Genomic DNA, 57,671 nt, shown 5'->3' with positions numbered 1-57,671 from the left:
GCGCTTGACCGGCGCCAGCACGATCCGCGCGAGCAACATAGCGACCAGCGCGGCCAGGATGACGGCCACGCCGGCGATCTCCCAGGTCGCGCGCGCCTGCTGCGCCTGGAAGGCGATATCGGCGGCATCGGAGAGTGTATTGGGCGCGTTGGCGGCGACCCAGCCGACCACCTTGCCGTTGTAGATCACCGGCTTGAGCATCGTGTCGGGCGGTGGTTCGGAGTCCGTCGTAGCGACCAGATCATGGTTGGCGTCGAAGAGCGTGGCGGGCTGACGGTCGCCGCGTCCGCCCCGGGCCATCGGTGGCGTGTGCGGCGGCGGGCGGTCATAGGGCGGTTCGTCGAAGGCAACGCTCCTGTCCACCCGGTCGCGGCTCGCCACCACGCCGGAGTCGGCGAACGCCGGGGCGGGCAGGCGCATTCCCCAGTGCGGACCGTCCTCCTTGCCCGACAGGGGGCCAAGCAGTTGCTGCACGCTGGCGCTGCCCGGAAAGGTACGCCAACTGGGCAGCTTGTTCGTCTGCGCCTCGACCATTTCCTGGCGCAGCGCCTGGTCATGCGCGGCGTCGAGCAGCGCAACCCACTCTTCGGGATGCTGACGCAGGAAGTTCCAGCTGCCGTGAGCGGCGTATTCGGCCGTCACCTTCGCCATGACGGCGTTCAGGCGCCCGGCGTCGCGCGCACGGACGTAATGCAGGAAACCGTTTTCGAAACTCAGGCGCAGCGCATATCCCATCGTCAGGGAAATGGCGAGGCAGGCAATCAGCACCGCGAGAAACATTTTCCACGTAATGCCGAAACGAAACTTCCCGGCTCCCGCCCTCGAGCGGTTTCCGATCACTTCCAGACAGTTGCGCGAGCCGGGACCCTGTAGGTCGCCGGTTGGTTCGGCCAACGCTTTTGGGGTCGCTTCACCGGCCACTCCGCCTAGGGGTGCGCCGAGTATTTCGCTATGGGTTTCGCTGTGCATTCGCGGATTCTAGTGGAAACAGGGGGGCGTTTTACATTCCCGCGCAACCTCCACGATTTCTCCTTCTTTTGTTCATCGTCAGTGCGGGATGCCTGACTACTATTCGATCCTGCCAATGGCGTCATTCCACTTACGCCACTCATCTGCCAACTTATCCGCCGATTTTGGAGAGAACACGCATGCAAACCGCTTCGAGCGTTCAGCACACCCCTTCGAAGGTCTTCGGGCGCGGCGCGATATCGCCCCGGAACAACGATACGCGGCCAGCGGCTGATGCGCCCGAGGCCGCGTCCGCGACCAGTGCGAACCGGGTCATCAAGCTGCGTGGCGCACGTGTCTCGGACACGTTGCCGCGGGCTTGGGGCGAGTGCTGCCGGATCGTCGAATGGGTTAATCGCGAGGGGCAGTATTCGTGTCTCGCGGTGCCGGGCGACGCGTCGGAAGAAGAGATTCGTCATCGCATGCGCTCGCACAGGAATGGCCCGCAGCACCTCGTGACGGACGATCGGGAGTTGCCGGCCCGGGTCGTATTGCCGCGCATGTAACGGCAAAACGATGCTCGGTCGCGCTCGTTGAAATTCAGAGAATCCTTCAGTAAGTTGTCCAGGAAACACAGATGAAAACACGCATCTTTTTTGTCGAGGCCAATCCGGCGATCCACGGGAAACTGCGCGATGTCCTCGAAAGCCGATACAAGGATGTCCAGACGCTCAGCAGCGGTTACGCGTTGATCAGGCGCATGGAGCAGGACGTCCCTGCGCTGATCGTATTGCGCGACGGCTTGCCCGACATGAGAGCCTCGGCGGTGCTGCAGGCGCTGCACCAGGCTGGCCACGACACGCCGGTTATCGTGATCGGCGACACGATGAGCACGCTGGGCTCGGTGGAGTTGATCGTGTGCCTCGAACTGGGTGCCGACGACTACGTGAGAATGCCTTGCGACCCGCGTGAGCTGCTGTCGCGTGTGGAGAACGTGCTGCGTCGCGTGCCGCACAAGGCGCCTGCGCTTGCCGGTGGCCTGAGACAGTGCGACATCGGTCAATTCGTCCTCGACTTCCAAACTCGGCGGCTTACGCGCAATGGCGTGCCTGTTGCCATGCATTCGAGCGTGTTCGCGTTGCTGCGCCTGTTCGCGGAACATCCGCTGGAGGTGCTGTCGCGGCGGGTTATTGCCGATAGATTACGCGGTGCCGGGGAAGGGCATTGCGATCGTTCGCTGGACGTCCTTGTCTGCCGGCTGCGGCGGATTGTTGAGCCGGATCCGTCGAGGCCACGGTTGATCCAGACGATCCGGGGACGGGGTTATGTCTTCACCCCTGGCGGGTTGGGCGCCGCTCCGATCGAATTCGACGATGAACCACTTGGGGTGGCGCCGGAACCGGCTTGGCGGCGGGATACTGCCGTTGGTAGTTACGCGTAGCGGTTGGGGGGCTGGGTTGGTGCTTTCGGCGTTAGTGGTCTGCGTGAGTTAGATGTATTTTTTATCACTATTAGCCACTGTGCGTGGCGGCACGTCATTTCTTTTTCCAACCGCCGGTAAGTTAGCGTCCCTAGCGTGCAGGCTCGGAGCTTTTGGCACCCGATAGTACGGTGCCTGCCAGACATCACCGATGTTTGAACCCCAACATCTCCGAACACCGATACCCACACGCTTCGCCACCAGTGACTGAACCTGCCACAGGTTCACCCCGCGCTATCCGCGAACAGTCACCCACGAAAATAGGTACGCGGACCGCGTAGCCAACCCACCAAGAAATGAGGCGATCTGCACACGTGAGGCCGTCATGGTCTGTGGGTCATGGTGCTTGCCCGAGAGCGTTGGGGGCGAAGCGTGTTCGTGTCAGGATTCGCGAGAAGGAGGGGTTCAAACACCCTCAAGTCTGGCGAGCACCATGCTATCAGGTGCCAAAAACTGGGGTCTGCACGCTAGGGACACTAACTTGCCGGTGGTTTGAAAGCGCCTTCTTTGCGTCATTTCTTTGTCGCTTTGGAAAAAGAAACGACGTGCCGCCACGCACAGTGGCTAATAGTGATAAAAAATACATCTAACTCACGCAGACCACTAACGCCGAAAGCACCACCCCAGCCCCCCCGTCCACCGGCGCGAGCAATCAATCTACCCTGCCTGCCGGGTCATCCGCCCAAACGCCGCCAAAACCCGATTGCACGTCAGCGTGTGCCGCCAGAACCGCTCTTTCAGGTACGCGGTAGGCACCCACTGCCACGGCAACACCACATCGACGAGACCCCACGCCGGCCGCCACCGCTCCGCCACCCGGCGACGCCGGAACAGGCTGATGCTCGGAATGCCGAGATTCGATGCCAGATGCCCGATGCCCGAGTCGTTGCCGATAAACCACCCCGATTCGTACACCCAGCAGGCCAGCTCGTGCAGGTTCGCGAAATGGGGTGCGGGGATATCCAACTTCTCCAGGTCGCGCCAGCGTTCGCGCTCGTGCGGCGCAATCACGAACTGCACGTCATAACCGCGCTTGCGCAAACGCTGGGCAAGCCGGACGAACCGATGCGAGAACCAGCGTTTGTCCTCGGTGCTAGCCTCGGGATGAATCATGACGCGCTTCGCGTTTCCTCTGTGCTCAAGGCCCGCAGGCGCGGTAATCCCGTTATCCAGCACCGGTGCGGGGAGCGCGAGGTCATCGCGGCAGAAATCGGCGAAACGCTCCGCCATGCAGCCCGGGCGGTCGCCGAATTCCACGTCGTGCAGCGTCAGTACGTGCGAATGGACATTAACCAGATCGACCAGCGGCTGATTCCATTGCATCTGGAAAACCGTGTCATAAGCGGCAAACGCTGCCCCGACATCTTCCTTCGGAAGCGGAAAGATCGGCACGCCGGGAAACCATTGCCGCAGCGCATGCGCCGGCGTGCCGAAGACGGTGACATCGAAACCGTTGTCGATCAGGTTCCTGACGATCACCATGGAAACAAGTGTGTCGCCTATCGCGTTGGAGGCGACGAAAGCCACCCGGCCGACGGGCGCGCGAGGAGCGGGCGAAGTGTGGGTATTCATGCGTTGGCAGTGAGTGCGCGCAGCCGGTCGAACGCATCCGCCACCTTGTTGACCGACAGCATATATTTCCAGTAACGCTCCTTGAGCCGTCCAGTCGGCAGATAGGCGCTCCCAATCAGCACCTGGCCCACCCCCCAGCCCGGGCGCCATGTGCGGGCTGTGCCGCGGCGCATGAAGAGCGAGAGCGTGGGGATCTGAAGGCTCGATGCAAGATGGCCGATACCCGAATCGTTGCCGATGAACCAGCCGCATTCGTACAGCCACGCAGCGACCTGGTCGAGCGGGCCCAGATCCGCGAGCGTGAGTCCCAGGCGCTCGATATGCGTCCAGTGCTCACGCTCTTCCGGCGCAACAACGAATTGCGGGTCAAAACCGCTGTCGCGCAGCTTGATTGCCAGGCTGATAAAACGGGACGGCAGCCAGCACTTGTCGGTTGTGCTCGCCATGGGATGGATCGCGACGCGCAGCGGGCGGTGCCGGTGCTGCAGGCCGGGCAGGGGCGTGATGCCGTTGCCTTTGTCGACCTGGGCGAGGCGCAGTTCGTCGCGGCAGAAGCGGGTCAGGCGTTCCGCCATGGAATCCGTCGAATTGGCGCTGCAAAGATGGGCGAGGATAAGGACTTTCGGATGCAGTCTTTCAAGATTGACGAACGGCTTGTTGGCGTGCAGTTGAATGACTGTGTCGAAGCGGGCGAGTTTTGCCGCGCAGTCGTCCAATCGCAATTCGGGTTCGATGTCGATGCCGGGAAACCAGCTACGCATGTTATTGATCTGTTGGCCGAACACCGTGACCGCAATGCCGTTCAATCGAAGGTTACGTGCCACGGTCATCATCAACAGCGAGTCGCCGAGCGCTGAAGACAGGATCAATGCCACGCTGGAAAGTGGCTGGGTTGCGTGCGGCATATATGCCTCCGGCGACGCGCTCCGCTGTCGGGGGAGTGCATTCCGCTCAAGTTGTATCCCTGAGCCGGAGGGAGTCTAAGATCACGCTCCATTACTTGGGTTACGGCACAACTTACCAATACTTAAGAGCCCCGTATTCTGGGGCAAAAAAATACCGATGTCGCGAGAATTTTTTATGATGGAGGGCCATCGGGTCTGGCGCTGATTAAGTGGGTGCGGTTTCAGGCGCGGCCGGCGTCGCCGGCCCGGAGGCGTATCTTAAGACGGTGCCCCGACCACGGGGCGCTCGTAAGTGACTCCAGCGACTGCAAATGCCGGTCGCTGGTTACATATAGGGCGGGGCCGCTCGCCTCGGCAGCGAAAGCGAGGCGTGACGACGGGCAGGGTGAAAGCTGCCACGCCCCACGATGGCTGTTTTGAGGGATACGGGATCTGCGAGGAACCGGTAGCTCAGGAAATAGCCGCAGCCGGCTGAGTCCACGCGACCAATTGCTGCAATGCTTCGTCCACGTTCAGATCGGATGTATCGAGTGTCGTGTTCGTTGGCTGATAGAGACTCTCGCGCGCATCGAGCATCCGGTGAATGTGTTCCAGCGCCTCGCGCTGCAAGGCCGACGTGGCGATCCGCGCGTCGTTTTGCGCGATCACACACGCGAAATGGACCTCCGGCCGCGCCTTCAGCCAGACGGTAAAAAAAGTGCGCAGAGTCGGACAGCGCGGGCGGATGGGGCACGTTTCAGTTCGGCAGCACGTCGGCTGCGATCTCCTCGGGGCTCGGTATCTTCTCCGATCAATGGATGACATACGCCATCACCGGGAACGCGAACACGAGCCTGCTGACAAGGTCGTGCAAACGATGGGGCAATCCGCCACGGGCGGTTTCATGCGTTTTATGACTCCCCCGGCATGACACATTCGGGTACTGGACCGGGAGCACCGCTTGCCGACCGTTTGACAGCGCTCGATAACTGGGTGGAGAACGGCGTGGTGCCGCCGGATCAACTGACCGCTAGCCAAAGTTGCGGCGGACGGCAGCGTCGTCCTGACACGCCCGATGTGCCCTTAACCCGCCTGGCCGAAGTACAACGGCAGCGGCGACGTCGATTCAGCATCGAGCTTTACCTGCGTGACGTCGTAGGGACGTGATCACTACCCCGTAGGGACGGCGCGATTGGCCGGGGGAAAAACGTGCCCATGTCGCGTCCTGTTCTACCTATGTCATCACATGCGATGCTCGAATAGATCGTTGAACAAACATTTTCGCCGCATGTTCAAACGGCCGGGAGCGCGTTGCCGGCGCGTTTCGGCGCACGTCCGGGAAAACCTCCGCAGAAACGGGTTGATTGGCTAGCGTTACGAACTATATTTGAGAGAATAAAAAACACGGTCATGCAGGCGAAACGTTTGACTGCGGCTTATTCACTGTTTAACCGCGTGTTTAACCGCGGTTTAAATATCGGCCTAAAGCAGACCGGAAAGACGAGCGAATAGACAGACCAAAGCGGCATCCTTCGATCGCCGTGCTTGATCTATTCGCGCAAGGCGGGTCCCCGCCACGGCCGGCAACAGACACGTTGCAATCCGCGGGGGTGTCACAAAATCGCCTGCAGGCGAGGAGGTTCCACCATGGATCCGGCAAGCGCCATTCCCTATGGCCGCAAGACTCAGCACGCCCCTGCACTGAAGGAAGTACACATCCTGTGGATTACCGCGGGCCTCGGTTGCGACGGCGATTCAGTATCTATTACCGCCGCGACGCAACCCAGCATTGAAGACGTGCTGCTCGGCGCAATCCCTGGACTGCCGAAGGTGCATCTGCACAACCCGGTGCTGGCGTATGAAAACGGCGCGGAGTTCATGGCCCCGTTTCATGCTGCGGCGCGAGGTGAGATGGACAACTTCGTACTCGTCATGGAAGGCTCGATCCCGAACGAAAAAATCAATCGTGAAGGGTACTGGGCCGCGATGGGAACGGATCCTGACACGCACGAACCCATCACGATTCCGCAGTGGCTCGATCGCCTCGCGCCTAAGGCGCTGGCCGTCGTCGGCGCGGGCACGTGTGCGACTTACGGCGGCATTCATGCGATGGAAGGCAACCCCACGGGTTGCATGGGCCTGGCGGATTATCTCGGCTGGGACTGGAAATCGAAAGCGGGCTTGCCTATCGTCAACGTTCCGGGTTGTCCGGTGCAGCCGGACAATTTCATGGAGACGCTGCTGTACCTGCTTTATCAACTGGCAGGTCTTGCACCCATGATTCCGCTCGATGCCGCGCTACGTCCGAAGTGGCTGTTCACGCGTACCGTGCACGATGGCTGCGACCGCGCGGGTTCCTATGAACAGGCGCTGTTCGCGACGGAATACGGGAGTCCGAACTGTATCGTCAAGCTGGGTTGCTGGGGGCCGGTAGTCAACTGCAACGTGCCGAAACGCGGCTGGATCAACGGCGTTGGAGGCTGTCCGAACGTGGGCGGTATCTGCATCGGCTGCACGATGCCGGGGTTCCCGGACAAGTTCATGCCATTCATGGACCAGCCACCCGGTGCGGTCCTGTCGTCGAATCTCATCAAGTCCTATGGCGGGCTCATTCGCAGTTTGCGCAAGCTCACCAATTCGACCATCAACGATGAACCGAAATGGCGGCATAACCGTCCTGAGCTGACGACTGGCTATCGTCGCTGAGCGGCTGCGCGGAACACATGGAAAGCGCCGCTCGATGAGGGGTAGTGAACATAGCGGCGGTCTCAGCGAGAGACAGAAGTATCCAGGAGGGGGTCATGGCGGACATTGCGGCACCTGAGCTGAAGTCGGGCAAGGCATCACAGCCGACCAAACTGGTCGAGATGAACTGGGATCCGATCACGCGGATCGTCGGCAGTCTCGGTATTTATACGAAGATCGATTTCGAGCAGCGCAAGGTCGCGGAGTGCTACAGCACGTCATCGATTTTTCGCGGCTACAGCATCTTCATGAAGGGCAAGGATCCGCGCGACTCGCACTTCATCACCAGCCGTATCTGCGGCATCTGCGGCGACAACCACGCGACCTGCTCGGTGTACGCGCAAAACATGGCCTACGGCGTGAAACCGCCGAACATGGCGGAGTGGATCGTCAATCTCGGCGAAGCGGCCGAGTACATGTTCGATCACAACATCTTCCAGGATAACCTGGTGGGCGTCGACTTCTGCGAGCAGATGGTCAAGGAAACTAACCCGGGTGTCTGGGCGAAAGCGCAGAAGACCGCCGCACCGCATGCGGAGATCCACGGCTACAAGACCATCGCGGACATCATGACCGCGTTGAATCCGTTCACTGGCGAGTTCTATCGCGAGACGCTGCATGTCAGCCGTTATACGCGCGAGATGTTCTGCCTGATGGAAGGACGTCACGTGCATCCGTCGACGCTGTATCCCGGAGGCGTGGGAACGGTGCCGACCGTGCAGCTGTTCACCGACTACATCACGCGGCTGATGAAGTATGTGGAGTTCATGAAGAAAGTCGTGCCACTGCACGACGACCTGTTCGACTTCTTTTATGAAGCGCTGCCGGGTTACGAGGAGGTGGGCCGCCGGAGGATTCTGCTGGGGTGCTGGGGATCGTTCCAGGACCCGGACGTGTGCGACTACAACTACAAGACGATGACCGACTGGGGCCGCAGCATGTTCGTCACACCGGGCGTGGTGGTGGACGGCGAACTGGTGACAACCGATCTGGTCGAGATCAACCTGAACATCCGCATCCTGCTCGGTAGCTCGTTCTATGAGGACTGGGATCACGAGGAAACGTTTGTTCGTCAGGACCCGCTGGGCAACCCGATCGATCGCAAACACCCCTGGAACCAGACGACCTTGCCGCGGCCCCAAAAACGCAAGTTCGACGGCAACTATACGTGGGTGATGTCGCCGCGCTGGTACGACAAACGTACCGGCGATTACCTTGCACTCGATACCGGCGGCGGTCCGATCGCACGTTTGTGGACGACCGCACTCGCAGGTCTGGTGGATATCGGCTATGTGAAGTCGACGGGCCACAGCGTGAAGATCTATTTGCCGAAGACGGCGCTAAAGCCGGAAGTCGAGTTCGAATGGAAGATTCCAATGTGGAGCAACGCGATCGAACGTGACCGCGCGCGCACTTACTTCCAGGCGTATGCCGCAGCTTGCGCGCTGCATTTCGCGGAGAAGGCACTGGCCGAATTGCATGCGGGCCACACGCGCACCTTCACGCCGTTCCAGGTGCCCGATGAAGCCATTGGCTGTGGTTTTCATGAAGCGGTGCGCGGGGTGTTGTCGCATCACCTCGTGATCAAGGGCGGCAGGATTGCGAACTATCATCCGTATCCGCCGACCCCGTGGAATGCAAATCCACGCGATATCTACGGCACGCCTGGCCCCTACGAAGACGCGGTGCAGAACACACCGATCTTCGAAGAGAACGGGCCGGACAAGTTCAAGGGAATCGACATCATGCGTGCGGTGCGCAGCTTCGATCCGTGCCTGCCGTGCGGTGTCCATATGTACGTGGGAGATGGCAAGACCGTCGATGTCGCGCATTCGCCGACCTTCGGCGTTCCGCCGGGCATGAAGCCGGGAGGGCACTCATGAGCGGCGCGCGCGTGCTTGATGAACAACAACGGCGCATTGACGAACTGATTGCAGCACTGGCGGCACTGGACAACAAGCATGCGCGGGACATTGCGCAGGCGTTGCTGCAGGTGGTGCTTGATCTGCATGCAAGCGGTCTCGCCCGGTTGGCCGAAATCGTGACCGAGGCGGACGGCGCCGACGGGCCGATTGTCGCCCGGCTGATGCAGGACAAGCAGGTCAGCGCATTGTTGCTGCTGCACGGACTGCATCCTCAGGATCTGGCAAGCCGGGTGCGCCACGCGGTCGAAGGGCTGCGCGCGCCGCTGGGTGCGCAAGGCATGGGGATAGAACTGCTCGAGGCGCGGGAGGACCTGGTACGCGTTCGTCTGGCGGGCGTGCTGACTGGCAAGCACGTCACGCCTGCCGATGTGCAGAACGATATCGAGCGGGCTATTTTCGAACAGGCGCCGGACGTAGCGCACATTGAAATAGACGGGATGCCGGACGTCAATGTCCACGAGCTGCGGTTTGTCGCAACGCTGCCTACATCATGAACGCGCGTGGGGAGGAGCAACCCGGGCAANNCCCGGACAACCCGGACAACCCGGACAACCCGGACAACCCGGACAACCCGGACAACCCGGACAACGCGGCTGGGTTGCCGCGTTGCGGACGTTTGCCCGCCCGCCGGTGACGACGCTATGCGAACTGTGTGGCGAACCGCTCGACAATGTCCATCCGCATCTGGTTGAACTGGAGCAGCATGCGCTGCGTTGCTGCTGCCGCGCGTGCGCGCTGCTGTTCGGCAATCAGCAGAATGCGCGATATAAGCGGGTGCCGGAACGCGGTACCTGGCTTAGCGGCTTTCATCTTGGCGACGAACAATGGGACGCGCTGGCGATCCCGATCGGCATCGCGTTTTTCTACCGGGATTCGGCGGCACAACGCGTGATCGCGATGTACCCCGGTGCGGCCGGCGCGATGCAATCGTCGCTCGACCTGAGCGCGTGGGATCGCCTGGTCGCCGATAACCCCATTCTCGATACCCTCGAACCTGACGTTGAAGCGCTGTTGGTGAACCGCGTGGAAGGCGCGCGTGAGCATTACCGCGTGCCTATCGACCAGTGTTATGCGCTGACCGGCGTGATTCGTGCGCGCTGGCGCGGCTTGTCGGGCGGTGCGGATGCATGGCGTGCGATCCACGCCTGTTTCGCCGCGCTGAAAGCAGGCGAGCGTTTGCCCGAGGGAGTGCCGAATGCCTGATCTTGACTTCGTCGTCGAGGGTGCGGAGGTCGCGCTGCATTCGGTGTCGCCGCTGCTGTTGTTCAAGCTGCGCGTGACTAATACGAAAGCGCCGAACGCGTCGAACGCGTCGAACACGCACGACGAGATCGCGAGCCTCGCGCTCCATTGCCAGATCCAGATAGAAGCGACCCGGCGTCGTTACGAGCCAGTCGATCAGGCGCGGCTGACCGAATTGTTCGGCGTCCCGCAGCGCTGGTCGCAGACATTGCGGACCTTGTTGTGGACGCATGCGAACGCCGCTGTTCCTTCGTTCACCGATACCTGCACGGTCGATCTGCCGGTGCCGTGCACGTTCGACTTCAATGTCGCGGCGGCGAAGTATTTCGATGCACTGGGAGACGGAGAGATTCCGTTGATGCTGCAATTCAGCGGCACTATTTTTTATCGCGAGAGCGACGGCGCGTTGCAAGTCGCGCGTGTTCCGTGGCACAAGGAAGCGGCGTTCCGCCTGCCGGTCGCGACTTGGCGCGCGATGCGCGATTACTACTACCCGAACAGCGCATGGATGTGCGTGCGGCGCGGCGTGTTCGAGCGGCTGGAGCGCTACCGTATCGAGCGGGGATTGACCGGCTGGGACGAGGCGCTGACCGCCTTGATGGACGAGGCCGGCATCGAACAGGCGTGGCCCGCGCAGGGAGGTTTGCAATGAACCCCATCGATGGGATCGTTCAGGCCGTGCTGTACGAGGGGTACATGCTGTATCCGTACCGTGCGTCCTCGGACAAGAACCGGCAGCGCTGGACCTTCGGCAGCGTGTATCCGCTAGCATGGGCCGACTGGTCCGGCAGCGATGCTTCGATGATGCAGACGGAATGCGTGATCGAAGGCGACGACGAAACGCGTGTAATGGTGCGTCCGTGTTTCCTGCATCTGATCGAACGGGACGTGCGTGAGTTGAACGAGCCCGCGGCTGCATGGACGGGCGTAGATGAATCGTCGTCGCGGCCGGTGGCGTCGCTGGAAGTGGGCGGGCGGCGTTTCGACGCGTGGCAGGAGGCCGGTGAACAGCACGTCGAGGTTCCGGTGCTGACGCTGGATGAATTGTGTATCGCGGGGCTGCGCCTGCCGTTTTCACTACCAGGAAACCGTGTTGTCGAACCGCTGACGGAAGCGGACGGCCGCGTGCGTGGTGCGCTCGTGCGCACACGGGCGGCTATCGCTGGCCGTGTCGAATGCTGTGCAACACGACTCGCCGAACACACCTTCCGCCTCACGGTACGCATGGTCAACGTCACGCCGGTTGACGAACCGCAGCGCTTGAATCGCGACGCGGCTTCGTCGTTCGCCTTGCTGTCATGCCACGCGGTGCTGGCGGTGGAGGGCGCTGCATTCGTGTCGTCGATCGAACCGCCGGACGAGCTCGCCGAAGCGGTTGCCGCTTGCACGAACATCGGTTTGTGGCCGGTTCTGGTCGGCTCCGCCGAGCGGCGCGACACCATGCTCGCGGCGCCGATCATTCTCTACGACTATCCCCAGGTAGCGCCGGAAAGTGCCGGCGATCTCTTCGATGCCACAGAGATCGACGAGATCCTGACACTGCGAATCCTCACGATGACGGACGCCGAGAAACGCGAGATGGCCGCGGGCGATGAACGTTCGCGCGCGCTGCTCGAACGCACGGAAAGCCTGTCCGCGAGCGACTTGCAACGCCTGCACGGGACCTTGCGCGAAGTACGCATGGATACGGGGGGCTGGCCGGATGTATCGGAGGAGTCAGGAGACCGACCCAACGACGCCGCTCCGTGGGCAGAGCTCGACGCCAAGCCGCGGCTCGTTTGCGTCAACGTCGACGGCGTGGCGTTGCAGGTAGGTTCACGCGTCGTGCTGCATCCCCACGCGCGCGCCGATATCTTCGACCTGGCCTTGCGTGATCAGATAGCGACCATCGAATCGATCGAGCGCGATTTCGAGGACCACGTGCATGTAGCGGTGACGATCGACTGCGATCCCGGCCGTGACTTCGGACTGGCGCGCATGCCGGGTCATCGCTTCTTTTTTGCGCCCGACGAGATCGAACCGTTGCGCGAGGAGCGGTCGTCATGACCTCGATCCTGGTGGCCGGAATCGGGAACGTATTCCTTGGCGACGACGGTTTCGGCGTTGACGTCGTGCGGCGTCTGCACGCAAGACGAAGCGAAGCGTGGCCGCCTGAGGTCCGTGTGATTGACTATGGAATCCGGGGGATCGATCTGTATTACGCGCTGCTGGATGGCGTGGATCTAGCCATCCTCGTCGATGCAACGCATCGCGATGGATCGCCCGGGACGCTGTACGTGATCGAACCTTCCACAAACAACACCAATGAAGGTTTCAAAGGCGATGCTTCGCCCGTCATGATCTCGCCGCACGATCTGGATCCGGCGAGAGTCCTTCAGGCAGTGGAAGCGATGGGCGGCGAAGTGGGACGTATCGTATTGATTGGTTGTGAGCCGGAAAGTCTCGGCACGGAGGAGGGGCAGGAAGGCCGCATGGGACTGAGCGAACCCGTCGCGACGGCAGTGAATGAAGCGGTAAAAACCATTGAAACGATGATCGAAAACATGCAGGTGGGGACCACCGTGGCCAACGCCGGGAGCGTGTCGCAGGACCACTGGAGAGCATGATGAAGCTCTTGCTGAAGTACTTGTTATTGCCGGCGTTGATCGTTGGCATTGCGGCGAACCTGAAGGATATCCGCCGCTATATCCGTATCCGCAACATGTGACGGGCACGGCCATGAGCCTGTGCCCGCCAGCGGTTCGCGACGAACCGTCCGTGATATCGCGGGCCGGTGCGGTCATTCGTGTGCGCGGACTCGTGCAGGGTGTGGGTTTCAGGCCCGCGGTATGGCGTCTTGCGCGCGATTGCGGTGTCAGTGGCGATGTATGCAACGACAGCGAGGGCGTGCTCATTCACGCATGGGCCGATACGACCACACTCGATAATTTTGTCGCGGGCTTGCGCAGCGGCTGTCCGCCGCTTGGGCGGATCGATGCCATCGAGCGTTACACACTCCACGAATTACCGCCGCCTTCCAGCGGGTTTCGGATTGTTGCAAGCGAGGGCGGACATGCGCATACCGGGGTGGTGCCGGACGCGGTAACGTGCCGTGCTTGTATCGACGAGACCTTCGATCCGTCGAGCCGTCGATGCGGTTACGCGTTCACAAACTGCACGCATTGCGGGCCGCGCTTGTCGATCGTTCAGGCAATCCCTTATGACCGCCCGAATACAACGATGGCGATGTTTCCGTTATGTGCCGCGTGCAGAAGCGAATATGACGATCCCGCCGACCGGCGCTTTCATGCGCAACCGGTCGCGTGTCCGGATTGCGGACCGCATCTATGGCTGGAGCGAGCCGATGGTTCGCTCGAACAAGGTGATCCGCTGCATGCCGCGCGCTGCTTGATCCAGTGCGGCGAGATCGTCGCAATCAAAGGGCTTGGCGGGTTTCAGCTTGCGTGCGCCGCGGCGGACCATGCGGCGGTTGCGAAATTACGCGCGCTGAAACATCGCGAGCGCAAGCCATTCGCACTGCTGGCGCGCGACGTGGCGATGATCGAACGTTACTGCGTGGTGAGCGACGCGGACAGGATTCTTCTTGCAAGCGCAGCCGGGCCGATCGTCATCATGCCGATGATCGATCGCGGCGCAAGCGATCCGTTTCCGGGCGTAGCACCGGGCATCGCCACGCTCGGGTTCATGCTGCCTTCAACGCCGCTGCATCATCTGATGATGCAATCGCTCGACGGGCCGGTCGTGCTGACCAGCGGCAATCTCGCCGACGAGCCGCAATGCATCGATAACGACGAAGCTCGCACACGTCTCGCGGGCATGGCCGATGCGCTGCTGATGCACGACCGCGATATCGCTCGGCGAGTGGACGATTCCGTCGCGCGGGTCATCGGCGGCGTACCGCGGTTGCTGCGCCGCTCGCGCGGTTACGCGCCTGCGCCGCTGCGTTTGCCGAGTGTTTTTTCTAGCGCACCCGCGATTCTTGCGATGGGCGCGCAGCAGAAAAACGCATTCTGCCTGCTGCGCGATGGCGAAGCGGTCATCTCGCATCACATCGGCGAACTGGAGAACGGCGAGACGTATCGCGACTACATGGTGTCGCTCGCGCGTTATCAGCATCTGTTCGAACACGACGCGCGTTTTGTCGCGGTCGACCTGCATCCCGAGTATCTGTCGCGCAAGCTCGGTATCGATATCGCGCAGCAGCGGCATTTACCGCTGGCCGAGATCCAGCATCATCACGCGCATTTCGCTGCATGTCTTGCAGAAAACGATATCGGCTTGGGCACGGAGGTTCTTGGCATCGTGCTCGACGGGCTTGGAATGGGCTTGCACAACGCGCTTTGGGGCGGCGAATTTCTACTCGGTGGATACGTGGATTTCGAGCGTCTCGCCAGCTTCACACCGATCGCGCTGCCGGGAGGCACGCACGCGATCTACGAGCCGTGGCGCAACACCTATGCACATCTGCGTGCCAGCCTCGGATGGCGGCGTTTCGCGAAGCAGTACGCAAAGCTCGACCTCCGTCATTTCCTGGCCGACCGGCCGCTGACGGTCCTCGATCAGATGATCGACGGCGGGATCAATAGTCCGGCTGCGAGTTCGGCGGGTCGTCTGTTCGATGCGGTCGCCGCGGCGCTAGGCGTCTGTCGCGAACGTGTGCAATACGAAGGACAGGCTGCGATCGAACTCGAAGCGCTGATCGATACATGCACGCTCCATGACGAAGACGATGCTCTGGCGTATCCATTGGGCATCGTGGAAACGGATGGGCCGTTTTTGATCGACCCGCAGCCGATGTGGATCGCGCTACTCGATGATTTGTTGCGTGCCACGCCGATGCAGGTGATGGCCGCACGTTTTCATAAGGGACTCGCGATCGCCATCGTGCAGATGACCAGCCGTTTGCTGGCATCCACTAAGGTCAACACCGTCGCGCTTTCCGGTGGCGTCATGCAGAACCGCGTGCTGTTCGAACAACTCGCCGCGCGCCTCGCCGCGCGTGGCCTGAATGTGCTGGCGCATCGCCAGGTGCCGTCTAACGACGGTGGCATCGCGCTGGGGCAAGCGGCAATCACCGCCGCGCGTGCCCTTGCATCCGCGTAGGTTGAACCACGGAGTACGTCATGTGCTTAGGCATCCCGGGACAGATTGTGGAGATCCGCGACGCGGACAATAACCTCGCATTGGTCGATGTAGGCGGGGTGCAGCGCGTCATCAATATCGCGTTTGTCGTGGATGACGACCGGCCGCCGACCGCGTGTGTCGGTGACTGGGTGCTCGTGCATGTCGGCTTCGCGATGAGCCGTCTCGACGAGGTCGAAGCGATGCGTACACTCGCGCTGTTGCGCGAACTCGGGGAAGCGCAGGCGGAGATGGCCGCGATGATGGAAGGGGGCGGTGAGCCACCACCTCCGGTGCCGTTCAACAACCACAACGGAGCCCGCCATGACTGAACATCGGGCGCTACAGGGCCTGTATCCGTTTCTTCACGGCGATCATCAGGACGCGGCGAAACTTGATGCCGCGCTGCTCGAATCGATCGCGCAGAAGGCGCAGGCGAGCATCGATGCGAAGCGCGCGTTCTTCGCGGATAACGCCGCTGCCGTGGTCGCCGTCGCGCATGCAGTTGCGGATGTTTATCGTCGTGACGGCAGGCTATTTGCAATGGGCAACGGTGGCTCGAGTTGCGATGCCGCGCACATCGCAGTGGAATTTCTGCATCCCGTGACCGCCGGACGTCCGGCTCTAACCGCAGTCAATCTCGTCGCCGATACCGCGATGATGACGGCCGTGGGCAACGACGTCGGTTTCGCACATATCTATGTGCGGCAACTGGTGGCGCAGGCGCGTCGCGGCGACGGCTTGATCGGTGTATCGACGAGCGGCAATTCCGACAACCTGCTTGCCGCGTTCGCCAAGGCGCGAGAGATGGGCGTAGTGACCATCGGCCTGGCCGGGCACGACGGCGGCAAGATGGCGGCGCCGGGTGCGCTCGATCATTGCCTGGTGGTTCCGAGCGACAGTATTCATCGCATCCAGGAAACCCATGTCGCGATTTATCACATCCTGTGGGACCTCGTCCATACGCTGCTCGCCGATGAACGCGGCAGCCTGAGTGTTCCCGACGCAGCGGAGCGCGCGTCATGAAATACGTCGACGAATTCCGCGATCCGGACAAAGCACGCACGCTTACGCAAGAGATTCATAAGCTGGTCGAGCGGATCGTGCGCGACCGTGGCGGCTTGCAGCGGCCCTTGCAGATCATGGAAGTCTGCGGCGGTCACACGCATTCCATTTTCAGGTACGGGATTCACCAGATGCTGCCGCCCGAGGTCGAGTTCGTCCACGGCCCTGGATGTCCGGTTTGCGTCTTGCCGATGGGCCGCGTGGACGACTGCGTCGCACTCGCTGAGCGGTCCGAAGTGATCTTTACGACCTTCGGCGACGCGATGCGTGTACCCGGCTCGCGCAAGAGCCTGCTGAAAGCGAAAGCCGATGGAGCAGATGTACGGATGGTCTATTCGCCGCTCGACGCGCTGGCGATTGCGCGTGCAAATCCGCATCGCGAGGTGATCTTCTTCGGACTCGGTTTCGAGACCACGATGCCAAGCACCGCGATGACCGTGCTGCAAGCTCACGCTCAACACATCAATAACTTCTCGCTGTTCTGCAACCACATCACGATCATTCCGACGATCAAGGCCATCCTCGACTCGCCCGACCTCCATCTCGACGGTTTCCTTGGGCCGGGACATGTCAGCATGGTGATCGGCACGCGACCGTACCGTTTTATCGCCGAGCACTATCGGCGGCCAATCACCGTTGCCGGATTCGAACCGCTCGACGTGCTGCAATCGGTGTGGATGGTGCTGCGGCAGATCGCCGAAGGCCGCTGCGAAGTGGAGAACCAGTACGGCAGGATCGTGCCGGAAGACGGCAATGCGCAGGCACTGTCGGCGATCGAGCAGGTGTTCGAGCTGCGCGAGTTCTTCGAATGGCGTGGCTTGGGATCGATCGATCATTCAGGCGTGCGGATCCGCGAACCGTTCGCCGCTTTCGATGCCGAGCGCAAGTTTCCCGTCGCCAACCTGAAGATTGCCGATCCGAAATCCTGCCAGTGCGGGGAAGTGCTCAAAGGCGTCATCAAGCCGCAGCAGTGCAAGGTGTTCGGCACCGCGTGCACGCCGGAGACGCCGCTGGGCTCGCTGATGGTGTCGAGCGAAGGCGCGTGCGCGGCGCATTACCGTTATGCCCGCATCGATACATCGGCGTTGTATGCGCATGGTGCTGCATCGAATGCGGTAAAGCAGGGAGCACAGGCATGAACGACCGGATCGGCAGGCTACGCGATGTCACGATCAATCTCGCGCACGGCGGCGGCGGCCGGGCGATGCGCGATCTGATCGAGGACGTGTTCGTCACCGCCTTCGATAACCCGGCGCTCGCCGCGCTCGAAGACCAGGCGGTATTTCCGCTCGCAGACCTCGCGCGGTTGGGCGACCGGCTTGCGTTCACCACCGATAGCTATGTCGTCGACCCGTTGTTTTTCCCGGGCGGTGACATCGGCACGCTGGCGGTATCGGGCACAGTCAACGACCTCGCTATGTCCGGTGCAAAACCGCTGTTTCTATCGTGCGGGATGGTGATCGAAGAAGGGCTTGCAGTGGATGTTCTGCGTCGCGTGGCGGCCAGCATGCAGCGTGTCGCGATCGAAGCCGGCGTGTCGATTGTCACGGGCGACACCAAGGTCGTCGAGCGTGGCTGCGCGGACAAACTGTTCATCAATACTGCGGGCGTTGGCGTCGTTCCATCGGGCGTAAATATATCTGCGCGCCGTGCGCAAGCGGGCGACGTGGTGATCGTGAACGGCTTTCTCGGCGATCACGGAGCGGCAATTCTAGTCGCGCGGCAGCAGCTTGCATTGCAAGCCGATATTGCAAGCGATTGCGCGCCGCTGGGTTCGCTGGTCGATGCGATGCTGGGCGCGTGCAAGGACATCCACTGCATGCGCGATGCTACGCGCGGTGGCGTTGCTACAGTGCTGAACGAGTTCGCGGTGTCGTCAGGCGTGGCGATCCGCATCCAGGAAAACGCGCTGCCGATCCGCGAGGAAGTGAAGGGCGCCTGCGAGATCCTCGGGCTCGATCCTCTGTATCTGGCGAACGAAGGCAAGCTGGTTGTGCTAGTCCCCGCGCATGCCGCAGCACGGGTGCTCGCAGCGATGCATGCGCACCCGGCTGGCACGCGGGCGGCGATTATCGGCGAGGTCGTCGCGGAGCCTGCGGGCATCGTGGTGCTGCACACGGTGTTTGGCGGACAGCGCATCGTCGACATGCTGACGGGCGAGCAATTGCCCCGGATCTGTTAGCGAGTTTCGGGCATAAGGGGTTCAGCGTCATGCATGAACTGAGCATCGCGAATAGTGTCGTCGAACTGTGCGCCGAACGCGCGATGGGCGCACGGGTGCTGCGCGTGACGCTGGAGATCGGCAGGCTGTCGGCGGTGATGCCGGATGCGATCCGCTTTTGCTTCGACGTCTGCGCGAAAGATACAGTAGTGGAAGGCGCTGCGCTGGAGATCGTCGAGACGCCGGGGCACGCTCGCTGCCTCGACTGTGGCGGCAGTGTGGCCATGACCGACCTGCTGGATCGTTGCAAGTGCGGAAGCGTCAACCTCGAACTGCTGGCCGGCAGCGAGCTGAAGATAAAACAGATGGAGGTGGTCTGATGTGTACCACATGCGGTTGCTCTAAAGGCGCAAGCACGGTCATGACAGACCCTGAGACCGGCGAGCGGATTGAAACGCCGGCGAAAGGGGAAAGCGGTGCTGCGCGCGAGCCGGGTTCCTGGCGGAAGCTTGCAGGCGGGTCGGCCGGCGGGAGCGTGGCCGCGCATCTCCACGCGCGAGCGCATCAACATGGTCATGCTCATGGCGGACATGAGCATGTTCACCACCACGATATGCACGCGCCCGAAGCCGACGCTGCGCACTTGGGAAATCAACCGCACACTGAACACGCGCCCATAACCGAAGCCGCGATCTTTGCGGCAACCCACGGCACGACGATCGCACTCGAACAGGACGTGCTTGCGAAAAACCAGTCGATCGCCGAACGCAATCGAGGCTGGCTGGCGAGCCGTCGGATCACCGCGCTGAATCTGGTCAGCTCGCCGGGGGCGGGCAAGACCACGCTGCTTGAACGCACTATCCGCGACCTCCAGGCGCTACGCGACACACAAGCGATCCAGGTAATCGAAGGTGACCAGGCGACCCTCAACGATGCCGAGCGAATCCGCGCGACCGGTTGCCGCGTGGTCCAGATCAATACCGGTACCGGCTGTCATCTCGATGCCGGCATGGTGTCGCGTGCGCTTGAGCAACTCGACCCGCCGCCTCATTCGTGGCTGATGATCGAGAACGTCGGTAATCTCGTGTGCCCGGCGCTGTTCGATCTCGGCGAGCAGGCGAAGGTCGTGATCCTGTCCGTCACCGAGGGCGAAGACAAGCCGCTCAAGTATCCGCACATGTTCCGCGCAAGCCGCCTGATGCTGCTGAACAAGATCGACCTGCTGCCGCACTTGCGTTTCGATGTGGAGCGTTGTATTGCGTATGCGCGGCAGGTGAATCCTGCAATCGAGGTACTGCGGGTATCGGCTGAAACCGGCGCAGGGATGGAGGCGTGGTACGCGTGGTTGCAAGCGACAGCGTTAGCCGAAGTCGGGGAAGCAGTGCGTTAAAGCGTGAACCGGGCAGTCGAAACGTGAAGGGTCTGAGTGCGGGGCTCATGATGCTAAAAAACATGTCTCAGCTTTTCAACGACCGCCCGACGAGTCTGCGGCACAAGATTACCGGCATCTACGCGTTTCTGCTCGTGCTGAATGTGGCGGCGTGGGCTTGGGCGCTGACGGCTTTTCACGGGCAACCGGCACTGCTCGGCACGGCGCTTCTCGCCTACACGTTCGGGCTGCGCCACGCCGTGGATGCGGACCACATAGCGGCTATCGATAACGTCACCCGCAAGCTGCTCCACATCGGCCGCAGTCCGCTCACCGCTGGCTTGTTCTTCTCGCTCGGACACTCGACGGTCGTGGTCGCGCTGACTGTTGCCGTCGCCTTCGCGGCCACTGCCCTGACCACGCATTTCGATGCTCTCAGAGGCATCGGCGGCCTTATCGGCACTAGTATTTCAGCGATGTTCCTGTTCGTCCTGGCCTTCGCGAACCTGGTTGTGCTGGCGTCCGTGATCAGGACGTTTCGCGCCGTTCGCCGAGGCGAGCCGCTGGTCGAAACCGATCTCGACCTGCTGTTGAACAATCGTGGTTTCCTCTCGCGCTTGCTTCGGCCGTTGTTCAAACTGGTATCGCGCAGCTGGCATCTTTATCCGGTCGGTTTCCTGTTCGGACTCGGATTCGATACCGCGACCGAGGTGGCATTGTTCGGCATATCGGCTGCCCAGGCGTCGCACGGCGTGTCGTTCTGGTCAGTGCTCGTTTTGCCGATTTTATTCACCGCCGGCATGTCGCTGGTCGATACCACCGATGGCATCCTGATGCTCGGTGCTTATCGCTGGGCCTTTGTGCGGCCCATGCGCAAGCTCTACTACAACATCACGATCACGTTCGTGTCGGTGCTGGTCGCGGTCCTGATCGGCGGTATCGAGGTACTGGGTTTGCTTCAAGACCGCTTGGGGCTGAAGGGCGCCTTCTGGGATGCGATAGGCAGCCTCAATGAGCACTTCGGGCTGTTGGGCTACATCGTCATTGGTGTATTCATCGTGAGCTGGATCGTCTCCATAGCTATCTACAAGCTAAGGCGCTACGACGATATCAACGTGAAAACGCTATGACGGCAGCGCTGGAATGATTGTCAGCAGAACAATTGTAAGCAGCGTCCACATCCGGGTTGCTTCCGAGCTTTCATAGGTCGCCAATGGCCTTCGCGGACGCCTCGCGCCGGAAGTAGGTAAACTCGGCGTTTTGCAACCCCGGCCTGCCGGGGAGTTTTTTGCTAGCGTATAACCGGTTATCGGCATCAAAGAAGGAAGACGCATGATCAAACTTCATCCGCGACTGCAACTCGATCCGGATGCAGCGTCCGAGCGTCGCTGGCCTGTTACAGGATCTCCCCTCACGTTGAAGGTCACTGCCGCCTGGCACGTGCTTGCGCTGGCGGGCTGTGCCACCGCGCCTGAGATGTGGCCATGGTGGCTGGCAGGCACGGCGGTCAACCACGCCATAGTCACGATAGCGGGACTATGGCCGCGTTCGACGCTGCTCGGTCCCAACTGGACGCGCTTGCCGGCCATCCCCCGCAATGCAAACGCCATTGCGCTGACGCTGGACGACGGCCCCGACCCGGTCGTGACACCCCAGGTCCTCGACCTGCTCGATGCATACCGGGTACGTGCCACGTTTTTCCTGATCGGTGAACGTGCGCGGCGTTATCCCGCGCTGACCCGCGAGATTGTCGCGCGCGGGCATAGCGTGGAGAACCACTCGCAGAAGCACGTGCATACGTTTTCGGTGACGGGCATGGGCGCGCTGAGCCGCGAAATCGATGCGGCACAGCGCACGCTGACGGAACTGACCGGCGAGCGGCCGGCTTTCTTTCGCGCACCGGCGGGCTTGCGCAATGTCCTGCTCGAACCAGTTTTGCAAAAGTTCGATTTAAGGCTGGCCGCCTGGACGCGACGCGGCTTCGATACCCGCGAACGCGATCCGGACGTTGTCGCACAGCGGCTGCTGCGCGATCTGGCACCGGGGGACATCCTGCTGCTCCATGACGGCGATGCCGCGACCACCGACGACGGTCAACCCGTCCTGCTTTCGGTATTACCTCGTGTCATCGACGCCGCTAAAAAGCAAGGGCTGCACTTCGTGACATTACGGGAAGCCTTCTGACTTTCCGGTGGCACTCGTACGCGAGTTGTCAGGGAAAGTCGGCGAACGAGGCGGACCATTAAGTAAGAGACGTTACGCATTGTACGAAGCTGAGCGGGTCATCGATTAAGTCACGGTTATATGACTTAATGGGTGCGGGAACGCTTGGCATAACGTAGCGCCCTGCAATCAGACGCGGCATGGCGGCTTCAGTATCCTGACAATGCCAGCGCGCCCGGCGCAATGTACATTCCGTAACTTTTTCGACTTGGGCTTGCTGAGAAAGGCGGCTAAATTTCGATGACTCAGGACCGAAAATGGTTGGCTGTCGTGTGAATTTCTGATGTTTCGTCGCATATGTGAGACTGATGCAACCGGATATCTTTTTCCGGCTGATTTAACAGTCGAAGTTCAGTATGATTTGCCCCTTCATGCGGAGCCGATCCAAGTTCAAATAATTCATTTACCCGCATATGGCATTAAGCAATCGGCACAAACTGCCGTTAAGTCGGTACGAGCACCGGACTACCCGCCGGACATCTCCCGATAGCCGATTAAAATCATCCGGCCAGAGCGGGCCCATTCATGTGTTGCCCGCGCCGGCGGGTCCTCATGAAGTGCTGGTGCCTTTCAATTCGTAAACATCGTATGCACGATCTGCGCTGGACCATGCCCGTTGCACGATGGTCTGCCACTGCTGCCGCTGTCGCCGCCGATATCAACTTCATCGAGCCGATCGTCCGCCGTCGTCTGAGCAGCCTGTCCCGTATCGCCCTCAAGGTCGCCCATGACTGCGTGGCCGAGCGCGATCACGTGCGAGTTGTATTCGCGTCCCGGCACGGCGAACTAAGGCGCACCACGGACATCCTTCGCGCCATCAGCGCGGGCGAGCCGGTGTCTCCGACCGCATTCAGCCTGTCCGTGCTCAACGCAATGACCGGCATATTCGGCATCGCCCGGGGCGACCGTTCGCCCGCCAGCGCGATTTCCGCGGGCGCGGAAACGCTCGGTTATGCGTTGCTCGAAGCTCATGCGCAGTTCGCGGCGGACCCTTCGTCCCCCGTGCTCGTGGTGTATGCGGACGAGCAGGCCGATGCCGCGTACGGCACGATTGAAGACGAAGTGCAGGGCGGAGCGCTCGCGATCCTGCTCGACGCCCGCGCGGCGGCAGGACGTCTTGCATGCACGATATCGCGTACAGAGGGCCGCTCCGACACTCCGGCGCCGACATTGGCTCCGGCTCCCGCGCATGACAACTTCCGTACGCAGAGCGAAGCGGTCCAACGCTGTCTTGACACGCAGACGCCCGCCGCATGGCAAAACGCCGGCACCACCTGGCAATGGAGCTGGCATGAAAGCACGACTTAACTACGGCTGGCGGCTGGTCGCCACGGGCATGAGCTTCGTCGTGTTCGGCGTCTGCGGGCTATTGTTCTCGGTGCTGGTGTTTCCGCTCGCATGGCTGTGGCCGCATCGTGCGTCGCGTCAGCGTGCGGTGACGACGATCATCCATTGGTTCTTCCGTGCACTCGTCGCCGTTTTGCAGTGGATCGGCGTAATGGAACTGGAAGTGAAGGGCGCGGCCGCGCTACGTGCGAGCGGGCCCGTGATTGTCGTCGCTAATCATCCAACTTACCTGGACGTGGTGGTGCTGCTCGCGCTCACGCCTTCCGCGTGCTGCGTGGTCAAGAACGCCCACTGGGGTAATCCGTGTTTCTGGGGCATCGTGCGGGCCGCCGAATACGTCAGCAACGTCGACCCGATCGAACTCGTGGAAGCCAGCGCGCGCCAGATTGCAGCGGGCTATACCATGATCATCTTCCCGGAAGGCACGCGCAGTCCCGCGCCGAACCGGCTGCACGCATTCTCGCGCGGTTTCGCGCACATCGCCCTCAAGGCGGGCACGCCGATCCTGCCGGTGCTCATGGATTGCGACCCGCCGGCCTTCACGAAACAGATGCGCTGGTATCACGTGCCATCGCGGGCGTTTCGCATCCGCGTGAACGTGCTCGATCCCGTCGCGGCCGATCAACTCGAGGCTCACGATTCTTCTTCCCCGGCCCTTGCCGCGCGCACCTTGACCAGCGCTATTGAGGCACACATTAACCAGCGCCTGTTCGACTATGGATTCTTTGAAACTTGAAATTAAGCAGCTTCTGATCGATGCACTCGATCTGGAAGACCTGACGCCTGCCGACATCGACGACGATGCGCCGCTCTTCGAAACCGATGGCATCGGGCTCGATTCGATCGACGCGCTCGAGATCGGCATCGTGCTGCGCAAACACTATCAATTGACTATCGCGGCGAACGACGAACGCACGCGGGAGCACTTCCGTTCGATCAGCACCCTTGCGGCGCTTGTCGCCAGCCAGCAAGGCGGGTTGAGCATCGCGAACGACACCGGGGAAAAGGGGAGTAAATCGTGACCGAGACAGAGATCCTTGAGCGCATCCGCGCCATCTTCAAAGAGAACTTCGCGATCGAGCCCGATCGCGTGACGCCGCAAGCGCATCTGTACGAGGACCTCGACCTCGATAGCATCGACGCCGTCGATCTCGCGATCAAGCTGCAGGAAATGACTGGCCGGCGCATCAAGCCGGAAGAGTTCAAGTCGGTGCGCACGGTCGGCGATGTGATCGGCGCCGTGGAGTCGCTGCTGGCGGAACAGGGGTGATGCAAGCGGAGCATTCACGTTCCAGCATGCAGGATACCGCGGCGGATGAACCGGCGGCGGGCGAGGCCGTGGCCTTGGGCGCCAAGCCTCTTGGCTGGATGCGGGCTGTTCTGCAAGTCGCCTTGAAGCTTGCTTACCCGATCATGATCTTGTGCGCGTGGCGCTGGGATTCGCCGCGTTATATCGGCGCTGCACTGTTCGCGTTGCTGTGGCTGCAGCGCTGGGCAGGGACGGGCACGTTCGCCACGTCGCTGCGCCAGCTTACCGCGACGGACTGGTGCGTAGCCGGCCTTCTGAGCTGCGCATCGGCGGCGATCGTGTTGTCCGGCAGTGAATTGCTGCTGCATCTATATCCCTCGCTCGTGAACCTTGGCCTGCTGGTCGCGTTCGGCTCGACGCTTGTGCGCGGGCAAACGATGATCGAAAAATTCGCGCGTATGGGCAATCCAGAACTCGGTGAGCATGCGGTGCGGTACACGCGCCGCGTGACTCAGGTCTGGTGTGTGTTCTTCGCGCTGAACGGCGCGTTTTCCGCGTATACCGCGTTGTACTGGACGTGCGCCGCGTGGTCGCTGTACAACGGCGCGATCGCGTATGGCCTGGTCGGCGTGTTGCTGGCCGGCGAGATCGTGTGGCGCTATCTGGCCGTGCTGCCGCGAGCCGCGCGGTCGGAGGCCGCATGATCGCGTTGCACGATGTATTGCTGCTCGGCAAGCGCGATGCCGGCACGCCGGTGTGCCGCGACGGTGCCGACATGCTCGATTTCGCTGGGTTCCGTGCGCGAGTGCTGGCCATCGCCGCGTGTTTGAGCGAACAGCCGGCGCGACGTTATGCGTTGTGTATCGACGATCCATTCGACTTCGCCTGCGCGCTGTTTGCGTTATTCGCTTGCGGCAAGGAGCCGGTGATTCCCGCGCATGCAGCGCCCGGTTATCTGGCCGATCTCTCCGATGCTTACGATGTTGCGCTGACCGATGCCGACATGCCTTCGCTGGTCTCACGTTCGGAGTACGCCGCGTCGCCGGCATTGATCGATCCTCACGCGCCACTCACGCTGTACACCTCCGGCAGCAGCGGCACACCCAAGCCGATCCGCAAGACGCTCGCGCAATTCAACGCCGAAGTCCAGACGCTCGAGAAGCAGTGGGGCGAGCTTGCCGGCGACGCAACGGTGCTCGGCAGCGTCCCGCATCATCACATCTACGGGCTGCTGTTTCGCGTGTTCTGGCCGCTCGCAGCCGGGCGCGCATTCGACCGTGCGATCAGCATCGAGCCACGACAATTGCAGGCGCGGATCGCACAATGCGGGCGCGTGGGAGCGGTCGTGGTGTCTACGCCCGCGCAACTTTCGCGCTGGCCTGAACTCGATGGTTTCGCAAGCCTGAGTCCCGTGCCGCGCGTGTTCTTTTCGTCGGGCGGTCCGCTTGCGGCAGACGCAGCCAGCAAATATGCCGAGGTCTTCGGTGCTGCGCCGGTCGAGATCTACGGCAGCACGGAGACGGGCGGTATTGCGTGGCGCCGGCAGGATCAAACGGATGCCTGGCAGGCGTTGACCGGCATCGAGGTTCTTCGCGGCGACGACGGTGCGCTTAATCTGCGCTCGCCGCATCTGGGCCACGACGACTGGCATCGTACCGATGACATCATCGCGTTCGACCCTGATGGCCGTTTCCGGCTGCAAGGCCGCCTCGACCGCGTGATCAAGCTGGACGGCAAGCGCGTGTCCTTGCCGGAACTCGAAGCACGGCTCGCATTGCATCCGTATGTGGCGCAAGCGGCGGCGGTGTCGCTTGAAGGGATGTCGCGCGAGCGTGTCGGCGCGGTGGTGGCGCTCACCGAAGCCGGCAGCGAGGCGTTGCTGGAACGAGGGCGCGTGGCGCTCGCGAAAATCTTGCGCCGCCACCTTGCGGCGTATTTCGATATCGTCGTGCTGCCGCGTTTCTGGCGCTTCCGTTTCGCGCTTCCCTTCGATGCCCGCGGCAAGTTGCCGGCGGCCGCTGTTGCCGCAGCATTCGACGCGCGTGCGGACGGTCTCGAAGTGCTCTCCGAAGCCCGCAGCGAGAAGGCGTTGCACTACGAACTTCGCGTGCCGCCGACGCTCGTGCATTTCGCCGGTCACTTCCCCGGCTTGCCGATCCTGCCGGGTGTCGTACAGGTCGACTGGGCGATGCGATTGGCTGTTGACCACGTGCCGGGCGTCCGCGCGCTGGCATCGATCGATCAGTTGAAGTTCAAGGCGCCGGTGCCGCCGGGCGCACTGCTCGATCTCACGTTGACGCATGATGCATCGCGGCAGCGTGTGCAATTCGCGTATCGGCTGGGCGGCCGGGATTGCGCGTCGGGTGTTTTTGTTTATCGGGGGATCGCATGAGCTTCGCGCCGTGCATTATCATCCCGATCTACAACCACAAGGACGCTATAGGCGCGACCGTCGCGAATCTCAGTGTGCACGAGTTGCCGCTTTTTATCGTCGATGACGGTAGCGACGAAGCCACCCAGCACGTACTCGCCGCACTTCGCCAACAGTACGCGGACAAGATTACGCTGATCCGTTTGCCGGTCAACGGCGGCAAGGGCGCGGCGGTGATGGCGGGCCTGAAGGCTGCGCTTGAGGCCGGTTTCACGCATGGCTTGCAGATCGACGCCGACGGGCAGCATGACTCCGCCGATGTGCCGCGCTTCATCGAAGCGGCGCGTGCGGAGCCGGGCGCGGTGATTCTCGGTCGTCCCGTCTACGACGAATCCGTGCCGAAGTCGCGTCTCTACGGCCGTTATCTGACGCATGTGTGGGTGTGGATCGAAACGCTCTCGTTCACGATCCGCGACTCGATGTGCGGTTTTCGCCTGTATCCGCTCGACGTGGTCTGCGCGTTGATCGATGACGTCAGGTTGCCGACGCGAATGGATTTCGACATCGAGATCTTGGTGCGTTTGTACTGGCGCAGGATAGCGTTCCGTTCGATCCCGACGCGCGTCACGTACGCGAGCGACGGCGTTTCGCACTTCGACGTGCTGTGGGACAACGTGCGTATCAGCCGTACTCATACGCGGCTCGTGGCGGGCATGCTATTGCGCCTGCCGATGTTGCTTGCACACAAGCTGATGCCGCGAGCTTCGGCCACATCGGCGAATGAAAACGATCAGCACTGGTGGCAACTCGCGGAACGCGGCAGCCATCTCGGCATGTCCTTGCTTGCGCTGAGCTGCCGTGTCTTCGGCACGCGCTTCACGGCGCTGTGGCTGCATCCGATCGTCGCATATTTCTTGCTGACAGGGCGCAGTGCCCGGGCTGCATCGCGCAGCTATTTCATGCATCTTCAACAGGCCTCACCGCAAGACGGGACGCCTCGGCCGGGATGGTTCTCCGCGTATAAGCACATGCTCGCATTCGCGCAATCCGGCTTCGATAAACTTGCCGCATGGTCGGGCCGCGTCAACATAGATGACGTGAAGTTCGACGATCCGGCCGCGTTCGAAGCGTTGAGCGCGAGCGGGCGTGGCGCACTTGTGATTGGCGCTCATCTCGGCAATCTCGAGATGACCCGGGCGCTTGCCACGCGCGGGGCGCACGCGAAGGTCACCGCTGTTGTCTATACCGAGCACGCGCGCCGGTTCAACAGCGTGCTGGCATCGGCGAATAGCGAGTTCGCGCAGCGTCTTGTCGAGGTCAGCGACTTTGGCCCCGAGACCGCGATGATGATGCAGGATCGCGTGGATGCGGGCGAGTTGCTGGTGATCGTCGGCGACCGCGTGCCGGCGCATGATTCGGGCCGTACGACCGAAGCGCAGTTCTTGGGTTCGACGGCGCCCTTCGCGCAAGGGCCTTATGTGCTCGCCCATGCGCTGGGTTGCCCCGTGTACCTGTTTTTCTGCCTCAAGGAAGCGCAAGGTTACCGGCTCTATTTCGAGCCGTTCGCGGAGCGCATCGAGCTGCCGCGCCGTGAGCGTGCACAGCATCTCGCGGCGTGGGCGCAACGTTACGCGGCGCGTCTCGAACACTATTGCCGCAAAGCGCCTTATCAATGGTTCAACTTTTTCGATTTCTGGGCGCGTCCCAATGGCAATGGAGGCGCGAATGGCCGAACATGATCTGAGTCCCAACGTACGCGACGTAGCGGTTATAGCCGGCGAAGCGATCGTCATCGGCGCCCGGCGGTTGACTATCGAAGAAGTCGTTTCGATTGCGCAGCGGCGAACGCCGGTTGCGTTGAGCGCCGATCCGGCGTGGCGGGCACGCATCGAACGCGGCGCCGAATTCTTGCGCCGGCATTTGGCCCAGGGCGCAACCGTCTATGGCGTCAACACCGGTTACGGCGACTCGTGCGTGGTCGATGTGCCGATGGAACTCGTCGAAGTCCTGCCCCTGCAACTGCTGAGATATCACGGCTGCGGCATGGGCCAGCATCTCGACGACGCGCAGACCCTCGCGGTCATCGCCGCGCGGCTCAATTCGCTCGCGTATGGATTTTCCGGCGTGCGGACCGTGCTGCTCGAACGGCTCGCCGACCTGATCAATCATCGTGTGCTGCCCAGGATTCCATCGGAGGGATCGGTGGGGGCGAGCGGTGACCTGACGCCGTTGTCCTACGTGGCAGCGGCGCTAGTTGGCGAACGCGACGTGCAGTTCGGCGGTGAGTTACGCGATGCTCGCGGCGTCTGGGCCGAGCTGGGCCACATGCCGCTTACGCTCGCGCCGAAGGAAGGGCTCGCGCTGATGAACGGTACGGCGGTCATGACGGGGCTGGCGTGCCTCGCGTTCGCCCGAGCCAGTCATTTGACGCGAATCGCCGCACGCCTGACCGCGCTGTCGACCGTTGCGCTCGACGGCCGCGCTGCGCATTTCGACCCGATGCTCTTCGAAGTAAAACCCCACGCCGGCCAGGCCGAAGCCGCGGCATGGATTCGCGAGGATCTCGCCGGGCGCGAGGACACGCCGGGGCATCGTCTGCAAGACCGCTACTCAATCCGTTGCGCGCCGCATGTGATCGGCGTTGCGCGCGATGCGCTGTCATGGGTGCGTCGGGACGTTGAAAACGAACTGAACAGCGCGAACGACAATCCGCTGATCGATCCTGACGGTGAACGCGTGCTGCATGGCGGCAACTTCTACGGCGGCCACATTGCGTTCGCGATGGACTCGTTGAAAGTCGCCGTCGCGAATCTGGCCGACCTGATGGATCGCCAACTGGCGCTGCTGGTCGACGATAAATTCAACAACGGCCTGCCGCGCAGTTTGTCGGGCGCGGCGCCGGAGCGCGCATCGATCAATCATGGCTTCAAGGCCGTGCAGATATCGTCGTCGGCGTGGACGGCTGAAGCGCTCAAGCTGACCATGCCCGCCAGCGTATTTTCTCGTTCCACCGAAGCGCACAACCAGGACAAGGTAAGCATGGGCACGATCGCCGCACGCGATTGCCTGCGTATCCTGGAGTTGACCGAGCAGGTTGCCGCGGCACATACGCTCGCCGCCGTACAGGCTGCGCGTTTGCGCCAACGTTTCAACAATACGACACCCATCCCCGCGCCGTTGCACGCGTTCATGGAAAGCGTGACGGCAGCATCGCCGTTCGTCGATGAAGACCGCGCGCTCGAAAGCGACCTGCGCGCGTTGACTGCACGGATCGCGGCGTGCGAGCTGGTGAGCGGTTATCGTGGAGAAGGGCAGCATGACTGAAGCTGAGGCACCCAAGATCCTGACGGCGAGCGCGGCAGTCGAAGTGCCGTTCCACGACGTCGACGCCATGAACGTCTGCTGGCATGGCCACTACTTGAAGTACTTCGAGATCGGCCGGGCCGCGTTGCTGCGCGTGTTTGACTACGACTATCGCGAGATGCAGGCGTCGGGGTATCTCTGGCCCATCGTCGAAGCGCATCTCAAGTACGTGCGTCCAGCGACCTATGGGCAGCAGATTGAAGTCCGAGCGCAATTGCTGGAGTATGAAAATCGCCTGAAGATTGGCTATGAGATCGTCGATGCCGCCTCCGGCGAGCGGCTGACGAAGGGTTACACGATCCAGGTTGCTATCGACGCCGCGACGCAGGAACTGCAATTCGTGTCACCGCCGGTGGTGTTCGAGAAGCTGGAGCGCGCATGGCCACGTTGAAGTTGCGCAGTGTCATAGGTGTCATAGCGGCTGCGTTTATCGCATTCTCGCCGGCGGTGCCGGCCGCATCGGCGAATGATGCGGGCCTCGTTTCGCAGATAGCGGCGCATCTCGCGCAAGCGAAGGGCGTTCGCGCGCAGTTCACGCAAACCCAAACGCTTTCCGCGATGAAACAGCCGCTCGTCAGCACCGGCTCGCTGGTTTTTTTCCGCGAGCGCGGCGTGATCTGGCAGATCGATACACCGTACAAAGCGACCTACGTTATCACCGATACCGGCGTGAGCGAAGTGAACGCCAGCGGCCAGCGGACGAACACGAATAGCGGCAACGGCGTGCGCGGCGTGGCGCAAGTTTCACGGATGATGCGCGCAATGCTGGGTGGCGATCTCTCGGCGCTCTACGCACAATTCGACGTGCACGCGCACGGCACGCCCGCGCAGTGGCGTATGCAACTGACGCCGAACCAGCCGCAGCTCGCCCAGTCGATCAAGGGCCTGGAGATGAGCGGCGGCGACTATTTGCAGGCGTTGCGCATCACGCTTGCGAATGGCGATGTTACGCGCATCGACTTTGCGAACAGCGCGGCCGTGAGTGAGTTGGCCCCGGCTGAGCGCACGTTTTTCGGAGCGCCCTAATGCAGGTGCCGCAATCACGAGCCGCAAAACCGGTGTGGGGCACACGCGCCGCATGGCTGCTGCTCGCGCTTGTCGCAGCGCTTTATTGCGTGTGGCGCTTCGCCGGGCCTTCTCCACTGCAGACGAACCTGCTTGCGTTATTGCCCGCGACGGAGGCTGACCCAGTCGCTGAAAAAGCCGTCGATACCTTGGCCACCGCGCTCGGTGACCGCACTGTTTTTCTCGTCACCAGCAACGACGCAGCACACGCGAAAGCTGCGGCGAAACAGCTTGGCTCGACGTTGTCGGCAAGCGGCGCATTCGGGTCGGTGACAGCAGAGTTGCCACCGTTCGACGTATCGAAGATTGCCGGCCTCTACATGCCGTATCGATTCGGCTTGCTTGCACCGGCCGATCGCGCGGCGCTCACGGACGGCACTACGTCTCTGCACGACACACTCGCGCGACGCCTCTACAGCCCGCTGCGTAGCGGCCTCGCGACCCAGCTCGCCGACGACCCGTTCGGCTGGCTCGAACACTGGCTTGCGAACTTGCCGCTTGCGATGTCGAACCTGGAGATTGAAGACGGGATGCTGGTGGCGCATCGAGGGAACGCGACCAGCGTTCTCGTGATGGCGACGTTGCCGGGCTCGGCGTATGAATCGAAGGTCCAGCATGCGGTCCACGAAGCCGTGGCGAGCAGTGAAGGCGCACTCAGGCACGATTTCCCCGATGTAACCCTGGCCCGCACCGGCGCTGTTTTCTACGCCGAAGCGGCGCGTGCCGCATCGGAGCGTGAGGTACATCGGATCGGCGTCGCGTCGGTCTGCGGGATTGCGCTGCTGATGTTATTGGTGTTCCGTTCGCCCCGGCTGATCCTGCTCGGGTTCGTTTCGACGGCGCTCGGTATTGTCTGCGCGCTCGCTGCCACCATGCTGATATTCGGCAAGTTGCATCTGCTGACGCTCGTGTTCGGCGCGAGTCTGATCGGCGAGGCAGTCGACTATTCGATCCAGTATTTTGTGGTCTATCTCGGCGCAGGACGTGACTGGGATGCACAGCGCGGCGTGCGTGCCGTGCGGCCGGCACTGATGGTTGCATTGACGACAAGTTTGCTGGGCTACACCATCCTCACATGGGTGCCGTTCCCCGCGCTCAAGCAGATTGCGTGTTTTGCAATCGTGGGGATCTGTACCGCGTTCGCGTCGGTGTTGTGGCTGTTGCCGGCACTGCTGGTTCGAGCGCCCAAGCGCAGTCCGCAACGCGTATTCGCTGGCGCGGCGCGTCTGCTTGGTGCATGGCGTGCGCTGATCGGCGGGCGGCGCGCGTGGGGCGTCGCGGCTCTTCTGCTGATCGTCGCAGTGCCCGGCTGGCTGCGGCTCGCAAGCGACGACGACATCCATCTGCTGATCGAACGTGACCCTGTGCTTATGGCGCAAGAGCAGAAGGTGCGCGACGCGGTGGGTGTCGATAACAGCACGCAGTTTTTCGTCGTGCGCGGTGAGACGCCCGAACTCGTGTTGGAGCGCGCTGAAGCGCTGGGCACGAAGCTCGACGGTTTAACGGGCGCAGCGAGGCTGAGTAGCTGGCAATCAGTGACGTCGTTCGTACCGTCGGTGAAGCGGCAGGGCGAGGACCATACGCTGCTGAGCCAACGCGTATTCAACGATCCGGCCGCGTTGCGCGCGACGCTCGTTCAAGCCGGTTTCCGCGATGCAGTGGCCCATGCGTGGCTTGCGGCCTACGCGAAGTCGGGCCACGCGGTGCTAACGGTGGATGGCTGGCTTGCAGCGCCGTGGTCGCAGCCTTTCCGTCACTTGTGGCTCGGTAAAGTTGACATTGCGGGCTATGCCGCCGTCGTGATCCCGCAGGGCGTTACATCGGCGAACGAACCTGCGCTGATCGCCACCGCGCACACGCTGCCAGGCGTAAGCTTCGTCGATAAAGCCGCGAGCGTCTCGACGTTGTTCGGCGCATATCGTGTCGACAGCGGCATCTGGCTCGCGGGCGCGCTGCTGCTCGTGCTCTTGCTGATGATGGCGCGCTACCGGCCGCTCGGCGGCATCGTCGTCACGTTGCCTGTTTTGCTGGCAGTCGGCGTGACGCTCGCAGTATTTGGTTATGCAGGCGTGCCGCTAAACCTGTTCAACTGGCTCGCATTGATGCTGGTGCTCGGCGTGGGCGCAAACTATGCGGTGTTCCTGCGCGAAGGCGCCGCGCGCGCGGACGCGGATCTTGGCGCTGTGTGGACGGGCGTGCTGTTATCGGCGGCAACGACCTTGCTTTCCTTCGGTCTGCTCGCCATGAGCGCGATGCCCGCGCTGAAAAGTTTCGGCGCGACGCTTGCGCTCGGTATAGCGGTATCGGTGCTGCTTGCGCCGGTCGGCATGCCATCGGAACAAAGGAGGGCCGCATGAACGGGCCATGTGTTTATCTGCATGCGCTGGGGTTGATCAACGCGCTCGGCGGTGATGTCGACTCGATCGTGCCGGCGCTCGCTGCCGGTGTCGCACCCGGCATGGGGACGATCCATACCGGTATCGGCGATGCGTTTGTCGGCAGCGTGACTGTGCCGCTCAATCTCGCGCCTCCGGAATCGCTTGCGCGTTACGACTGCCGCAACAACCGGCTGCTACTCGCGGCGCTCGCGCAGATCGCGCCGGCTGTGGGGGCCGCCCGCGAGCGTTACGGCGCACATCGGATCGGCGTGGTGCTTGGCACGAGCACGTCGGGCATCGAAGCGGCCGAGGCTGCGTTCGTCTACCAGGCACAAGCGGGCAAGTTGCCGGTGAGCTTCGACTACCGGCAGGTGGAGATCGGCACGGTGGCGCCGTTTGCCGCCGCTGCACTCGACATCCACGGCCCCGCATTCACGATCTCGACCGCGTGTACGTCCAGCGCGAAGGCGTTTGTCTCGGCGCGCAGGCTGCTGCAATTGCAGTTGTGCGATGCGGTCGTGGTCGGCGGGGTCGATTCATTGTGCGAGTTGACCGTGCAGGGTTTTGCGTCGCTCGAATCGACCAGCGTGGTCCGCTGCAATCCGATGAGCCGCAATCGCTGCGGGATCAACGTCGGCGAGGGCGCGGCCGTGTTCCTGATGAGCCGCGACGAAGGTCCTGTGGTGCTCGCCGGCGTGGGCGAATCGAGCGATGCGCATCATATCTCCGCCCCCGATCCACACGGCGCGGGCGGTGAAATCGCATTGCGTGCCGCACTGGCGGACGCGGGTCTTGCACCGGCTGATATCGCCTATGTGAACCTCCATGCAACCGCGACGCGCAAGAACGACGACATGGAAGCGCATCTGATGGCGCGGGTATTCGAGGACGGCGTCGCGGCGAGCGGCACCAAGCCGTTGACCGGGCATCAACTCGGCGCAGCGGGCGCGACTGAGCTGGGGTTCGCGTGGCTTACGCTTGCACGCGACGGCGTCGCATTGCCCCGTCACCTGTGGGATGGCGAGGCGGACCCGGCCTTGCCGCGGCTCGACCTTGTAGAGAGCGAGCGTTATCTGCCGCGCGCGACGGGTATGACGGGCACGCAGTACGTGATGAGCAATTCGTTTGCGTTCGGCGGCAGCAACGTCAGTTTGATTCTCGGCCGGTGATGACCATGACGACCCTTACGACCGACAGCGGCTTTGGCCCCATCGAAACGATCTTGCCGCACCGGGGCACGATGCTGCTGCTCGACCGGATTATTGACTGCACCGACGAAACGCTGAAAGCCTGCGCAAGCGTGCGTGCCGATGCGTGGTACGCCAATGCCGATGGTGCGATGCCGGCGTGGATCGGCATCGAACTGATGGCGCAGGCGATTGCCGCGCACGTCGGTTTGCTCGCGATGCGCGCGGGCGGCAAGGCACGTCCCGGCGTACTGCTCGGCTCGCGCCGGTACGAAGCGCATATCCCGGCGTTTGCACGCGACGCCCAACTGCGCATCGAAGCGAAAGAACTGCTGCGTGGCGACGACGGCCAAGGCCACGGCGCCTACGAATGCGTGATCCATCACGACAGCGTGTGCTGCGCCGAGGCGGTCATCAAAGTGTATCAACCGGCTGATTTTCAGTCGTTCATCGAAGGGAGTTTGGGATCATGAGCCGGCGTGTTCTTGTAACGGGCGCGAGCCGCGGCATCGGCCGCGCGATCGCGTATCAACTCGCGGCCGACGGCTTCACGGTCTCCGTGCATTGCCGCAGCGGCCGCAGTGAAGCCGAAGCTGTCGCGACGGGCATTGCCGCGCAGGGTGGCACGGCGCGGGTGCTGCAATTCGATGTACGCGACCGTGCCGCGTGCCGAGAGGTCCTGGAAGCGGACGTGGCGGCGTACGGCGCGTATTACGGCATCGTCTGCTGCGCGGGCGTGACGCGCGACGCGGCGTTTCCGGCACTGACCGAAGAGGACTGGGACATCGTGATCGAAACCGGCCTCGACTCTTTTTATAACGTTGTACATCCGCTGACCATGCCGCTCGTGCGCGCGCGGCATGGCGGGCGTATCGTCACGATCGCCTCCGTCTCAGGCGTAATGGGCAATCGTGGCCAGGTCAACTACAGCGCGGCGAAGGCCGGATTGATCGGCGCCACGAAGGCGCTCGCCGTCGAACTGGCAACGCGCAACATCACCGTCAACTGCGTGGCGCCTGGACTGATCGACACCGGCATGCTTGACAGTGTGCCGCTCGAACAGGCGTTGAAGACGGTGCCGATGAATCGCGTCGGGCAACCGGCCGAAGTGGCGTCCGTGGTGAGCTTCCTGATGTCGGATGCGGCCTCGTATGTCACGCGGCAGGTGATCGGTGTCAATGGCGGGATGATTTGATGAAGCGCGTGGTCATTACCGGCATGGGCGGCGTTACGGCGTTTGGCAACGCCTGGGACGAGATCGAGGCCAAGCTGAAAAGCGGTCGCAACGCCGTGCGCCGGATGCCCGAGTGGGACTACTTCGAGCTGCTGCATACGCGGCTCGCCTGCCCGTTGCCCGACTTCGCCGCGCCGGCGCACTATCCGCGCAAGAAAACCCGTTCGATGGGACCCGTCTCCCTGTATTCGGTGCGCGCGAGCGAACTGGCGCTGACCGATGCGGGTCTCGTCGACGACCCGACGATCAAGGACGGTCGCATGGGCGTGGCCTACGGATCGTCCTCGGGATCGGTTCAGCCGATTCGCGCTTTCGGCACCATGCTTGAAACCGGTTCAATGAGCGATGTAACGTCGAATAGCTACGTGCAGATGATGCCGCACACAACGGCCGTCAACGTGAGCCTGTTCTGGGATCTGAAAGGCCGCATTGTGCCGACGTCCTGTGCGTGTGCATCGGGTAGTCAGGCAATTGGTTACGCCTACGAGATGATCGCGGCCGGCAAGCAGACGTTGATGCTCGCGGGCGGGGCGGAAGAACTGTCCGGGCCGGCCGTTGCTGTGTTCGACACGCTCTATGCAACCAGCACACGCAACGAAGAGCCGCATCTGACGCCGCGTCCCTTCGATGTCGCACGCGACGGCCTCGTGGTCGGTGAAGGCGCAGCCACTTTAGTCCTTGAAGAGTATGAGCACGCACTCGCACGCGGGGCGCACATTCATGCGGAGATAGTCGGCTTTGGTTGCAATTCGGATGGCGCGCACATGACGCAGCCATCGGCCGAGACCATGGCTTTCGCCATGCAGCTCGCACTGCGCGACGCGCAGCTCGCCGCCGAAGCCATTGCCTACGTCAACGCGCATGGTACGTCGACGGATCGCGGCGATGTAGCCGAAAGCCACGCGACCGCGCAGACCTTCGGCGCACGCATGCCGATCAGTTCGCTGAAGAGTTACGTCGGCCACACGCTGGGCGCGTGCGGTGCGCTGGAGGCGTGGTGGACCATCGAGATGATGAAACGCAGCTGGTATGCGCCGACTCTGAACCTGACGCAGGTCGATCCGGCTTGCGCACCGCTCGACTACATCGTGGATAGCGGCCGCACGATCGATGCCGAATATGTCATGAGCAACAACTTCGCGTTCGGTGGCATCAACACGTCGCTGATTTTCCGGCGTGTGCCATGAGTGAGGTTATGCCTACATCTACGCCTGCGCAGCGCAGTTTGTCACGCGTGGTCGTGACCGGTATGGGCATTGTGTCGTGCCTGGGCAATACGCTCGACGATGTCTCCACCGGTTTGCGCGAAGGACGCAGCGGCATTACGCGCGTCGATGCGTGGTGTGACCGTGGTCTGGCGAGTCAGGTAGCGGGCGTGGCGTCAGTCGCGGGCGAACCGCCATTCGATCGCAAGCTTGAGCGCTTCATGGGCGACACGGCGCGTTTTGCATGCCACGCGGCGCGCAAGGCGATAAACGATGCGGGACTCGATCCCGCCACGTTACGTTCGCCGCTCGCGGGCGCGGTGATCGGTTCGGGTACCGGCACGATCTCCGCTTATGACGCAGCAATGGCGATTGCCCGCACGCGTGGTATCGAAAGAGTGTTGCCGTACGTGGTCCCGCAAGTGATGGGCAGCACGGCATCGGCGAATGTTGCGCAAGTGTTCGGGCTGGAGGGCGTGACGTACTCGCCGTCCTCGGCCTGCACGACGTCGGCGCTGGCGATCGGCCAGGCGATGCAACTGATCCAGACCGGCCGCCAGCAGATTGTGCTGGCCGGCGGCAGCGAAGGATTGCACGACAACATGACGCTGATGTTCGCCGCCATGGGCGCATTGTCGACGCGTTTCAACGACACGCCGGAACGTGCCTCGCGGCCCTATGACAGTACGCGCGACGGTTTCGTGATTGCGTCGGGCGGTGGCGTGCTGGTGCTCGAATCGCTGGACCATGCGTTGTCGCGCGGCGCGCGCATCCACGCAGAATTGACGGGCTTCGGCCATTGCACGGACGGTGCCGGCATGGTGACGCCTCACGCATCGGGGATTGCGCGCGCCATGCGCGGCGCACTCGATGAAGCAGGCACGCGTCCAGCCTATATCAACACGCACGCACCGTCGACACCGCTTGGCGACATCGAAGAACTGCATGCATTGTCCGTTGTATTCGGCAGTGACATCCCGTTGTTTTCATCGACGAAGAGACTGTCGGGTCACCCGCTTGGAGCATGCGGCGTGCACGAGGCGATCTATACGCTGCTGATGATGCGCGATGGTTTTATCGCCGGGACAGGGCCGATCGAAACGCCCGATCCATGCTTGAACGGCATGCCGCTTGTATGCACATCCCGTGCGATGAAGATCGACACCGCGATGTCAGTTTCGTTCGGGTTCGGCGGCAGTTGCGCCAGCCTGATCTTCGATGCGTGGAAGGGTGGCTGAAGTTTCCGATGTCCGTAACAAACATAACGAACATAACAAACACAACGACCGTAACAATAACTAACCGGGGAAACACGATGAAAAGCAAGTATGCGTTTGGCGGGCTGATGGTGGTTATTGCGACGTTGACCGGGTGTGCGACTCAAGTGAAGTCGCTGCCGCTTGCGCCGGTTGTCGCTCAGTCAGCGCCGGGCGCGCAGGTTGCGTTGTATTTCGGCTCGCAGGCTCATCCTGCCGTGCAGAGCCAGTTGGGACAAACCTCGACGTCGGTGCGTATCGCGCGTGACCCGAACGGGCAGGATGCGTCCTGCAATCGGGCGCTTGCCGATGCGTTGCAGAAGTTGCGGGCGTATGCGCGTGCTCACAACGCGAATGCCGTCATCAACATCGGGACGAGTTTTCATAGCACTGAATCGGCGTCGGCGACCGAGTTCACGTGCGGCGTGAGTATGAGCGCGGCGGCTTTGCGGGTGCGTGGAGATGTGGTCGTGCTCGACGCGCAGTAATGCTGAATCGATGCAAAGCTGCGATCAACCGGCCTTGGTCGCAGCAACATTGACGAGCGTTTCACGACGCTTGCCGGGCAGCGTCCGATGCAGCCCGAGCCGCTCAAGGAGCCCGAAGTCAGCCGCACGGCTCCACCATAGGTAAGGCATGGAAACGTTCTGTAAACCGAACGAGAACCCGGCATCGCGGATCATATCGAGGTAACCGTGCGCACTTTTCTGCACGTGCATGGGATGGCGAAACAGCAGCCGGATCACCCAGGACTTGATGTAGGCGTCGGTGGATTCAGCGAATAGCAAAACCCCGCCGGGTTTCAATACCCGGCGAAATTCGTCAAGGGAACGGCCTTGCTCGACGAGATGATGAAAGGTCTGATGGCAGAACACGATGTCGGCGCTCGCATCGGGCAAGGGCAGCTGCGCGCAGTCGCCGTGCAGCAACTCGATCTCGCCGGTCCAGCCGTCGTCCTGCAAGCAAGCCCGCGCGGCGCCCTGGGCTTGCACGAGCGAAGGCTCATGGAAATCGACTCCAACGATCCGGCCGGGCCTGAACGCCTTTCCGAGCAGCCGGAACGATTGGCCTTGCCCGCAACCCACGTCGACGATCACGGGGGCGTCGGGCAGCGTTGTATCGATCAGCCGCTTGAGGTCGTTGATCGCCACGCGCAGTACGTGATGTTCCCAGGTAGCGGTACGCAGAAACCAGAGCCCGAAGGCCGTCTCCGGCACAAAGGCAACGCTGGATGTTTCGGATGACGACACGAGTTGCTCTCCGGCAGGAAATGACGCGAACAGGGCGCACGTCATTGTAATGGCAAGTAAGGCATGTGCAGAAGCACGAGATTGACAACCTGCGCCGCACGCCCCCACAGATAGTCCCAGGCAAACGAGGTCCCATTGAATACCGATTCATCGCAGCAAAACATGACCGTTGATGTGGCCATCATCGGCGCGGGTCCCTCGGGTGCGGTCGCGGCTGCGCTGCTGAGAAAGGCGGGCCGCTCGGTCCTCGTGCTGGAGCGCCAGCATTTTCCGCGCTTTTCGGTCGGAGAGAGCCTGTTGCCGCAAAGCATGGCGTACCTGGAAGAGGCAGGCATGCTGCAAGCGGTTGTCGAGGCCGGCTTCCAGTACAAGAATGGCGCTCATTTTGTCTATCGGGACCAGTCGTCGTCCTTCGATTTCCGCGATAAACACTCACCGGGATGGGGCACGACGTATCAGGTCGAACGCGCCGTGTTCGACGATCTGCTGATCCGGTGCGCAGCGGAGCAGGGCGCCGAAGTGCGTTTCGGCCACACCGTGCAGGCGATGCAAACGGGCGCCGCACCCGCGCTGGATGTCATCGATGAAGCGGGGGTTGCATACCGCGTGCAAGCCCGTTTTGTACTCGATGCAAGCGGCTTCGGCCGTGTCTTGCCGCGCCTTCTGAATCTCGAAGCACCGACGCGCATGCCAACACGCGCGGCCATCTTCACGCATGTGCGCGACGGCATTCCGTCCGGCGCCACGGACCGCAACAAGATCTGCGTCGCGACCCATCCTGAGCATCGCAATGTCTGGTTCTGGATGATTCCGCTGGCGGGCGGGCGCTCGTCGGTCGGGTGCGTAGCCGAAGCGAGTTTCCTCGAGTGTCCGGAGAACGAACGCGATGCAAAACTGCGTGCGCTGATCCAGCAGGAGCCGACGCTCAACGGGCTCATCGGGCAGGCGCCGTTCCTGATGCCGGTGCGGCATATCGGCGGGTATTCGGCGAACGTCGAGCGGCTGCATGGTCCGGGCTATGCGCTGCTCGGTAACGCTGGCGAGTTCCTCGATCCGGTGTTTTCATCGGGCGTGACGATCGCGCTGCGCTCCGCGCACCTGGCGGTGCAGGTACTTGAGAGGCAGTTCAACGGCGAGACGCTCGACTGGCATGCGGCTTACGATGTGCCGCTGCGAAAGGGTATAGATACGTTCCGCGCGTTCGTCGAGCGGTGGTACACGGGCGAGTTGCAGGACATCATTTTTTATCGGCATAAGACAGTGCATATCCAGCGTTATATCAGCGCGGTGCTGGCAGGCTACGCGTGGGATGAATCGAATCCGTACGTGGCCGATCCGGTGCGCAGGCTCAACGCGCTGCATGAGATATGCAACGGTTCCTGATCGCCGATGCATGGGTCTTGCGGGCATCACTCCCTGCCCCGGAAGCCTGCGGTGCGCGGTAAGCACAGCCGCGTCGAAGCCATCGCCATGTCGCGAAAACTTTCGTTCTGTAAGGCTTGGGCCGTGCAGACATAGGCATTAAACGGGTAGCATGTAACGCCTCGGGCAAGCACGTGGACGCGTGCTTGCCCGAGCCGATCCTGCGTTCGCTCGTGGCGTCGCAAACGAGCATCGTAGATAAAAAAACGTGCCGTACCGGAGGAGACAAAGTATGCGCAAGATGCGTTGGATGGTCGTATTTCTATGCTTCCTGGCAATCGCGATCAACTATGTCGATCGTGCAAACCTCGCTGTAGCCGCACCTCAGATAGAGAAGGCGCTCAATATCGGCCCCGCGCAAATGGGCCTCGTGATGAGCGGCTTCTTCTGGACCTACGCGTTGATGCAGATGCCGTTCGGCTGGTTCGTCGATAAAGTCGGCGCACGAATTGCATTGCCGCTCGCCGTAGGCTGGTGGTCGGTATTCACCGCGCTGACGGCGGCGGCCACGAGCGTCGCGGGCATGTTCGGCTGCCGCCTGATGCTCGGCGTCGGCGAAGCGGGCGCGTATCCGGCCTGCGCGAAACTCGTCGCGCAATGGTTCAAGCCGGCGCAGCGTGCGTTCGCCACCAGTATCTTCGACAGCGGCTCGCGCGTCGGCTCCGCACTCTCCATCCCCGTCGTCGCGCTGATCATCAGCGGCTTCGGCTGGGAAGCATCGTTCATCGCGACAGGAGCGGTCGGCCTGGTATGGGTGCTCGGCTGGTTCCTGATCTATCGCAATCCGTCGCGTGGTGACCTGACCGGCGCAGAAAATGCGGCGCCCGCACCGCGTGAAAAAACATCGGGCCAGAACGTCACATGGGCGTCGCTCTTCAGGCATCGCACACTGTGGGGCATGATGCTCGGCTTCTTCTGCCTGAACTTCGTGATCTACTTTTTCATCACGTGGTTCCCGAGTTATCTCGTGCAGACGCGCGGTTTTTCGCTCAAGTCGCTCGGCACGCTCGGCATGATTCCGGCGCTTATTTCGATTCCCGGCGGCTGGCTGGGCGGCATTGTTTCGGATGCGCTTTATAAACGCGGCTGGAGCCTGACGAAGTCGCGCAAGACCTGCATGGTCGGCGGCATGCTGCTCTCGTCGATCATCACGCTGTCCGCGTTCACCACGAGCACGTATGTGATGCTTGCGTCGTTCGGGATTGCCTACGGCAGCCTCGCGTTCGCCGCCGCCAGCATCTGGTCGCTTCCCGGCGACGTGGCGCCCACGCCGGATTACGTTGCATCCATCGGCGGCATCCAGAACTTTGCGTCGAACCTTGCGGGCATCGTCATCACGACGTTCACCGGCTTCATGGTCGAGCTCACCAAAGGGTCGTTCACCATTCCGTTGGTTGTCGCGGGCGGATTCTGTTTCCTCGGCGCGTTCAGCTATCTCGTGATCGTGGGCAAGATCGAGCCGCTTCGGATCCGCGATGCCGAGGCACGCGACATCGCTGCATCGCAGGGTGCGGAGGGGGCTTAGAGCCTTAGTGTGGTAAGGCCTTTGCTGCGTCGCATGAGAAAATTTCGCATCGTCTGATTTTTCGTTGTATACTGCGTCCCCGATTGAGCAAACGGTTGTGGAGCAAGGCTAACCGGCCGTGCGGATCTCGTCTCGGATCGTTGCAAAAGATGTAAAAAAGGAGTGGTAGTTCAGTTGGTTAGAATACCGGCCTGTCACGCCGGGGGTCGCGGGTTCGAGTCCCGTCCACTCCGCCAGCATTCACGAGAAAGGCGAACTCCGGTTCGCCTTTTTTATTGCCCGCTGCTGTAACATCGGGCGTTTCGTATTAGGCAGAATCGTCACGCATGCTCGACTTTTTCCGTAATCACCAACGCCTGATGATGGCCCTGTTGATCCTGATCGTCGTGCCAGGATTGGGAATTGTGGGTATTCAGGGCTTCAGCAGTTTCTTCGACGAAAACGCGAACGTCGCCAGCGTCAACGGCCACAAGATCACGCGTGTCGAATTTGACGGCGCGATGCGTCAGCAAGTCGATCGCGCGCGGCAGATGCTCGGCGCCCAGTTCGACCCGAAGATGTTCGAAACGCCGGAAATGCGCGCCTCGTTGATCGACAGCCTCGTGCAGCAGCGCACGCTCGCCGACGAAACCCAGCGTCTTCACCTGACCGCCTCCGACGAAGCCGTGCGCCGTGCATTGCTGGCCGATCCGACCATTGCTTCGCTGCGCAAGCCCGATGGTTCCATCGACGTGGAACAGTACAAGCAATTGCTCGCCATGCAGGGCATGACGCCTGAGCAATACGACGAACGCGTGCGTTATGGCCTCGCTTCCCAACAGATTCCGGGCAGCATCCAGGCCACCGCCTTCACGTCGAAGACGCTGGCGCAAAGCCTGACCGAGATCGCCGAGCAACGCCGTGATGTACAAGGTCTCGCGTTCCGCACAGTCGATTACACCGCGAAGATCCAGCCCACAGATGCACAACTGAAGTCGTATTACGACGCGCATCGTGCCGAGTTCGCGACACCTGAGTCCGCCACGATTCAATATCTCGTGATGTCGCCGGCTACGTTGTCGGCAGCGCTCAAGCCGTCCGACGCCGACCTGAAGAAGTATTACGACGACAACATCGCGCGTTTCAAGACGCAGGCGCAAGTCCGCGTGAGCCACATCCTGATCACAGCGCCGAAAGACGCAAGCGCCGCCGACAAGGCCAAGGCCAAACAACAAGCCGAAACACTGCTCGCACAGGTCAAGGCGCATCCGGACCAGTTCGCGCAGATCGCGCAGAAAGATTCGCAGGACCCGGGATCGGCGTCGAAGGGCGGTGACCTCGGTTATTTCAGCCGCGGCATGATCGCGGGCGGCCAGGCATTCGACGACGCCGCGTTTGGCCTCAAGAAGGGTGAAATCAGTGGGGTCGTGCAGACCGATTTCGGCTATCACATCATTGAAGCAACTGACGTGAAGCCGTCCGTCACGCAGTCGCTCGACGAAGTGAAGGACACGATCACGAGGGACGTCGTCGCGCAGCAAGCGGCGAAAAATCTGGCTGACGACGCGGAAGGGTTCACCTCGACAGTGTACGAACAATCGAAGTCGCTTCAACCCGCCGCCGATAAATACAAGCTGCAAGTCCAGAGCGCAACCATTGGATCGAAGCCCGATCCGAAGCTGCCGCCCGATAGCCCCTTGAACAATCCGAAGTTCCTGGCTGCTGTATTCGCGCCCGACTCCGTGAAGCAGCACAACAACACGCAGGCTATCGACGTTGGCAGCAGCACGCTGATTGCAGGCCGTGTGACGGACTACAAGCCGGCCGCCATTCCCGCACTCGATGCGATCAAGGACGCGGTACGCACGAAGGTCGTGGCTGAACAAGCGGCGCAGGCTGCACGCAAGGACGGCGAAGCCAAGCTGGTCGAATTGCAGAAGTCCAATTCGACTACGGGGTTTTCGTCGGTATCGAAGGTTTCGCGTAACGACGCGCAGGGCATGCCGCCCGTCGCGCTCGCTGCTATCTTCAAGGCGGATTCATCGAAGTTGCCGACCTATGTGGGCGTCGATCTGGGTGCGGACGGATACGCTATCTATCGTGTGAATGGCGTCGAAAAGCCTGAACCGGTGACCGCAGATCGTCTGGCCGGGGCGCAACAGCAAGTAGCGCAGGTCTACGCGCAGGCCGAGATGGAGTCGTACCTCGACGCATTGAAGGCGCGCTCGAAGGTGAAGATCACGAACGTGCCGACCACGGCCGATCAGACGCAGTGATCCTCGTGATCTAATAAGCTTCAATAAGCTTCGCGACACCCATAAAAAACCCCGCTGGCGCAAACCAGCGGGGTTTTTTCATATCGGGCTTCTTCAAATCGAAGATGCTCGATGGCAGGGTTGAAGGAAGACCTGAACGGTCAGAGGCAAGCCTTGATGTCGCCGGTGGCGTCGCTGCCGGCCGCGCCCGCAGCGCGGAAGCCGACCCATGAGCCCGGACCGGAATAATTGGGGCGTACGACGGCGGCTGCGCCGTTCGGCGGTTGCTGACCCGGAACGTAGACATCGGCTGCCATGTCGTTCGCGAGCGTGTCCTGCGAAATGACTTGTTGCTGTGATTTATCGGCCCATTTCTGCGCGATACATTGTGCGACTGCCTTCGGCAGTTGCTGGCTCGTGCCAACCTGGCTGACGCCGGGGGACATGGGCGCGGCGCAAGCCGACATCGCGACGGTTAAAGCGAGAACTGGTAAATATTTCACGTTACCTCCTTTCAATGCGCTCACAGCGGAGCCGGGGTTTTTCAGAGTTACGCGAAAGTCTTGATACTGAATCGTGGCCCTATTCCGCGCATGGCTGAAAGCCAACCGGGCGGCGCGCTGACAGGATTCAAGCGGGGATATCGATGAATTGCTTCAATAGTGATGTCCCCCGGTCATTTCGATGGCGCGCCCAGCAAAGGTCTTAAAACTGGCCAGACGTTGTTTAATAGCAAAGGCTGGGCCTGAGGGGTCGGATGAATCTGGTCGGCCTGGAACATTTCCGGCTTGTTTTCGATCCCAGCCAGTAAGAACGGGACCAGCGGCACGTGTTCTTCTTTCGCTAATTGTTCATAGACGCCGTGAAACTTTTGCGAGTAGTCGAGGCCATAATTAGGCGGAACGTACATGCCGACGAGTAAGACTTTCGCGTTGATCGCCTGGGATTGTTCGATGATGGCCCGCAAGTTAGCTTCGGTCGTTGTAAGCGGCACGCCGCGCAGCGCGTCGTTGGCGCCGAGTTCCAAAATCACGATCTTCGGCTTGAGCCGGTTGAGCGCGGCGGGCAGGCGGGCGAGGCCGCCGCTGGTGGTGTCGCCGCTGATGCTTGAATTGGCGACGCTATAATCGAAGTGCTCCTGCGTCAGCTTCGTGCGCAGCAACGCTACCCAGCCTGTATCGCGCGGCAGGCCGTATTCCGCGGAAATGCTGTCGCCGAGGACCACGATCGACGGTTTGCCGGCCGTGGCCGCCACTGCGGCCGCGTTAGTCGTTGTGTCCGCAGCGAAGGCTCGCGTAGCGCACGTGCATACAAGCAGGGCCAGCGTGGCGCGCGTCGTCCAGTTCACCTTAAGTCTCTCCATGCAAAACAATATCGAACCAGTCATTGAAGTACGGGGTTTAAGCAAGCGGGTGAAAGACGCGACGGGCGAATTGATCATCCTCGATCAGATCGACCTGTCGATCGAAAAGGGCAGCAGTATCGCCATAGTCGGCGCATCGGGCTCGGGCAAATCGACGCTGCTCGGTCTGCTCGCCGGTTTGGACAGCGCCACCGGCGGCTCGGTTCGCCTGCTCGGGCACGACCTGGGCACGCTGAACGAAGACGAGCGCGCGGCATTGCGCAGCGGATCGGTGGGATTCGTATTCCAGTCGTTCCAGTTGATGCCGCATCTGACCGCGCTGGAAAATGTGATGCTGCCGCTCGAATTGCGCGGCGACGTGCCGCATAAAGAGATCGCGACGCGTGCACGGGACCTGCTCGAACAGGTCGGTCTCGGTCAACGCACGGCGCACTATCCCAAGCTGTTGTCCGGCGGCGAGCAACAACGTGTCGCGCTTGCCCGTGCATTTGTCACGCATCCGGCGGTGCTTTTCGCCGATGAACCCACAGGCAGTCTGGACGCGGCAACGGGTTACGCGATCATCGACCTGATGTTCGAGATGAACCGGCGCAATGGGGCAACGCTGATCCTCGTTACGCACGATGCCGAACTCGCCGAGCGATGCGACGCGACGGTGACCATAGAAGCAGGGCGTCTCGTGAACGGCTTGAGCGTGTAGTGGGTTGCGGGCGTCTTCTCATGCGAAAACGCCCGCAACTCGCCCGCAACTCAACAACAGCGCTTACAGACTCTTCAACGCAGCCTGCGCACGCGCGATCAACGCCGACGTCGACGAATCGTGCTTGGCAGGATCGGCCTTCTCGCTGGTGATATCGGCTTCAACCACCTTGCCGAGAATCTTGCCCAGCTCCACGCCCCACTGATCGAACGAGTTGATGTCCCACACCGCGCCTTGCACCAGCACCTTGTGCTCGTAGAGCGCGATGACTGCACCGAGCGTCTCCGGCGTGAGGGCATCGAGAATGATCGTGGTCGTCGGGCGATTGCCCGGGAAGCTCAGGTGCGTCGCGAGTTCTTCCTTGCCCGGTCCTGCGACCTTCTTCGCTTCTTCCAGCGTGCGTCCGAGCATCAGCGCTTCGCTTTGCGCGAAGCAATTCGCGAGCAGCTTGGCGTGATGATCGATGAGCGGATGCTCCGGCTTCAACACCGCGATGAAGTCGATCGGGATCAGTGTCGGACCTTGATGCAGCATCTGATAAAACGCGTGCTGGCCGTTCGTGCCGGGCTCGCCCCAGATCACGGCGGCGGTCGCGTAATCGACCATGGTGCCGTCGAGCCGCGCGGACTTGCCGTTGCTCTCCATCTCGAGTTGCTGGAGATACGAAGACAAATAACGCATGGCTTGCGAGTACGGCGCGACCATCACGCTTTGCGACCCGAAGAAGTCGCGATACCAGATGCCGATCATGCCCATCAGCACAGGCAGGTTGCGTTCGAACGGCGCCGTGCGGAAATGCTCGTCCATTGCGTGCGCGCCGGCCAGCAGCTTTTCGAAATTCTCCGGGCCGACCGAGATCACGATCGACAGGCCGACGGTGGACCATAGCGAATAACGGCCGCCGACCCAGTCCCACATCTCGAAGACGTTTTCTTTCGCGATACCAAACTTGACCACTTCTTCCGGATTCGCCGATACCCCCACAAAGTGCTTCGACAGCGCTTCTTCAGGGCAACCGCCCTTCAGGAACCACTCGCGCATGGAGCGCGCATTCGTCATGGTTTCGAGCGTGGTGAACGTCTTCGATACCACGATGGCCAGCGTCTCTTCGGCATTCAGGCCCTTGAGCACGTTGTAGATATCGGCGCCATCGACGTTCGAGACGAAATGCGTGTCCAGACCCGGCAATGCGAGGTGCTGCAATGCATGCACGACCATCTTCGGCCCGAGATCCGAGCCGCCGATACCGATGTTCACTACATGCCGGATCCGCTTGCCCGTGTACCCGGTCCACGAACCGTCGCGGACCTTGTTCGCGAACGCGGCCATCTTGGCTTTTTCAGCCCGGATTTCCTTCTGGAAAGGGGAGTTGTCGTCGGTGGAACGCAGGGCCGTGTGCAGCACCGCCCGATGTTCCGTCACGTTGACGATATCGCCGGCAAACACGGCGTCGCGCTTTTCCGCGACCTTTGCTTGCTGCGCGAGTTCTACAAGGAGCTTGAGCGTGGCTTCGGTGATGCGGTTCTTCGAGAAATCGATGGAAATGCCGCCGCCGTCGAAAGTCAGGCGCTCGGCGCGGGATGGCGTTGTGTCGTTTTGCGGCGCGAACCAGTCGCGCAGGCGCTCGTCACGGATGGCATCGTAATGCGTCTGGAGCGCCGGCCAGGCAGGGAGCGAATTGAGCGTCATAACGGTCCGTTTGTCAGAGGGTGGCGGGGAAATGCGAATCGCACATCGAATCGCACATCATCACGCGGGGTCTGATTATGTTCCATCCCGACCCGCTTACGCGCGAGTCAACAAGTATAGCCACGATGGATGAAAGAATGCTTGCATGGCCGCAAAGGCATGCTGCCCAGGGTTCCATGCGCCACGAATGAATGCCTCGCGCGGCCTGGTCACGCCATGTAGAACAGCTGATTGAGCAAACGGCGCACCTTGGGCGCCAACTCACCGGCGGTCAGTCCCGCCGGACCCTGGCCCTCTTGAGTCAACACCTCCGCGGCCAGCCCATGCAGATAAACGCCTGCAAGCGCGGCTTCATAAGGGGGCAGCCGCTGTGCGAGAAACGCGCCGATCAACCCGCCGAGCACGTCGCCAGTCCCGCCCGTCGCAAGCGCCGCATTGCCGGTGGGGTTCACGGAAATACGGCCATCCGGCGACGCCACGATCGTGCCCGTGCCTTTCAACACAATCACCGCGCTGTAACGCGCCGCCAAGTGGCGCGCCGCCGAAATACGGTCCACCTGTACCTTCTTGACATCGGAGCCGAGCAGCCGCGCAGCTTCCAGCGGGTGCGGCGTCAACACGCAGGGATCGCCGCGAGCACCCCGTTCGGCCACCTTCGCTGCCAGCTTTTCATCCGATGAAATCAGGTTCAGCGCGTCGGCATCGAAGAGTTTGGGGACGTCGAGTGCGAGGACGTCGGCGAGAACCTGCTTCGCGCGCTCGCTCTGGCCCATGCCGCAGCCCACTGCGAGCGCATCCATTTTGTCGAGGGAAAACTGGTCCACGTGGTGCAGCATCAGTTCCGGATGCGGCGGGTCGTAAGGCGGCGAATCCGTGCCGATGAACGCCACGTTCACCTTGCCCGCGCCCCCGTACAACGCCATGCGTGCCGCGAGAATCGGCGCGCCGCACATGCCGGTGTCACCGCCGAGCACGGCCAGCGTGCCGAACGTGCCCTTGTTGGTCGCGTAATCGCGAGGTGGTAAATGCGTGCCGAACAACGACGGCGCGTTGAGCACGATGGACGGTTCGAGCGGCGGCTTGACGCCCAGATCGGCGATATAAAGCTTGCCCGTCAGGTCGCGGCCATCGCCGGTGAAATGACCCGGCTTCGCGCCGATGAACGTCATGGTGTGCGTGGCGCGCACCGCTTGCGGACGGCCGTCGGCGCTGCGGCTGACCGGCTCGCCCGTATCGCTCGACAGCCCGCTCGCGATATCCAGCGCAAGCACGCCGCCGCTCGCTTTCGAACGCCGCGACAGACGCGCGGCAAGATCCGCGAACACGCCGTCCAGCGGCCGTGCGAGACCGATGCCGAACATGCCGTCGACGAGCCAGCCGAAGTGATCGAAGGAGTTGGGCGCTTCTGTCGTGATTTTCACACCGGCTTTTTTGGCTTCGGCCAGCGCCCAGCGGGCGTCGTCCGGTTTGACTTCCACCGGCATGCAGACTTCCACATCGATACCCGTTTGCTCCAGGCGGGCCGCCATCACAAGCGCATCGCCACCATTGTTGCCGGGGCCGGCCACGATCCAGACGGGAAGCCCGGCGAGATGCGGCGCATGCCTGTCCGTATCGATGACAAATTGCGCCGCAGCAGCCCCGGCGCGCGCCATCAGCGTATTCGCGGGCAAGGCAGCCGCCGTACGGCGTTCGAGCGTACGGAGTTCATCGAGTGTGAGGAGCGCCAGCGCGTGATCGCGCGGCTCGATATACGGCGGGGCAGTATTTGAGGCGGAGTCGGTCATGGCGGCAGCGGAAGAGAAGTGCGTGAACTCATCGCAATTATCACGCCCAAATGCCCGCAAGCGTCGAACGCCGGGGATTTGCGAAGCGCCTTGCTTCCACTAAAACGCCAACGCCGTGCCCGATGCCCGTCAAATCATCCTAGAACCGATCCATCCGCAACGCGCTCAGCGTTTCGGCGGGCACGTCGGGCGTGGTCCCGGAGACCATCGCCGCGATCACTTTAGCGGCCCCGCAAGCGATGCCCCAGCCCGCCGGACCATGCGCCGCATTGACGAACAGGCGGGCGTGCGCGCTCGGGCTCACCACGGGCAAACCATCGGGCGAGATAAGCCGGATGCCGTCCCATGCCCGCGCCGCCGATACCTTCGCCGCCCCCGGAATCCAGTCGTGCGTCGCCTGGCCGAGCAGCGCCAGAGCGCGGCGCGTCATGCTTTCGGTCATCGGCTTGTGCGCCTTGGCCACGCTCTCCAGCACCGCGCCACCCGTCACGCGCATGCGCTGGTTGATCCGCGTCATCGTGATGCGTTTCACCGAATCGACGACCGTAATGTGCGGCGCGCGCTCCTCGTAAGCAATCGGCGCGGTCAGCGTGTGCAGGCGCAGCGGGTGCAAGGGCAACGCGATTCCCAGCGTCGCCAGCAACGCCGGCGTGCCGGTACCAGCCGCCACGACGATGGCATCGGCGCCGATCAGTTCCACATCGCGGGACTTGCGGCCTTTGCCATCGACTTCACCTGCGCGCGGCCCGAGTTCCACGGCGGCGCGCTGGGCATCGGCGCGGATTGCCGTCACTTCGCGGCCAAGCTGAAACTGCACGCCGCTGTCTTCCAGCGCCTGCTTCAGCAACTTGGTGAACAACGGGCAATTGGCGGTGCGGGCATCGCCGAGCAACACGCCGCCAGCGAGCGGCGGATCGTCGGGAATGGACGGTTCGGCGGCCACGCATTCGGCGGGCGTCAGCATCTTGTGCGGCGTCTCGAAGCGCTGCAGCAACGCAATGGCCGACTGCGCCAGTTCGAGATCGCGTGCATCGCGGAATACGTGCAGCACGCCGGTGCGCTGTTCGTAATCGAGCGCGTATCTCGTGTCGATATCTGCGATGACATCGCGCGATATCTCCACCAGCGGCCGCAACGCCGCGTATTGCCCGGTGAAACGCTCGGGATCCTTGAGCAGCGCAAGTTGCTTCGCGAACTCGCGGGTGTCGGAATTGAAGCCGGGTTTGAACACGACGCCGGTTTTTGCTGCGCGGCGCGTCTGCATGAAGGTTGGTCCGAACCACACATCGAGCGGCGAGGGCAGCACGGAGCCGCCATGACCGTAGGTCGCGCCCTGCGCAACGGTGGCATGGCGCTCGACCACGCAGACGCGGTGCCCGTTTGCACGCAATTGATACGCGGTGGCGATGCCGGCGATTCCGCCGCCGATGACGATGACATCCATGATTCGTTCTCGCCCGAAGGCGCAAGACCAGACTGGTTCACGAGCCGGCGCCCGAATGTGACCGGGCGCCCGGGATTCGCCGGGATTCTCGTGAGAGAAGCGAAAGAAGCGAACCGGCGTTTAACGACAACTACGCGACGACTACGCCGGTCGGGGAAAGCGCGCCATGATAGCGCCAATCGCGCGCCGCCGGGATGGCGAGAAGTCCGCCGCAACCGCGCCGAAGCCCCGCCCGGCGGCGGGAAACCCAGGCGTGGCAAGGCTTCTGAAGCGCACCGCAGAACCTTCGTAAAAACATTACAGCGGCATTTGAGAGATTGGGGCATCTCATTCGGGGCGTTTCACAGCTTGGCCGGGGGTCCGTTTTCGAGACACTTCCGGGTTATAATCCGGGTCTTCTCACCGCCAAATGCGGCACTGCCGCAAGCGGCTCCGACGTCTCTCGTCTCGACGTCGCCTCGGCGTCTCCGACGTCATTTAAGCACCGTGACAATGGCCCACTTCTCGTGTTTCCCCGGCGCTTCGGCCCTCTCCGATTTCCGTCAAACCCGCCTGCTCGAAACATTGACGCGCATCGACCCGAATATTGTCGGCGTGCGCGGCCAGTATCTGCATTTCGTCAACTCGACCGAACCGCTCTCCGATGAGGACAGCAACCGCATCCACGCGCTGATGCACTACGGCACGCCGTTTGAGGCAACAACCGAACGAGGCGCACACGAAACCTTCATGGTTGTGCCGCGTTTCGGCACGGTGTCGCCGTGGGCGAGTAAAGCGACAGATATCGCGCATCACTGCGGCCTCGCGCAGGTCCGCCGGATCGAGCGCGGCATCGAATATACAGTTTTGCTGAAGGGCGGATTGCTCGGAACCGGCATCGGCGGCAAGAAGGCGTTGAGCGAGCAAGAGCGCACGGCGGTCGCCGCCGCGTTGCATGACCGGATGACCGAAAGCGTAGCGCCGTCGCGGGACCACGCGCTGCATCTCTTCGACGAACTGCCGGCCCAGCCGTTGCAAGCCGTCGATATCCTCGGCCGCGGCCGCGGCGCGCTGGAGACGGCGAACGCCGAACTGGGCCTGGCGCTCGCGGAAGACGAAATCGACTATCTCGTTGATTCGTTCAAGCAGTTGCAGCGCAACCCGACCGACGTCGAATTGATGATGTTCGCGCAGGCCAACAGCGAACACTGCCGCCACAAGATTTTCAACGGGCAGTGGACCATCGACGGCGAGCCGCAGGACATTTCGCTCTTCAACATGATCCGCAACACCGAGAAGCTAAATCACGCCGGCACGATTGTCGCGTATTCGGATAACTCGGCGATCATGGAAGGCGGCACGGCCGAGCGCTGGTTCCCGCGCGGTTCGAACGAGCATTACGGTCGTCACACCGAATTGACGCACACGTTGATGAAGGTCGAGACGCATAACCACCCGACCGCCATTTCGCCGTTTGCGGGCGCCGCGACGGGCTCGGGCGGCGAGATCCGCGACGAAGGCGCAACCGGTCGCGGCGCGCGTCCGAAAGCGGGTCTGGCGGGTTTCACGGTATCGAACCTGGACTTGCCCGATGCACGCCAGCCGTGGGAAAACGCCCGCGACAGCGCCGTGCCGGTGCCGCAGCGCAATCCCTCCGATGCCCATGAGCCGTATGGACGGCCGGAGCGCATTGCTTCGCCGTTGCAGATCATGATCGATGGCCCGATCGGCGCGGCTGCGTTTAATAACGAGTTTGGCCGACCCAATCTGGGCGGCTATTTCCGCGCTTATGAGCAAAACGCCGCCGGGCGCGTGCGGGGTTATCACAAGCCGATCATGATCGCGGGCGGCATCGGCAATATCTCGGACCAGCACACGCACAAGATGGATCTGCCGGCGGGATCGCTGCTGATCCAGATCGGCGGTCCGGGCATGCGTATCGGCATGGGTGGCGGCGCAGCGAGCTCAATGGCGACCGGCGCGAACACCGCGCAACTCGACTTCGATTCCGTCCAGCGCGGCAACCCGGAAATCCAGCGGCGCGCACAGGAAGTGATCAACGCATGCTGGCAGTTGGGCGCTGAAAACCCGATTCTGAGCATCCACGACGTGGGCGCGGGCGGGTTGTCGAATGCGTTTCCTGAACTGGTCGATGGGGCGGACAAGGGCGCGCGTTTCGAACTGCGTCGTGTGCAGCTTGAAGAATCCGGTTTGTCGCCGCGTGAAATCTGGTCGAACGAGGCGCAGGAACGCTACGTTCTCGCGATCGCGCCGGAAAGCCTCCCGGCCTTCGAAGCCATCTGCACGCGTGAACGCTGCCCGGTGGCAGTGGTCGGTGTGGCTACGGAAGAACGCCAGTTGCAGTTGATCGACGACTTGAAGAGTGCGGACGAAAAGCTCGAACCCGTCGATATGCCCATGGAAGTCCTGCTCGGCAAGACGCCAAAGATGCATCGCGACGTGAAGCGCGAAGTCTTGAAGTTTGAACCCGTCGATGTGACCGGTTTGGTGTTGTCGGAGATCGCGGTCAGCGTGCTCAAGCACCCGACGGTTGCCAGCAAGTCGTTCTTGATCACGATTGGGGATCGGTCGGTGGGCGGCACGACCGCGCGCGATCAGATGGTCGGCCCGTGGCAAGTGCCCGTCGCCGATTGCGCAATCACCACGATGGATTACGCGGGCTTCCGCGGCGAAGCGATGACCATCGCCGAGCGCACGCCGTTGGCTGTTATCGATGCACCGGCGTCGGGCCGCATGGCCGTGGGCGAAGCGGTGACGAACATTGCGGCGGCACCCATCGAATCGTTGAACAAGCTGAAGCTTTCCGCTAACTGGATGGCTGCATGCGGCAGTCCTGGCGAAGACGCAGCGCTGTTTGACACCGTGAAGGCCATCGGCATGGAATTGTGCCCGGCGCTCGGTATCAGTATTCCAGTCGGCAAGGATTCGCTGTCGATGCGCACCAAGTGGCAGGACGCCACGGGCGCGGCGAAGGAAGTGGTGTCGCCGGTGTCTCTGATCATTTCGGCGTTCGCGCCGGTTGAAGATGTACGTCGCCAGCTCACGCCGCAGTTGCAGCGTGGCACGGATACGGTGCTGATCTCTATCGACCTGGGTCGCGGCAAGAACCGTCTCGGCGGCAGCATTTTGGCGCAGGTGACGCAGCAGATCGGCGACACGGTTCCTGACGTCGATGATGCCGAGGACCTCAAGCGCTTCTTCAACGCGATCCAGTCGCTCAACGCAGCAGGCAAATTGCTCGCGTATCACGATCGTTCCGATGGCGGCCTTTGGGCCACTGTCTGCGAAATGGCGTTTGCCGGGCACGTGGGTGTGTCGCTGAATGTGGACATGCTGATACTCGATCCCAGCCACGAATCCGATTACGGCGATGCCAAGGACTGGGCGAAGCAGACCAGCGGGCGTCGTGAGGACCGGACCATTCGCGCGTTGTTCGCCGAGGAGTTGGGTGGCGTGATCCAGGTGCCTCTGGCGGATCGCGATGCTGTGCTGGCTGCGTTGCGCGAACACGGGCTGTCAGCGTGTTCGGAAGTGATAGGCAAGCCGAACGAGCGTGACACCATTGAAATCTATCGCGACGCGAAGAAGATCTTCGACGCCCCGCGCCATGATTTGCAGCGTGCGTGGAGCGAAGTGAGCTGGCGCATTGCCCGGTTACGCGATAACCCCGCCTGCGCCGATGCTGAATATGATGCGTTGCTCGACCCTGCAGATCCGGGCATTTCGCCGGTTTTGACTTTCGATGCGGCGCAGGATGTATCGGCTCCGTTTGTTGGCAAAGGCGCGCGTCCGTGCGTTGCAATCTTGCGCGAGCAGGGCGTCAATTCGCATCTGGAAACGGCTTACGCATTTGACCGCTCGGGCTTCGATACGCACGACGTTCACATGAGCGATTTGCTGGAAGGCCGCGTTACGTTGGCTGACTTCGCGGGCGCAGTGGCGTGTGGTGGTTTCTCCTACGGCGACGTGCTCGGCGCAGGCGAGGGCTGGGCGAAGACCATCCGCTTCAATCCGCGGCTTGCGGACATGTTCGCCGAGTTCTTCGGCCGCACCGATACCTTTGCGCTGGGCATTTGCAACGGTTGCCAGATGATGAGCAGCCTCGCTTCGATGATTCCCGGCGCCGATGCATGGCCGAAGTTCACGCGCAACAAGTCGGAGCAATTCGAGGCACGCTTTTCATCGGTTGAAGTACAAAGCTCCCCGTCGATATTCTTCGCCGGGATGGAAGGCTCGCGAATTCCAGTCGCGGTTGCGCACGGTGAAGGCTTCGCGGATTTCTCGCAGCAAGGCGATTCGGCAAACGCTCTAGTCGCCATGCGTTTCGTCGATAACCAGGGCGCTGCTACCGAGCGTTATCCGTTTAATCCGAATGGCTCGCCGCAGGGGATTACGTCGGTGACGACGCCCGATGGGCGCTTCACCGTGCTGATGCCGCATATGGAGCGTGTGCACAGGAATGTGCAGATGAGCTGGACGCCAGGGGATTGGACTGCAGACGCAAGCCCGTGGCTGCGCGTGTTCCAGAACGCGCGGCGCTGGGTCGGATAAAGATGGAGCGGGTGCCCTTGGCTAACCAAACAAGGGCATCAACTAAGGGACTGAAAGCCCAATGAAAAAGCCCCGCTGGTGCAAACCAGCGGGGCTTTTTCACATCGGCAAAAAGCCGACAATTACTTCAATTACTTCAATTACTTGATAACAGCCTTCTTCTGCAAACCTTCTTCAAAGGCCTGCAGCTTTTCCTGCTGAATCTGCTTCGCAATCTGATCCTTGACCTGCTCAAGCGGCGGGGGCGCAACATCGCGAATATCGTCCAACCGAATGATGTGCCAGCCGAACTGCGTCTTCACCGGCGTATCCGTCA

General features: G+C 62.0%; 52 protein-coding genes and 1 tRNA gene (2 of these 53 cut by a window edge). 42 read left to right on the top strand and 11 right to left on the bottom strand.

The features are described from left to right. Window positions 1-969 carry the 5' portion of an ATP-binding protein gene (locus M0D69_RS18130; RefSeq protein ID WP_301783332.1) on the bottom strand. It extends 843 nt beyond the left edge of the window, so the window shows 969 of its 1,812 coding nt (coding positions 1-969); its start codon is at window positions 967-969; its stop codon lies beyond the left edge, outside the window. A 179-nt stretch (window positions 970-1,148) separates the two neighbouring features. Here M0D69_RS18130 and M0D69_RS18125 point away from each other — a divergent pair, with 179 nt between their 5' ends. Together M0D69_RS18125 and M0D69_RS18120 are read left to right on the top strand one after the other, a co-directional pair. After that, window positions 1,149-1,514 carry a DUF2866 domain-containing protein gene (locus tag M0D69_RS18125; protein WP_301783331.1) on the top strand — a complete coding sequence of 122 codons (366 nt, stop codon included), beginning with the start codon at window positions 1,149-1,151 and terminating at the stop codon, window positions 1,512-1,514. A gap of 71 nt (window positions 1,515-1,585) precedes the next feature. Further along, window positions 1,586-2,389 (top strand): winged helix-turn-helix domain-containing protein, encoded by an 804-nt coding sequence (locus tag M0D69_RS18120; RefSeq protein ID WP_301783330.1) that lies wholly within the window; start codon window positions 1,586-1,588, stop codon window positions 2,387-2,389. Window positions 2,390-3,085: 696 nt separating this feature from the next. Here M0D69_RS18120 and M0D69_RS18115 read toward each other — a convergent pair. From M0D69_RS18115 to M0D69_RS18105, 3 genes are all read right to left on the bottom strand, one after another. Continuing rightward, window positions 3,086-4,000, bottom strand: a complete 915-nt coding sequence (locus tag M0D69_RS18115) for a glycosyltransferase family 9 protein (protein WP_301783329.1) — start codon at window positions 3,998-4,000, stop codon at window positions 3,086-3,088. Continuing rightward, window positions 3,997-4,905, bottom strand: a complete 909-nt coding sequence (locus M0D69_RS18110; RefSeq protein WP_301783328.1) for a glycosyltransferase family 9 protein — start codon at window positions 4,903-4,905, stop codon at window positions 3,997-3,999. Before M0D69_RS18110 ends, M0D69_RS18115 begins: the two co-directional genes overlap by 4 nt. Before the next feature lie 450 nt (window positions 4,906-5,355). Next, complete coding sequence (locus M0D69_RS18105; RefSeq protein ID WP_301783327.1) at window positions 5,356-5,553, bottom strand: hypothetical protein; 198 nt, start codon at window positions 5,551-5,553, stop codon at window positions 5,356-5,358. 216 nt (window positions 5,554-5,769) lie between these two features. On the opposite strand from M0D69_RS18105, the gene M0D69_RS18100 reads away from it, so the two are divergent. From M0D69_RS18100 to M0D69_RS17935, 34 genes are all read left to right on the top strand, one after another. Further along, entirely contained in the window at window positions 5,770-6,051 is a 282-nt protein-coding gene (locus M0D69_RS18100) for a tannase/feruloyl esterase family alpha/beta hydrolase (RefSeq protein WP_301783339.1), read from the top strand. Window positions 6,052-6,531: 480 nt separating this feature from the next. Beyond that, window positions 6,532-7,590, top strand: coding sequence for a hypothetical protein (locus M0D69_RS18095; protein ID WP_301783326.1), 1,059 nt, complete (start codon window positions 6,532-6,534; stop codon window positions 7,588-7,590). Between the two features lie 95 nt (window positions 7,591-7,685). Further along, complete coding sequence (locus tag M0D69_RS18090; RefSeq protein WP_301783325.1) at window positions 7,686-9,512, top strand: nickel-dependent hydrogenase large subunit; 1,827 nt, start codon at window positions 7,686-7,688, stop codon at window positions 9,510-9,512. Next, window positions 9,509-10,048, top strand: a complete 540-nt coding sequence (locus tag M0D69_RS18085; RefSeq protein ID WP_301783324.1) for a NifU family protein — start codon at window positions 9,509-9,511, stop codon at window positions 10,046-10,048. The genes M0D69_RS18090 and M0D69_RS18085 overlap by 4 nt, the downstream gene beginning before the upstream one ends. Window positions 10,049-10,184: 136 nt before the next feature. Further along, window positions 10,185-10,757: a DUF5947 family protein gene (locus tag M0D69_RS18080; protein WP_301783323.1), complete on the top strand. Its 573-nt coding sequence runs from the start codon at window positions 10,185-10,187 to the stop codon at window positions 10,755-10,757. Then, window positions 10,750-11,448 (top strand): DUF6084 family protein, encoded by a 699-nt coding sequence (locus M0D69_RS18075; RefSeq protein ID WP_301783322.1) that lies wholly within the window; start codon window positions 10,750-10,752, stop codon window positions 11,446-11,448. The genes M0D69_RS18080 and M0D69_RS18075 overlap by 8 nt, the downstream gene beginning before the upstream one ends. Then, entirely contained in the window at window positions 11,445-12,842 is a 1,398-nt protein-coding gene (locus tag M0D69_RS18070) for a hypothetical protein (protein WP_301783321.1), read from the top strand. Before M0D69_RS18075 ends, M0D69_RS18070 begins: the two co-directional genes overlap by 4 nt. Beyond that, entirely contained in the window at window positions 12,839-13,402 is a 564-nt protein-coding gene (locus M0D69_RS18065) for a hydrogenase maturation protease (protein WP_301783320.1), read from the top strand. Before M0D69_RS18070 ends, M0D69_RS18065 begins: the two co-directional genes overlap by 4 nt. A 112-nt stretch (window positions 13,403-13,514) precedes the next feature. Beyond that, window positions 13,515-15,899 (top strand): carbamoyltransferase HypF, encoded by a 2,385-nt coding sequence (gene hypF / locus M0D69_RS18060; RefSeq protein ID WP_301783319.1) that lies wholly within the window; start codon window positions 13,515-13,517, stop codon window positions 15,897-15,899. A 20-nt stretch (window positions 15,900-15,919) separates the two neighbouring features. Then, entirely contained in the window at window positions 15,920-16,249 is a 330-nt protein-coding gene (locus M0D69_RS18055; protein WP_301783318.1) for a HypC/HybG/HupF family hydrogenase formation chaperone, read from the top strand. Further along, a complete protein-coding gene (locus M0D69_RS18050; RefSeq protein WP_301783317.1) occupies window positions 16,242-16,943 on the top strand; it encodes an SIS domain-containing protein in 702 nt (233 codons plus the stop codon). The genes M0D69_RS18055 and M0D69_RS18050 overlap by 8 nt, the downstream gene beginning before the upstream one ends. After that, a complete protein-coding gene (gene hypD / locus M0D69_RS18045; protein ID WP_301783316.1) occupies window positions 16,940-18,121 on the top strand; it encodes a hydrogenase formation protein HypD in 1,182 nt (393 codons plus the stop codon). Before M0D69_RS18050 ends, hypD begins: the two co-directional genes overlap by 4 nt. Then, window positions 18,118-19,164 (top strand): hydrogenase expression/formation protein HypE, encoded by a 1,047-nt coding sequence (gene hypE / locus M0D69_RS18040; protein WP_301783315.1) that lies wholly within the window; start codon window positions 18,118-18,120, stop codon window positions 19,162-19,164. The genes hypD and hypE overlap by 4 nt, the downstream gene beginning before the upstream one ends. 29 nt (window positions 19,165-19,193) lie before the next feature. After that, window positions 19,194-19,523, top strand: coding sequence for a hydrogenase maturation nickel metallochaperone HypA (gene hypA / locus M0D69_RS18035; protein ID WP_301783314.1), 330 nt, complete (start codon window positions 19,194-19,196; stop codon window positions 19,521-19,523). A gap of 41 nt (window positions 19,524-19,564) precedes the next feature. Next, window positions 19,565-20,533 carry a hydrogenase nickel incorporation protein HypB gene (hypB, locus tag M0D69_RS18030; protein WP_301783313.1) on the top strand — a complete coding sequence of 323 codons (969 nt, stop codon included), beginning with the start codon at window positions 19,565-19,567 and terminating at the stop codon, window positions 20,531-20,533. Window positions 20,534-20,583: 50 nt separating this feature from the next. Next, on the top strand, window positions 20,584-21,642 hold the full coding sequence (locus M0D69_RS18025; RefSeq protein WP_301783338.1) for a HoxN/HupN/NixA family nickel/cobalt transporter: 1,059 nt from the start codon (window positions 20,584-20,586) through the stop codon (window positions 21,640-21,642). A gap of 202 nt (window positions 21,643-21,844) precedes the next feature. Next, window positions 21,845-22,696 (top strand): polysaccharide deacetylase family protein, encoded by an 852-nt coding sequence (locus M0D69_RS18020; RefSeq protein WP_301783312.1) that lies wholly within the window; start codon window positions 21,845-21,847, stop codon window positions 22,694-22,696. Between the two features lie 627 nt (window positions 22,697-23,323). Continuing rightward, a complete protein-coding gene (locus M0D69_RS18015; RefSeq protein ID WP_301783311.1) occupies window positions 23,324-24,043 on the top strand; it encodes a beta-ketoacyl synthase chain length factor in 720 nt (239 codons plus the stop codon). Further along, entirely contained in the window at window positions 24,027-24,818 is a 792-nt protein-coding gene (locus M0D69_RS18010) for a 1-acyl-sn-glycerol-3-phosphate acyltransferase (RefSeq protein WP_301783310.1), read from the top strand. The genes M0D69_RS18015 and M0D69_RS18010 overlap by 17 nt, the downstream gene beginning before the upstream one ends. Continuing rightward, entirely contained in the window at window positions 24,799-25,104 is a 306-nt protein-coding gene (locus M0D69_RS18005) for a phosphopantetheine-binding protein (protein WP_301783309.1), read from the top strand. The genes M0D69_RS18010 and M0D69_RS18005 overlap by 20 nt, the downstream gene beginning before the upstream one ends. Beyond that, the gene (locus M0D69_RS18000) at window positions 25,101-25,352 is read left to right on the top strand and encodes an acyl carrier protein (protein ID WP_031359256.1); all 252 of its coding nucleotides are present in this window, start codon (window positions 25,101-25,103) and stop codon (window positions 25,350-25,352) included. Before M0D69_RS18005 ends, M0D69_RS18000 begins: the two co-directional genes overlap by 4 nt. Before the next feature lie 26 nt (window positions 25,353-25,378). Continuing rightward, entirely contained in the window at window positions 25,379-26,035 is a 657-nt protein-coding gene (locus M0D69_RS17995; RefSeq protein WP_301783308.1) for a hypothetical protein, read from the top strand. Next, window positions 26,032-27,723: an AMP-binding protein gene (locus tag M0D69_RS17990; protein WP_301783307.1), complete on the top strand. Its 1,692-nt coding sequence runs from the start codon at window positions 26,032-26,034 to the stop codon at window positions 27,721-27,723. The genes M0D69_RS17995 and M0D69_RS17990 overlap by 4 nt, the downstream gene beginning before the upstream one ends. Then, window positions 27,720-29,441 (top strand): glycosyltransferase, encoded by a 1,722-nt coding sequence (locus M0D69_RS17985; protein WP_301783306.1) that lies wholly within the window; start codon window positions 27,720-27,722, stop codon window positions 29,439-29,441. The genes M0D69_RS17990 and M0D69_RS17985 overlap by 4 nt, the downstream gene beginning before the upstream one ends. Further along, the gene (gene hutH / locus M0D69_RS17980; RefSeq protein WP_301783305.1) at window positions 29,428-31,026 is read left to right on the top strand and encodes a histidine ammonia-lyase; all 1,599 of its coding nucleotides are present in this window, start codon (window positions 29,428-29,430) and stop codon (window positions 31,024-31,026) included. Before M0D69_RS17985 ends, hutH begins: the two co-directional genes overlap by 14 nt. Next, window positions 31,019-31,456 (top strand): thioesterase family protein, encoded by a 438-nt coding sequence (locus M0D69_RS17975; protein WP_301783304.1) that lies wholly within the window; start codon window positions 31,019-31,021, stop codon window positions 31,454-31,456. The genes hutH and M0D69_RS17975 overlap by 8 nt, the downstream gene beginning before the upstream one ends. Next, a complete protein-coding gene (locus tag M0D69_RS17970) occupies window positions 31,444-32,091 on the top strand; it encodes an outer membrane lipoprotein carrier protein LolA (RefSeq protein ID WP_301783303.1) in 648 nt (215 codons plus the stop codon). The genes M0D69_RS17975 and M0D69_RS17970 overlap by 13 nt, the downstream gene beginning before the upstream one ends. Next, a complete protein-coding gene (locus M0D69_RS17965) occupies window positions 32,091-34,487 on the top strand; it encodes an MMPL family transporter (RefSeq protein ID WP_301783302.1) in 2,397 nt (798 codons plus the stop codon). The genes M0D69_RS17970 and M0D69_RS17965 overlap by 1 nt, the downstream gene beginning before the upstream one ends. After that, window positions 34,484-35,677 (top strand): beta-ketoacyl-[acyl-carrier-protein] synthase family protein, encoded by a 1,194-nt coding sequence (locus tag M0D69_RS17960; RefSeq protein WP_301783301.1) that lies wholly within the window; start codon window positions 34,484-34,486, stop codon window positions 35,675-35,677. The genes M0D69_RS17965 and M0D69_RS17960 overlap by 4 nt, the downstream gene beginning before the upstream one ends. Then, window positions 35,677-36,168, top strand: coding sequence for a hotdog family protein (locus M0D69_RS17955; RefSeq protein ID WP_301783300.1), 492 nt, complete (start codon window positions 35,677-35,679; stop codon window positions 36,166-36,168). Before M0D69_RS17960 ends, M0D69_RS17955 begins: the two co-directional genes overlap by 1 nt. After that, window positions 36,165-36,890 carry a 3-ketoacyl-ACP reductase FabG2 gene (locus M0D69_RS17950; protein ID WP_301783299.1) on the top strand — a complete coding sequence of 242 codons (726 nt, stop codon included), beginning with the start codon at window positions 36,165-36,167 and terminating at the stop codon, window positions 36,888-36,890. Before M0D69_RS17955 ends, M0D69_RS17950 begins: the two co-directional genes overlap by 4 nt. Further along, window positions 36,890-38,116, top strand: coding sequence for a beta-ketoacyl-ACP synthase (locus tag M0D69_RS17945; RefSeq protein WP_301783298.1), 1,227 nt, complete (start codon window positions 36,890-36,892; stop codon window positions 38,114-38,116). Before M0D69_RS17950 ends, M0D69_RS17945 begins: the two co-directional genes overlap by 1 nt. Window positions 38,117-38,124: 8 nt before the next feature. Then, window positions 38,125-39,372, top strand: a complete 1,248-nt coding sequence (locus tag M0D69_RS17940; protein ID WP_301783297.1) for a beta-ketoacyl synthase N-terminal-like domain-containing protein — start codon at window positions 38,125-38,127, stop codon at window positions 39,370-39,372. 77 nt (window positions 39,373-39,449) lie between these two features. Then, complete coding sequence (locus M0D69_RS17935) at window positions 39,450-39,878, top strand: signal peptidase (RefSeq protein WP_301783296.1); 429 nt, start codon at window positions 39,450-39,452, stop codon at window positions 39,876-39,878. Window positions 39,879-39,902: 24 nt separating this feature from the next. On the opposite strand, the gene M0D69_RS17930 is transcribed toward M0D69_RS17935, so the two are convergent. Then, window positions 39,903-40,640, bottom strand: coding sequence for a class I SAM-dependent methyltransferase (locus tag M0D69_RS17930; RefSeq protein ID WP_301783295.1), 738 nt, complete (start codon window positions 40,638-40,640; stop codon window positions 39,903-39,905). Between the two features lie 135 nt (window positions 40,641-40,775). Here M0D69_RS17930 and M0D69_RS17925 point away from each other — a divergent pair, with 135 nt between their 5' ends. From M0D69_RS17925 to M0D69_RS17910, 4 genes are all read left to right on the top strand, one after another. After that, window positions 40,776-42,023 (top strand): NAD(P)/FAD-dependent oxidoreductase, encoded by a 1,248-nt coding sequence (locus tag M0D69_RS17925; protein ID WP_301783294.1) that lies wholly within the window; start codon window positions 40,776-40,778, stop codon window positions 42,021-42,023. Between the two features lie 271 nt (window positions 42,024-42,294). Then, window positions 42,295-43,587, top strand: a complete 1,293-nt coding sequence (locus M0D69_RS17920) for an MFS transporter (protein ID WP_301783293.1) — start codon at window positions 42,295-42,297, stop codon at window positions 43,585-43,587. Window positions 43,588-43,746: 159 nt separating this feature from the next. After that, window positions 43,747-43,823: transfer RNA gene (locus tag M0D69_RS17915), tRNA-Asp, on the top strand. A gap of 90 nt (window positions 43,824-43,913) precedes the next feature. Beyond that, window positions 43,914-45,842 (top strand): SurA N-terminal domain-containing protein, encoded by a 1,929-nt coding sequence (locus M0D69_RS17910; protein WP_301783292.1) that lies wholly within the window; start codon window positions 43,914-43,916, stop codon window positions 45,840-45,842. Window positions 45,843-45,982: 140 nt separating this feature from the next. Here M0D69_RS17910 and M0D69_RS17905 read toward each other — a convergent pair whose 3' ends face one another. Further along, on the bottom strand, window positions 45,983-46,324 hold the full coding sequence (locus tag M0D69_RS17905) for a hypothetical protein (protein ID WP_301783291.1): 342 nt from the start codon (window positions 46,322-46,324) through the stop codon (window positions 45,983-45,985). Between the two features lie 173 nt (window positions 46,325-46,497). Beyond that, window positions 46,498-47,184: an arylesterase gene (locus tag M0D69_RS17900; protein WP_301783290.1), complete on the bottom strand. Its 687-nt coding sequence runs from the start codon at window positions 47,182-47,184 to the stop codon at window positions 46,498-46,500. On the opposite strand from M0D69_RS17900, the gene M0D69_RS17895 reads away from it, so the two are divergent. Continuing rightward, complete coding sequence (locus M0D69_RS17895) at window positions 47,183-47,884, top strand: ABC transporter ATP-binding protein (RefSeq protein WP_301783289.1); 702 nt, start codon at window positions 47,183-47,185, stop codon at window positions 47,882-47,884. The genes M0D69_RS17900 and M0D69_RS17895 overlap by 2 nt on opposite strands. A gap of 63 nt (window positions 47,885-47,947) precedes the next feature. Here M0D69_RS17895 and pgi read toward each other — a convergent pair whose 3' ends face one another. The 3 genes from pgi to M0D69_RS17880 form a co-directional block, all read right to left on the bottom strand. Next, window positions 47,948-49,573, bottom strand: coding sequence for a glucose-6-phosphate isomerase (pgi, locus tag M0D69_RS17890; protein WP_301783288.1), 1,626 nt, complete (start codon window positions 49,571-49,573; stop codon window positions 47,948-47,950). Window positions 49,574-49,782: 209 nt separating this feature from the next. Beyond that, window positions 49,783-51,360 carry an NAD(P)H-hydrate dehydratase gene (locus M0D69_RS17885; RefSeq protein ID WP_301783287.1) on the bottom strand — a complete coding sequence of 526 codons (1,578 nt, stop codon included), beginning with the start codon at window positions 51,358-51,360 and terminating at the stop codon, window positions 49,783-49,785. 139 nt (window positions 51,361-51,499) lie between these two features. Then, entirely contained in the window at window positions 51,500-52,804 is a 1,305-nt protein-coding gene (locus M0D69_RS17880) for an FAD-dependent oxidoreductase (protein WP_301783286.1), read from the bottom strand. A gap of 492 nt (window positions 52,805-53,296) precedes the next feature. On the opposite strand from M0D69_RS17880, the gene purL reads away from it, so the two are divergent. Then, window positions 53,297-57,355 (top strand): phosphoribosylformylglycinamidine synthase, encoded by a 4,059-nt coding sequence (gene purL / locus M0D69_RS17875; RefSeq protein WP_301783285.1) that lies wholly within the window; start codon window positions 53,297-53,299, stop codon window positions 57,353-57,355. A 140-nt stretch (window positions 57,356-57,495) separates the two neighbouring features. Here the strand turns inward: purL and M0D69_RS17870 are convergent, their stop codons facing one another. Further along, window positions 57,496-57,671, bottom strand: partial view of a peptidylprolyl isomerase gene (locus tag M0D69_RS17870; protein ID WP_301783284.1) — the 3' portion only. Its footprint extends 607 nt past the window's final position; the window shows 176 of its 783 coding nt (coding positions 608-783); its start codon lies beyond the right edge, outside the window — the gene reads right to left on this strand; its stop codon occupies window positions 57,496-57,498.

The sequence above is a fragment of the Caballeronia sp. SEWSISQ10-4 2 genome (assembly GCF_030464885.1).
Classification (GTDB): Bacteria; Pseudomonadota; Gammaproteobacteria; order Burkholderiales; family Burkholderiaceae; genus Caballeronia.
Note: the sequence above shows the minus strand (reverse complement) of the source record. Positions and strands in the feature narration are given on the sequence as shown.

Excerpts from the sequence above, each read along its gene's own strand:
- pgi (WP_301783288.1), bottom strand. The coding sequence starts at position 49,573 with ATGACGCTCAATTCGCTCCCTGCCTGGCCGGCGCTCCAGACGCATTAC.
- M0D69_RS17955 (WP_301783300.1), top strand. The coding sequence starts at position 35,677 with ATGACCATGACGACCCTTACGACCGACAGCGGCTTTGGCCCCATCGAA.
- M0D69_RS17995 (WP_301783308.1), top strand. The coding sequence starts at position 25,379 with ATGCAGGATACCGCGGCGGATGAACCGGCGGCGGGCGAGGCCGTGGCC.
- M0D69_RS18065 (WP_301783320.1), top strand. The coding sequence starts at position 12,839 with ATGACCTCGATCCTGGTGGCCGGAATCGGGAACGTATTCCTTGGCGAC.
- M0D69_RS17985 (WP_301783306.1), top strand. The coding sequence starts at position 27,720 with ATGAGCTTCGCGCCGTGCATTATCATCCCGATCTACAACCACAAGGAC.
- M0D69_RS18090 (WP_301783325.1), top strand. The coding sequence starts at position 7,686 with ATGGCGGACATTGCGGCACCTGAGCTGAAGTCGGGCAAGGCATCACAG.
- M0D69_RS18095 (WP_301783326.1), top strand. The coding sequence starts at position 6,532 with ATGGATCCGGCAAGCGCCATTCCCTATGGCCGCAAGACTCAGCACGCC.
- M0D69_RS18050 (WP_301783317.1), top strand. The coding sequence starts at position 16,242 with ATGACTGAACATCGGGCGCTACAGGGCCTGTATCCGTTTCTTCACGGC.
- M0D69_RS18015 (WP_301783311.1), top strand. The coding sequence starts at position 23,324 with ATGCACGATCTGCGCTGGACCATGCCCGTTGCACGATGGTCTGCCACT.
- M0D69_RS17965 (WP_301783302.1), top strand. The coding sequence starts at position 32,091 with ATGCAGGTGCCGCAATCACGAGCCGCAAAACCGGTGTGGGGCACACGC.
- M0D69_RS17920 (WP_301783293.1), top strand. The coding sequence starts at position 42,295 with ATGCGCAAGATGCGTTGGATGGTCGTATTTCTATGCTTCCTGGCAATC.
- M0D69_RS18075 (WP_301783322.1), top strand. The coding sequence starts at position 10,750 with ATGCCTGATCTTGACTTCGTCGTCGAGGGTGCGGAGGTCGCGCTGCAT.
- M0D69_RS18120 (WP_301783330.1), top strand. The coding sequence starts at position 1,586 with ATGAAAACACGCATCTTTTTTGTCGAGGCCAATCCGGCGATCCACGGG.
- M0D69_RS18085 (WP_301783324.1), top strand. The coding sequence starts at position 9,509 with ATGAGCGGCGCGCGCGTGCTTGATGAACAACAACGGCGCATTGACGAA.
- M0D69_RS18020 (WP_301783312.1), top strand. The coding sequence starts at position 21,845 with ATGATCAAACTTCATCCGCGACTGCAACTCGATCCGGATGCAGCGTCC.
- M0D69_RS17945 (WP_301783298.1), top strand. The coding sequence starts at position 36,890 with ATGAAGCGCGTGGTCATTACCGGCATGGGCGGCGTTACGGCGTTTGGC.
- hutH (WP_301783305.1), top strand. The coding sequence starts at position 29,428 with ATGGCCGAACATGATCTGAGTCCCAACGTACGCGACGTAGCGGTTATA.
- M0D69_RS17950 (WP_301783299.1), top strand. The coding sequence starts at position 36,165 with ATGAGCCGGCGTGTTCTTGTAACGGGCGCGAGCCGCGGCATCGGCCGC.
- M0D69_RS18055 (WP_301783318.1), top strand. The coding sequence starts at position 15,920 with ATGTGCTTAGGCATCCCGGGACAGATTGTGGAGATCCGCGACGCGGAC.
- hypF (WP_301783319.1), top strand. The coding sequence starts at position 13,515 with ATGAGCCTGTGCCCGCCAGCGGTTCGCGACGAACCGTCCGTGATATCG.
- M0D69_RS17970 (WP_301783303.1), top strand. The coding sequence starts at position 31,444 with ATGGCCACGTTGAAGTTGCGCAGTGTCATAGGTGTCATAGCGGCTGCG.
- M0D69_RS17975 (WP_301783304.1), top strand. The coding sequence starts at position 31,019 with ATGACTGAAGCTGAGGCACCCAAGATCCTGACGGCGAGCGCGGCAGTC.
- M0D69_RS17910 (WP_301783292.1), top strand. The coding sequence starts at position 43,914 with ATGCTCGACTTTTTCCGTAATCACCAACGCCTGATGATGGCCCTGTTG.
- M0D69_RS17960 (WP_301783301.1), top strand. The coding sequence starts at position 34,484 with ATGAACGGGCCATGTGTTTATCTGCATGCGCTGGGGTTGATCAACGCG.
- M0D69_RS17900 (WP_301783290.1), bottom strand. The coding sequence starts at position 47,184 with ATGGAGAGACTTAAGGTGAACTGGACGACGCGCGCCACGCTGGCCCTG.
- M0D69_RS18005 (WP_301783309.1), top strand. The coding sequence starts at position 24,799 with ATGGATTCTTTGAAACTTGAAATTAAGCAGCTTCTGATCGATGCACTC.
- M0D69_RS18010 (WP_301783310.1), top strand. The coding sequence starts at position 24,027 with ATGAAAGCACGACTTAACTACGGCTGGCGGCTGGTCGCCACGGGCATG.
- hypD (WP_301783316.1), top strand. The coding sequence starts at position 16,940 with ATGAAATACGTCGACGAATTCCGCGATCCGGACAAAGCACGCACGCTT.
- M0D69_RS18125 (WP_301783331.1), top strand. The coding sequence starts at position 1,149 with ATGCAAACCGCTTCGAGCGTTCAGCACACCCCTTCGAAGGTCTTCGGG.
- M0D69_RS17885 (WP_301783287.1), bottom strand. The coding sequence starts at position 51,360 with ATGACCGACTCCGCCTCAAATACTGCCCCGCCGTATATCGAGCCGCGC.
- M0D69_RS18025 (WP_301783338.1), top strand. The coding sequence starts at position 20,584 with ATGCTAAAAAACATGTCTCAGCTTTTCAACGACCGCCCGACGAGTCTG.
- M0D69_RS17880 (WP_301783286.1), bottom strand. The coding sequence starts at position 52,804 with ATGGATGTCATCGTCATCGGCGGCGGAATCGCCGGCATCGCCACCGCG.
- M0D69_RS18070 (WP_301783321.1), top strand. The coding sequence starts at position 11,445 with ATGAACCCCATCGATGGGATCGTTCAGGCCGTGCTGTACGAGGGGTAC.
- M0D69_RS17935 (WP_301783296.1), top strand. The coding sequence starts at position 39,450 with ATGAAAAGCAAGTATGCGTTTGGCGGGCTGATGGTGGTTATTGCGACG.
- M0D69_RS17895 (WP_301783289.1), top strand. The coding sequence starts at position 47,183 with ATGCAAAACAATATCGAACCAGTCATTGAAGTACGGGGTTTAAGCAAG.
- hypE (WP_301783315.1), top strand. The coding sequence starts at position 18,118 with ATGAACGACCGGATCGGCAGGCTACGCGATGTCACGATCAATCTCGCG.
- M0D69_RS18115 (WP_301783329.1), bottom strand. The coding sequence starts at position 4,000 with ATGAATACCCACACTTCGCCCGCTCCTCGCGCGCCCGTCGGCCGGGTG.
- M0D69_RS18110 (WP_301783328.1), bottom strand. The coding sequence starts at position 4,905 with ATGCCGCACGCAACCCAGCCACTTTCCAGCGTGGCATTGATCCTGTCT.
- purL (WP_301783285.1), top strand. The coding sequence starts at position 53,297 with ATGGCCCACTTCTCGTGTTTCCCCGGCGCTTCGGCCCTCTCCGATTTC.
- M0D69_RS17940 (WP_301783297.1), top strand. The coding sequence starts at position 38,125 with ATGCCTACATCTACGCCTGCGCAGCGCAGTTTGTCACGCGTGGTCGTG.
- M0D69_RS17990 (WP_301783307.1), top strand. The coding sequence starts at position 26,032 with ATGATCGCGTTGCACGATGTATTGCTGCTCGGCAAGCGCGATGCCGGC.
- hypB (WP_301783313.1), top strand. The coding sequence starts at position 19,565 with ATGACAGACCCTGAGACCGGCGAGCGGATTGAAACGCCGGCGAAAGGG.
- hypA (WP_301783314.1), top strand. The coding sequence starts at position 19,194 with ATGCATGAACTGAGCATCGCGAATAGTGTCGTCGAACTGTGCGCCGAA.